This window comes from Vibrio cortegadensis, assembly GCF_024347395.1.
Classification (GTDB): Bacteria; Pseudomonadota; Gammaproteobacteria; order Enterobacterales; family Vibrionaceae; genus Vibrio; species Vibrio cortegadensis.
This window is the reverse complement of the sequence record NZ_AP025472.1, coordinates 1,779,927-1,837,597: the sequence shown is the minus strand read 5'-3', so window position 1 is coordinate 1,837,597 and position 57,671 is coordinate 1,779,927. Positions and strand designations below refer to the sequence as shown.

The window sequence follows — 57,671 nt, the reverse complement described above, 5'->3', positions numbered from 1 at the left end:
GTGGTAAAGAGGATGATAGCCTATTTACATACTGTATTTTCGACGGTTTTGATCGCTTGATTGTACTTGTTTAACGCACTATCAATGTTTTTTGGGTGGCTAAGAAGGTCAGCAAAAGCGGATCTTAACTCATAGTTTTTATCGTGCGGAGTTGATTGGCGGTCATTGAAAGTTGAAGTCGCAATCTTGCCTAGTGCATTGTCATTAGAAGCTAACTCTTTGATATCTTTCTGCTCTAATTGCAACCAAGCTTCAATTGGTTGTTCAGTCGCGACTTTACTCGAATCATTTTTAAGGTAGTAATGAACGGCTGCACGATTAAGTTCGAAGTGATGTTTACGTCCCTCTAAAAACCATTCTCCGACTTCATTTAGATCTGGATATTGAGCTGATGTTAAGTCGACAAGATCTTGATACCAAGTTAGCGAAGCATCAATATAAGCGTCATATTTTCCAGTTAAGCATTGAGTATCAGAAGCTAGACTTATGGTTGAAGAGGAGGCGAGAAGCATTCCGATAATAAAGCGTTTCATAGTGATTCCTTTTGAATTATTTTGATTATTATTTTTTGCGTATTGTAATAGATCTGAATACAAATTCATGCGATCTAGCTAGCAAGTGAAACAAAGAACAACATCATTATTGGGACTAAAATACTTAAAATAAAACCACTTACGATGGCTATCGGAACACATCTGACGCCGCCAGTTGTTTGGATCACGGGTAAGGTAAAGTCCATCGCTGTCGCCCCAGCATAGCCGATAGAGGTGCATGGTGCGCTACGAATAAATAGAGGGATAAGTACTAAAGAGACAAGTTCTCTAAGTAGTTCAATCATAAAGGAGGCCCCACCATAAACCGGGCCAAAAGCATCACCCATTAAAATACCTGCGAGTGAATACCAACCAAAACCGGATGCCATTGCTAGACCACGAGCCATTGGAATGTCCAGAATGAATGAGGCGATAATACCTCCAATCATCGAAGTTCCGACAACCACAAGAGCAATGACCATTCCGTGTTTGTTGAGCAGAATTTGTCGTAACGTTAAGCCACTGTTTCTTAATTGAATGCCAATAAAAAACAGTAAAATAAACAAGATCCACTCACTCGCGGTGTCTACCCAAGATAGGTCGATTGGAAGCAATAACCCTATGATGAGACCGCTACCGACAACAAGAATAAGTTTAAGTGATTCTAGTGCCATACTTGATAGTGGCAACTTAGTATTGGATTGGTCTGTTTGGATAGGCATTAATTTGTCGATCAGAGGAAGCCCTGCCAAGTTACATACGCTTAAGCAGATAAAGAAAGTTCCTGTGAACTGTAAAATGACTTGTAAATTTTCACTGAGATTATCAAGTGCAGCAAGGCTTAATCCCATCAAAGCTAGAATGACATATACTAAATATGAAGTAGCTTTATTGATGACATTTAACACTGACTGTTTTGATATGGAAAATAGATACCCCACCACCAGTGGGGCAAAAATGAAAATCATCCCTGTAAACATTGTTGATTAACCATCCTTGTTGTTTATTTAGAAGCCGCTTGTGTTGATTACATCCTGAATCTTAGATCTGAAAACTTCTTCGCTTAAATTGCTTAATTCATAAAGTATTTCAGCCCCAACGAGATCGAATTCAACTTCATGTTCATCAATATTTTCATCTTCACTTCTAAACATCAATAAATGATTAGATATTCGAGCGATATCGAGGTAAGAGACATTGGAGTGCTCGGCAGAAGAAGGTTCATTTGATGCGACTTCAATAAAATCAACGTCGAAGCCCCAACGTTTTAGCACCTGTTTGCTAGTAATAGCACATCGACTTTGGAAGATCTGCATCGCAAGGTCTTGATCCAAATAATTGCCATTTTCTAAATAGTGATGGTACTCATTAACCAAGCAAAATAGGCCAATATCCGCAAGAAGCCCAACCAGTAGTGCTTTCTCGTGTTCTAAATTCGAATGTTGATCAGGAGCTCGGCGTTTGAATTCGTTGGTTACTAGTACCATCGTTGCCCCGAGTTCGCGAGAAACATGAGCACTTTGAGATAGAATCGCGCTGCATTCGTTGGTGAGATTGACGCTATGCTTGAGCTGTTCAATCGCTTGGGCGGTAACGATATCTCTTACTCGTAAGATGCCTAGTCGAGATACCGCAGTCATCAAGTCATGGCAAGTGATATTACGGCGGTTAAAAACAACAGAATTAGCGATACGAATTACAACCGCAGTTAACCCTGGGTCTTCCAGCAAACACTCTGCAATTTCTGAAATACCTGTCGCTTCAAAAGTACATAATTGTTGGATTTTTAAGACCACATCTGGGATTGGAGGAAGAGATATCTTTCCTGAACTAATGGATTGCTCGACAAGCTGAGCAAATTCAGTTTCTAACCCTTTAAGAAGCTGTGATTCATTGTGCGGTAACCAGTAAAAAGAGAGGTGTTCCATAGAGAAAAGTACCGAAGGCTTTATATGAACACAGTGTACCTTTAACGCTTGGTTTAACGCAATAGAATGAGAAGCAAATTAAGTATTGTATCAATAATTAGGATGGTGTTTTTTTTGTATCGTGTTAGAGAAACACTGCATTGATTTAATATGTAATGTGCTTGTTATCACATTTATAGGCCGTTGAGATTTGTTTGATGTGAGCTGTGACCAGACTTAATTTGTTTTGTTAAGTATCATTGGTACCCATAATAGCATCTATGCTAAATAATAATTATTATACAACTAATTGATTTATAAAATTTTTCGCGAAAATTACAAGCTGCTATCTGGTGATCATAACTAATCGGGGTAATTCAGATTAAGGATCAATAGATATGACAGGGCACAATTTTTATAATTATATAGAGCAGTTTGGTACTTCCCAAAAACGTTCTATGTTTGGTGGTATCGGCCTCTTTATGGATGAGGCGATGTACGCACTCATCAGTAATGACTCTATCTTTATCCGTGGTGGCCATGAACTCGACGAAAAACTGAAAGTGCTAGGTTGCGAGAAGTATCGCCATGTTAAAAAACAGACGACCGCAACAGTAAACTATTATGACATTACTCACTTATTTACAGCGGATCATCGTGAGCTACATTCAATCGTTGAAGAGTCTATTAATTACTCCGTTAGGCAAAGAAATTACCAAAAATCATCCGCGAGCCGTCGTCTTCGAGATCTCCCTAACATGCAATTAACCCTTGAAAGAATGGTGAAAAAGGCCGGTGTCGATGATGTTTCTACATTTATGGAATTGGGTGCTTCTGACGTCTTTCGTAAAGTTAAAAAAGCGTATGGGAATGATGTTGATATCAAATTGCTATGGAAATTTGCAGGGGCCATTGACGGAATTCATTGGAAGTTGATTCAAGAGCCAAGAAAACGCCAGTTATTAGAGTTTTGCGAATAAGATCAGTAGACAAAAAATCGACGAAAAAAAACCGAGGACACTTCCTCGGTTTTTTTATAACAATTGTATATGGCAAACACGCTGTTTAAATCAATAACGATGTAAAGCTTGTCGTTATTTAAAACTTTGTCGTTATTTAAAACTTAAAGCGTGTTGTGAACATCGCTTGGTCGCCGTAGAAATCATTAATTCGAGCTTCTGCGCCAACAGAGAACAATTCTGTTGAATGGAACCTAACGTAAGCTGAAGCAATCCAATCATCGTTATCATCAATAGATACGTAACCACCACTGCCACCAACTTCAAGTTGTGGACCAAGCCATTGACGCACTCCTAGGTTTAACTCCATGCCAACATCTGCACTGCTTTTATCACTTGGCTGTGCAACGCGCATTAACATAGAGCCGGTCATATCAGCCCAATTGTTGATTGGAGCATGAAAGCCGAAACCAACAGCGGAATCAAAGTCACCGTCAAATTCAGAATCGATACGGCCAATAACGTGAGCATTTGGGTGCACAGATTTACTCATAGCGGCACCGAATGTAACAGGGCTTGCGCCAATACGAGCTTCTAAGTAATCATAGCTAAAGTTGCTCATTGATTGGTTTGGATCTTCTTGTGCAAGAGCGTGGTTTGATGCCAGCAACAATGCTGCTGCAAGTAATGTTTTGCGCATAATAACGGTAAACCTTTATCGAGTTAAATCTTTGATTTAAAGCTAATCTCTAAATCGTCAAATTATTACCTGACATTTTAATGCATAAAAAGAAAAGGTCATCATAAAAAATGTCATTGTTTTGTCGTTTACTCAAAAAACTAGCAAATAAAGTGCCACTTACCCTAATAATGTCACTATTCTCCAAAGTTAATGCGATTTTCAGCAATAGCATTAAATATCTTTTCAGTGTTTAAAGCCGATGCCCAAGACATTAGATTATCATCATGCTTGATCATGTAATCAGTTAACTGCTCGATTAATGTTTCTCGAAGTTTATCTCCGTACCATGGTTTGGCGATATAGAAGTCTAAGCATGAGTGGTTAACCGCTTCAATCGTATCTTCGAGACCAGCTTGCCCAGTGAGTAAAATTTTACGCGCATTTTTGGTCTGCTTATTTTGGTTCAGCTCGATCAAGAAGCTGATGCCTGTCTGCTCTGGCATGATGTGGTCACACAAAATAAGAGCAAGCTTAATACCTTCGTCGGACATTTCTTGGATAACATTACGAGCTTCAGAAACAGATTCAGCACCTTCCACAACAAAGCTATCTTCGAATGGAGCAAGATCTTGTAACACACTGTCTAGAACTTCTCTTTCATCATCGACACATAAAATAAGATATTTATTCATGGCTTACTCCTTACTCTGATTTCGATGGATTATTACTGGCGATGAGCCGTTGATCGACTGGTAACCAAACTTTCATATGAGTGTACTGATTAGGAACGGAATCGACTTCGATCCACCCTTTGTGTGCGGTGAGAATTTGTTGGCAAACGGATAGACCAATACCGAGCCCAAAGTTTCCTTCTTTTTTTGTCGTGTAGTTTAATTCAAAAATTTTTCTCTTCTGCTCTTCAGGGATCCCACTGCCGTTATCTTTAAAGTTGACAGTAACGTAGTGGTTCCCATTTCTGGCGCACTGCTCAGTTGATATCTCAAGTATGCCATTCTCGGGGAATGCATCGATCGCATTAGAGATTAAATTCGTCCATACCTGCTGTAAAGCGATGGGTTGGCAAAAAACCGGAGCGATATTTTGATACTCTTTTATAAGGGTATGCATTTTGAGGCGGTTTTCGAATATCACTAAAGTGTCTTCTATACCTTCATGGATATCAACGGTATGGTTGGTTTCATCATCAGGCCGTGCATAGCCCTTCAAACTCTTGACCATATCCGCAATACGTTGAGCACAGACATGAACAGAGCGTAACGTTGAACCAGTAAGGTGGTACTTTTCTAGTTGGTTGAGGGAACTAATACTCTGGGCATTTTTGTTGCTCAAAGATTGCACGAAGTCTTCGTCTTGATCTAATTTCAGCTGGACTAATTTTTTGGCAATAAGACGATCGCCCACTCGTTCCTGTATCTGCTTAGCTTGTTCTCTGACTTGGGAAGTGGACATGGGGTGTGACAGCATCGCTTGATTGAGCACTTCGGCGCCTTTGATGTGTATATCTTGGCTTGATTCTAATTTAACTAACTCATCAATATTCTTCGCTAACGTCTCCGCTCCTCGCAAAATCGCCGCGACAGGGTTATTTAATTCGTGGGCAACCCCAGCAACAAGCTGACCAAGCATGGCCATTTTTTCACGTTCGATTAATTGTTGATGAGCGGACTCCAACGATTCCAGTGTTTTTTGCAACTCTAATTTAGTGTTGATGCTGCGTTGAAGCCTACGGTTGAAATGCCTAAGTAGTAGATTAGTAAATAATGGTAACAAACTACTGTCGGAGTGCATCACTTGAGCGAATACATCACGTTCGAGTTTAATCACTTGAGTTTTTGTCAGCGTAATGGCTGTAGAAAATGAGTTTTCGCCAGTAACAAAAGACATACCACCGACAAGGTTGCCTTTTGAGTGTCGAACTACCTCGCGCTGCACGCCTAAGTCATCTTTCTTATATAGTGCCACTTCGCCTTCAGTGATAAACCACAGGAATCGGTTCTCTTCACCTTCTTTTGTCAGTAGGTGATCGGGAGAATAAGTTCGGCATGCATGGTGTTCATCTTGTTGTTCGAAAAATAGACCTAAGGCACCAATAACCTGTTCGGCTAACTCACTATCGGATAAATTATGAAAATCATGAATGAAACCCGCTCGATAAGATTGCATTTTGTTTTCAATGTGAGTCCTTAATATTTTCTGTTGGTCTAAGACTTGGCTATAGTGAAGTAAATCCTCTTTTTCGTGTGACAAAATAAACGTTGTCAGCTCTTTTTGCGCGGTTTTGTAAAGCACCTTGTCTTGCAGCGGTTTCGTTAGGCAGTGATCCAAACGTCCTTCATTGACCGCAGATAGAATTGCTTGAATGTCACTACTGCAACTGACAAGAACCTTACGAGCTTGCTGCGTATGAGTTGATTTATCCAGTTGAATGAGAAAATCAACGCCATTGAACTGAGTATGGTGGCTTGCAATGACCAGTGCGACCGATTGCTGTTGTTCTTTAAGGTAGGTGAGGGTCTGCTCTGCTTCTTCGATGGTATCTGCGGTGTGGATATCGAAGCGATGAGCAAATGAGGCCAGCTCCGAACGAATCTGTTCGATGCTGATAGGGTTATTGTCTAAACATAAAACAGCATAACGGTTCACTCTATACCCCACATAATTAACACAGCAATAATTTTACAAATATATACTGGCAATGTAGCAATAAACGAAATTATTGATTGAGAGCTAAGTATTAAAAATAGTCTCTGAAAACAGCAATAAAACAATACAGTGACGTAACTCAATGTTTTCTCATTTGAAAACATAGGATAGACTGGATTCATAAACTCAGAAGGTTAGAAGACAATCCATGAAAGAATTAAGAAAAATAGCTGCAGTTGGCGGTGCAATTTCGTTAGCGTTATGTTGGCCTTTAGCGGTTGGTCAAATTGGTAAAAATGTTATCACTGATGGGGTCGAGCACCTCAATTCAGCGTCGATTCAAGCGGAAGTGGTTGAGTATGATAGAAGTTACTTCTCTTCACGTGTTTTAACTCGTTACCAAGTAACCGACCCTGTGCTTATTGAGCAATTGGAAGCTGATGGGTTACCGTCTGAATTTTTAGTTAAGAGTGAAGTTGAGCATGGATTGGTGAGCTTAAATGCAGTATCAACAATCGATGGACTTGAAGAACTGCCTCTTACACTTTCCACCACTACACAGCTTAATGGTAATACAGAATTTTCATTGGATTTAGAATCATGGAATCACCAAACCGCTGGTGAAGGTGCCGTTTCTATCGCTGTTGCAAAGTCAGAAATTACAGGAAGTGCGAGTGTTCTGGGGCAGTTGACATATCAGTTGGATATCCCCTCTATACAGCTGAATTTTGCTAATGGCGAGCAAGTGGCACTCTCTGGCATATCAGGCGACGGAGATGGTAAGCAAGCTCAAGGATATTGGTTAGGGACTCAGCAGTATAATATTGATACTTTTGTTGTGAATGCTAACAACGCTCAGCCAATGTTCAGCATGGATGACTCGACGTATCAGTTTGAGTCATCTATTGATGATAAAACGCAACGCCTAAGCAGCAAAGTGCTTTTAGATATCTCGAAAATGATGACAGTTGATGGTGTGGTGAATGATTTAAGTGTTGATTTCGAATTGGCGAAATTGGACATTCATTCATTTGAGAAAATTTTTGAGCTAATTCAGACTAACCCCGAGTTGACTGAAGAAGACGTTCAAGCGTTGCTCCCTGCTGTTGATACGCTTTTTGCTAAAGGCTTTGATATTTCGATGAATAAAGTGTCACTGAAGCTTGGAGAAGGTGAATTTCAGTCTCAGTGGTTAATGACGGTACCTGAAGGTACTGAAAATGTATCACAAAATCCTGGCGCTTTAGTTCCTGCTTTAACTGGTAATCTAAATACGTATTTTTCGAATGAACTCGTGACTGAGTATCCATTTATACAAGAGGGTATTGATGAATTGATCGTGATGGAAATGATCACTCAAACGGATACTGGGTATGAAATTAAAGCGGAATTGAATGATGGTAATTTAGTTTTCGAAAATGGCCAGCAAGTGCCAGTTTTCGCGCTGCTAATGCCTGCATTAATGGGCCAAGCAGCGAAGTAAACTGATAAATCATGCAGTTAGTGAAGAAAAGAGGTCTGAAGACCTCTTTTCTTGCTTTTTAAGTGAAGCAAAACATGGTATTTGTTAACTAACCACTACAAAACAAGAATGAGCAGGAGCAATAAAATCATGGAGCCGATTACGGACAATATTTTTAACTTTAGTGCAGGCCCAGCGGCGTTACCTAAAGCAGTGATGCAGAAAGCACAAGCGGAGTTCATCAATTGGGGCGGCTTAGGTACGTCTGTGATGGAAATAAGCCACCGCAGCAAACCCTTTATTAAAGTTGCTGAAGAGGCAGAACAAGATCTGCGTGACTTGTTGAATGTTCCAGACAATTACAAAGTTTTGTTTTGCCAAGGTGGTGCTCGAGCACAATTTGCTGCGGTTCCAATGAATCTACTAGGGCAGTCGAAAACGGCGACTTATGTCGATGCAGGCTATTGGGCTGAAAGTGCTATAGCAGAAGCGAACAAGTATTGTGAGCCAGATGTCTTTGTTGCCAAAACAGAGAAAGAGGGCAAAGTAGCCGTTCTACCTGCAAGTGAATGGCCAGTCGCAACTGATGCGGCTTATGTGCATTTCTGCCCAAACGAAACCATCGATGGCATTGAAATTAATGATTTGCCTGTCACTGATAAACCGATCGTGGCTGATATGTCATCGACGATTTTATCGCGCGAAATCGATGTTTCAAAATATGGTGTTATTTACGCAGGCGCGCAGAAAAATATCGGCCCTGCTGGTCTGTGTATTGTGATTGTTCGTGATGATCTGTTAGATCTTGCTGCTCAAGCTCTACCAAGTATTTTGAACTACAAAGTGTTGGCTGAAAAAGATTCCATGTACAACACGCCGCCGACCTTTGCTTGGTATTTATCAGGTCTGGTTTTCAAATGGCTGAAAGAGCAGGGCGGTGTGAAAGCGATTGAACAAGTAAACCGTGAGAAAGCGGCACTTCTTTATGCTTATATTGATCAATCACCGTTCTATAAGAATGATGTTCATGCAGACAATCGTTCATTGATGAATGTGCCCTTCCAACTGCTTAAACCTGAACTTGATAGCAAGTTTCTTGAGTTAGCAGAAGCTTCAGGGCTACAAGCTCTGAAAGGTCACCGAGCGGTTGGTGGTATGCGAGCTTCGATTTATAACGCAATGCCGCTTGAAGGCGTTAAAGCCTTAGTCGATTTCATGGCATCGTTTGAAAGTGAATATGCTGATTAACTGATTAGGAAAAAGCTGCCTTCGTCAGTTGTTTTGTATGTCGCTTTCGAAATAACAGCTCTGCTTATACAAGAAACCCACTAAAAAGTTAACTTCTTAGTGGGTTTCTTTGTTTGTAACCGATTTATTTATAAATCCAAGCCTATAGCGTCTGGCAAAGTTGGTAATAACGACCTTTTTGCTCAATTAATGACTGGTGATGTCCGTGTTCCACGATCTGACCATGCTCAATTAAACATATCGAATCCATGCTATCGAGTTCGACTAGGCGGTGGGTAATAAACAGTACGGTTTTGTTGGCAAAATGCTGCTTAAACAGCTGCATAATGTTTTTCTCAGTTTGTTTATCTAGCCCTTCTGTTGGCTCATCCAAAAGAATGATCGGCGCATCATGTAACAGTGCTCGCGCAATACCAATACGGCGTTTTTCACCACCAGAAAGTTGTCTACCACCGTCACCTAACCAAGCCTCTAAACCTAGACCTTCATTAAGTGATTCTAGCCCCACGCTGTTAAGTACAGTTGCTAATTGTTCATCTGTTGCATCCGGTGATGCCATGATGAGGTTGTCTCTCAAGCTGCCGTTGAGTATGTCAACTCGCTGGCTTACAACGCTTATTGCTTCTCGCAGTTGACCTTCACTCCATTGAGTCAGCGCTTGGTCAGCAATACTGATTGCACCTTGCTGCGGGTCCCAGTAACGGGTAAGCAGTTGAAGCAGAGTCGATTTACCAGAACCTGTTTGTCCTACAATCGCGACCTTGTGACCTGCAGGTATGGAGAGCTCGACACTATTTAGGACATTTTTGTCGCTGTCTGGGTACGCAAAAGTGACATTATTGAAATGAATACCGTAGTGTCCTGAGTGCTTAATTTCTTGTTCTGAAAATTGAACATCTGGCTTTGCAAGAATAACGTCATTTAATCGACGAGCAGAAGTGAGAGTTTGACCTAAATGCTGAAATGCACCTGCGATTGGCATTAACAGCTCGAAACTTGCCATAGTCGCAAATGCCATCAGTGCGATAAGAGGATCGGGTTGATTACCACCGACACCATCCGCTGCAAGCCAAAGCATAAGAACCAGAGCCCAACCATTAACTAGCATTAATAAAGCGGTCGCAAGGCCACTTAAGTTCGCATTTACAAACTGATTTTTAATCAACTTCGTTTGAGCCAAAGTGATCGCCTGTCTGTAGCGCTCTTCTGCTCCAAATAGAGTCAACTCACTGTAGCCTTGTAACCAATCTAAGGCGGTAATACGTAGGTCAGCTTTATTTTGTGTCAGTTCCGCCCCATTCTGTTTGCCTAATTTATAGAACAATATCGGCCATAAGATAAGAGCAATAGCTAAGATTGCACCTAAAGTAAGACCAAGAGTTATATCAAACCAGCACAAAAATGCTGTCAAACAAGCAATGCCCACAACACCAATAGTAACAGGGCTGATTAAGCGCAGATAAACATGATCCATCGCATCAACATCTGCAACCAATCGGTTTAGAAGGTCAGCGTCTCGCAGGTTGGAAACTCGGCCGGGAATTAATGGTGCAAGCTTTTGAAAAAAGAAAATGCGCAGATCAGTCAGTAGTTTGAAGGTCGCGTTATGGCTGACAACACGCTCACCCCAACGTCCAGCAGTTCGACCCATGGCAAAACCACGAACGCCACCGCCGGGCAGCATATAGTTAAATGTTTCTCTGGCGATGGTTAACCCTGCAATCGCCGAGGCGGAGATAAACCAACCAGAAAGGGTTAGCAGGCCAATAGAGGCGAACAGAGTTGCAAACCCAAGCAACATACCTAGCGAGAGACCAAACCAATGCTTTTTATACAGCTTTAGATATGGGAGTAAATCACGCATCTAAATTCCCCTTATCATTATGTTGAGCGAGGTTTGCACTTAGCATCTCGGCAAACAGTCCGTCTTGTTGTTGCAGTTCTTGATAGCTGCCAGATTGAACAACTTGACCTTTTTGCATCACTAGAATCTGATTAACGCTGCGCAAAGGTTCTAACTGGTGAGTAACCATGAGAGATGTGGTCGATTCCGTGTATTTCTCTATACCCTGCATCACTAACTGCTCACTACGAGCATCTAAACTCGCAGTAGGTTCATCCAGTAACCAGAATGATCCATTTTGTAGCATTGCTCTTGCTAAGGCGATCCGCTGGGCTTGTCCTACCGATAACCCACCTGAACGATCGGATATTGGGTAATCTAAACCATGTTGATTGACAAATTCGGCAGCGAAGGCATTTTCAATCACGGCATGAACGTCTGAGTCAGAGATATTATGCTTACCTAGGGTTACGTTGTCACGAATTGTCCCGTGGAGTAACAATGGGTTCTGTCCAATCCAACTAATCTGTTTGCGCCAATGGGTTAGGTCGAGTTCTTTCATTTCAACGCCATTCACTTTCAGGCTACCTTCATAAGGCATGAAACCGAGAATCGCATTGATCAAACTCGTTTTACCCGCACCACTTGGGCCGACCAGCGCGGCGGATTGGTTAGATGCAAGAGTGAAGGATATCGGGCCGACCAGTTGAATGCCTTCCGGGCTAACCACTTTTAGATCGTGAGCAACAATCTCTATTTTCTCTGGTTGAGCGAGTAGGGTATTACCTGATTGGATCTTCGTAATATCTGTTTCTAGGAACTCAACAATACTTTCAGCCGCACCAACTGCTTGTGCTTTGGCGTGATAAAACGTGCCTAGGTCGCGTAGTGGTTGGTAAAATTCAGGCGCAAGGATCAGGATAAATAAGCCAGCGAATAGGGTAACGCCTGCACCATAATGGCCGAAATTCAATTCACCAATGTAGCTAAAGCCAAAGTAGACGGCAGTAATAGCAATCGAGATAGAAGTGAAAAACTCTAGAACGGCAGAAGATAAGAATGCAATCTTCAAAACGTCCATTGTACGAGTACGGAATACTTCAGATGCCCCTTTAAGAACTTCAGTTTCTGCATGAGTCCGGTTGAACAGACGAATCGTCGTCATCGATTGTAATCGGTCATAGAAATGACCAGACAGACGTTGCAAGGCTTTAAAATTCTTACGGTTTGCATCGGCTGCTTTCATTCCAACTAATGCCATGAAAAGAGGCACCAATGGGGCAGTAATCAGAAAAATTAATCCTGCTGCCCAGTTAACAGGGAACACGACAATTAAGATCACGAACGGGATGAGCACCGAGAGCGACATTTGCGGCAAATAGCGGGCGAAGAAATCTTGCATATCTTCAACTTGTTCCAGCAGCAGTGTTGCCCACGTTCCCGCTGGCTTTCCTTTAATATAGGCTGGTCCAAGTTCCCTGAGTTTATCGAGTATGAGCTGCCTGATATAAACGCGGATCTCTTCTCCACATTTAAACCCGGCAATTTCTCGTCCCCAAGAACAAGCAGCACGCAGCGCTATCATCAGCGCTAACCCTGCAAAGTGAGGCAGTAACTCATATTTATCTGTGTGGTCGATAATCAGTTGTTGAAGTATGGAGGCGAGTAGAGCGGCTTGAGCCAATAAAAACACGCTTGATACTACGCCAAGGCCCACGGCAATCATAAGCCAGCGTTTGGCTAACTTACTCTGTTGCTTGAGCCACTTATTCAAGTCGCGTTGCTTTTTCTTATCCATTTAGAAGGCTTAATGATAATTATTATGAAGTTATAGCGAGGTAGTATACAAAGAAAAGCCCAGTGGATATACCACTGGGCTTTAGGGTTTTACGACAAAAATGAAAAATAAGTTATTTATCATTTAATCCGTCAAGGAATCGCTCTGCATCTAGTGCCGCCATGCAACCCGTTCCGGCTGAAGTGATCGCTTGGCGGTAGTTATGATCCATAACATCACCGGCAGCAAAAACACCTTCAATACTGGTTTGGGTCGCATTTCCATTCAGACCTGAGTTCACGATGATGTAGTCATCTTTCATCTCTAATTGGCCTTTGAAAATAGCGGTGTTTGGCTGGTGGCCTATGGCAATAAACGCGCCCATTACATCAATATCTTGAGTCGCGTCAGATTGAGTATCTTTCACGCGTACGCCAGTCACACCCATATCATCACCGAGAACTTCTTCAAGCACACGGTCGGTATGAAGAATGATGTTACCGCTTTCTACTTTATCCATTAAGCGCTTAATCAGGATTTTTTCAGCGCGGAAAGTATCGCGGCGGTGAATAAGGTGAACTTCAGACGCAATATTAGAGAGGTAAAGTGCCTCTTCAACGGCCGTGTTACCACCACCGACAACCGCGACTTTTTGGTTGCGGTAGAAGAAACCATCACAAGTTGCACAAGCGGAAACGCCACGACCTTTGAATGCTTCTTCAGATTCTAAACCTAAATATTTAGCAGAAGCCCCAGTCGAAATAATTAGCGCATCACAGGTATATTCTGCTGAATCGCCTTTAAGACGGTAAGGGCGAGAACTCAGATCGACTTCGTTGATGTGATCAAACACAATTTCAGTTTCGAAGCGCTCAGCGTGCTCTTTCATGCGTTCCATTAGCGCAGGGCCGGTTAGTCCTTCAGGATCGCCAGGCCAGTTTTCAACTTCTGTTGTGGTTGTTAGTTGGCCACCTTGCTGCATGCCCGTGATCATCACTGGTTGCAGGTTTGCACGTGCCGCATAAACCGCTGCCGTATAGCCAGCAGGGCCTGAACCAAGAATTAATAAATTACAATGCTTTACGTCGCTCATTAGGACTCCGAAATCAGCAGATAGCTTGAATAAATATAGTGATAAGGATTGTATGGAAAATATGGGGGTAATAAAAGTGTAAACAAGGTGTAAAACGGAATTATTGGTTATAGGTTAGATTGTTTTTGCTTTGGTTCAGAATGGTTTATGCTTCTGTAAAGTTTGAGGAACGTTTAACAGATCAAGTAAAACCAATTAAATGAACGACTTTTGCACTGGAGCAGTGAAATGAAGCAAGTATTCGTTAACGATAAAATGCAAGCGAACTATTCCTATTTCTTGTCTGAAGGTATTGGTGAAAATTTTCAGTTTGATTTCTCTCCGGAACTCACCCCCAAAGAGATGCTCGAACTCGGAGTCTTTGGTGGCAAGTATATGACAGATTGCCAAGATGAGTTCCCCGAGGATTGGTTTACCAATGCCAAAATCAGTCCTGAATTTAAAGATATTTCATTGAACTATTTCTCTGTGGATGCCTCTCAACCTTTAGCTGAGTGGAATCGAAAGGGGTGGATCTATTCTGAAGATCCAAGAGGTTGGTTTCAATGGTATTGTCGCTACTTCATGGGACGTCGCATAGAGAGTGAAGATGAGCGCCAAATTAAAAGGTGGCGTGCATTTAGACGACATATAGGGGCGATTAAGAAAAATTGCGAACCTTTTGATCATGGTTGCCGTCGGAAGCAGAGGCAAGCTCTGCTGCACTGGGCATATGATTCAAGACGGTTTTAGTTTTAATGGTTTGTCGTAAAGTTTAAACATTGACGGATAAGAAGTGAAATGAGCGAATTAGAGAAGATGATAGCGGGTGAGATGTATGACCCAAGTGATGAAACACTGTCACAGATGCGCGCTCATGCAAGAAAAGTGATTGGCGAATATAATGCGACCAATCAAGACCAAAAAGCAGAAAGAGAGGCACTGCTTAAAACGCTATTTGGAAATACGGGTAGTGAGATTAATATTGAACCACATTTCAATTGTGACTATGGAAAAAACATCCATGTCGGCGAAAACTTTTATGTGAACTTTGGCTGCGTGATCCTTGATTGTGCGGAAGTTAACATTGGTGACAACTGCATGATTGGTCCTCAGGTTGGTATTTATACGGCTTGCCATCCAATTGATCCGCTAGAGCGAATAAGCGGTAAAGAGTTTGCAAAGCCAATCACCATTGGACATAACTGCTGGATCGGTGGCCATGCGACGATTAACCCGGGCGTCACATTAGGGGATAATGTTGTCGTTGCTTCAGGTGCTGTAGTGACAAAAAGCTTTGCAAGTAATGTCGTTATTGGTGGGAACCCTGCGCGAGTATTGAAAGATATCAAATTGAAGAAATGATCCCACGTTGTTCACTTGTCATGTATCCATAAATAGAGGTTCGCAATGATAGTCGTTGCACGTTTTTCATTTCCCCATGAGGCTCAAATCGCAAGAGCCAGCCTCGAAGCTTCAGGTATTGAGAGCTACATAGCCGATGAGCACACTGTCAATACGCAGTGGTTGTATTCAAATGCTATTGGTGGTGTTCGATTGTTGGTGGATGAAAAGAGTGTTGATGAAGCGAGGAGCATTTTAAATACCGATTTCTCTGACGCCGTCGATAACTCATCTGAAGTCGAAAGAAGTGCGGACGCTTGTACACAGTGTGGCAGCCATGACTTAGTTCCATATACCAAAGGCAAAAGACCCGCTTTTTTGGTCTTTATTTTGTTAGGTTTCCCACTGTTCTTCTATAAGCATGGCTATCGATGCCAAAACTGTGGTGAGTTCATAGAAAAGTTATAACTAAAGGTTAAAATATGTGTTTGAGCCGTCTCAATAAAAAGGAATAGATATGACTCCAGCACCAATCAAAGAACTGATTACATTTGATGATTTCGCGAAATTGGATATTAGAGTAGGAACCATTACTCAAGTATCTGAGGTGGAAAAATCAGACAAACTAATGAAGCTTACCGTTGATTTCGGTGATCATACACGTTCTATACTTTCTGGTATTAAACAGGAAAGAGAAAATCCTCAAGAGATTGAAGGTAAACAGGCTCTGTTCGTTGTTAACCTTCCTGAACGGAAAATGGCGGGAGAGCTATCACAGGGCATGCTATTTGATATCGGTTATGAAGATAAAATTAACCCTTGTTTGGCCATGCCTGAGCGTGAAGTGCCCAATGGTAGCCGTGCTGGTTAGGCATCGTTCGTTTAACGCTATAATTTAAAGCTTCTCAGTGTTAATTATTCACGTATCCAAACCGTGATTGACACTTATCTTAGCTCAAAAAGACATGACAGTTAATTACGTAAAATCAAGGATAAACTTATGAAACAAGCCATTGTACATATTGCTCTGGTGGTTAACGATTACGATGAAGCGATCGACTTTTACGTGAACAAACTCAAGTTCGAGCTGATTGAAGATACCTATCAACCTGAACAAGATAAGCGTTGGGTTGTCGTTTCTCCTCCTGGTTCAAATGGCGTTACACTATTGTTAGCAAAAGCGTCAAAGCCTGAACAGCACGATTTTATTGGTAATCAATCTGGCGGGCGAGTTTTCCTCTTTCTAAGCACAGATGATTTTTGGCGTGATTATAAAAGAATGGTGGAAGATGGCATTGAATTTGTTCGTCCGCCAGTTGAGCAAGATTACGGCACCGTTGCCGTTTTTAAAGATCTCTATGGAAACCAATGGGATCTACTGCAACTCAGCGATTCTCATCCAATGGCAAAAAGAATGGGTTAACGAATTCAATTGAAGTAACCATTTTTCCTGTATTTGTCCCTATCCAGTTTAGCTAACGTTGGATAGGGATCTTATCTCCGTTTTAAAGCACGTTTATAGATATTTAGATTGCCACAAAACGACTTTCCCGCTGCTTAATTTTGCTCTAATTGAGAACGGTCGGACTCGCGTATCCTTATCTCCAAAAATTTCGCTTGAGAAGTTAGCGATTATTGTACTTCCATCATCGAACGTGGTTTGTTGGACTGTACCGCTCTTATTAAGCCAAGTGAAACCGATGAGTTTGTTATCCCAAAGGTGTTCATGAATCGGTTTAAACCCATCTTGATAATGCTTTAGCGCGACGATTCTAGGGCTTAAGCTTGAAACTGCTTCATCTCTAGTAAGATGCACCATAGCTGGCGTGTTATAAAGCATTGCAGTTAAGTCCCGGTACGCTTTTACATCCGTAAATTTTAAGCTACCTGAGTGCCAATGGTGGCTATTCACAACTTCATCATGAAAAACTGTTTGATACAGAGGAATCCTGAATTGAGGTGCAAACAGAAGCGACTTGTATGGCTCTTTCACCTTGGCTGGTTTAAAGAAAAATTCGGGTTTATGGTCGGGATACCAGCGCCCTAAAAAATAGGGGGATTGACGGTTTTTCTTCATATCATTATCCATCCACCCAAAACCGACAGATTCAAGTCCATGCGCAAAGGCGATGCCACTGGTTGTTAGGCTGTTGCCATCTTCGGATCCTAAAACGATTTGATCTTGGTTTGATATCCAATCCATTCTTTTGTTGAACGCAGTAAGCATGTCCGATTCACTGCTATTATTACTGTAATCTTCCCTTGCCATTGCGGTGGCATCTACATCAATAAATAGACTGTTAAAATGTCCGTATTTTACGATATCGAGCACACGCTGCTTTACGTAGTTCAAGTGACAGTTTGGATTCAGGTAATAGCCATTGCCTCTAAACCCTTTTTTCTTTTTGCCGTCTGCTAATTCAATCGCGCATGCTTTTCTCATCGGCTCTGGCAATCTGGCCGTTAACCAACCGTCATTAAGGCCGCTTGGTATTGCTGTATTGTATGAATCGTAAGTCGCGACCAAATAGCCGAAGCGTTTTGCAGCATCAATAACATTAGGTTGGTAAAAAGCGGGCATCCAATTATCAAACCCTAACCAAAGCTTTTCTAAACCAGCTTTCCTTAAGTTATTGAGCATAGTAGTCGAGAGTGCTTGTCCCCAAGTATCTGGAGGCGTTAGAAATTCAGAGGCGTTGTTCTTAAGCCAATCCACTCTTTGCTGCGCAGCCTTGTACTGAGCGGCAATGGTGTTATCTGCAAGAGTTGGATTCGGCACATTAAATTTATTGCGTAACGATGTGCTAATTGAATCAATCAGTAACTGTTTGTGATATTGACTAAACCAGTCTTTATTTTTGGATAGTGTGCTGAGTTCTACTTGAGCTTCATTGGTGACGTTGAGATTAGAACGCTGAAAATACCAATCTTTTAATCCCCACCAGTCTGTGACATCCAAAGTGCTCAGCGGATGTACTCCAAACAGGTAAACCTGACTTGCTCCAATGAGTTTTTCGACATTAGCATTACGCTGGATTTTTTGAACCAGAGGATCCGCAAGATCATGACCAATTCGCCACTGACGATAACTTTTCGCACCATCAAGCCAGTTATCTCCAAGGGTAATACGCAAAGTAAAAGAACGCGATTGATTCAACGCAGTGAAACTGTGGGTCGCAGTCATATCAATGCGGTTTTTTGTACTTGAGAAATCGAGTTGATTATTGGTGGCTTCAACCAGTTGATAGCTTATGTAAGTATCTTTTTGCTGAACTGTCCAAAATGGCATTTTAAGTTCTTGGGTCGTATTGGAACCGGAGTAATTATTCTGTAAATAGGTCGCCCAGACTTTGTTGTTAATAGGAATTCGCATGCCTTCACTGAATGGTAGGAATAAAGTGTCGCTTTGTGATTCGGCAAGATCAAACCACTTAAGTATCAGAGGTGAATTCCGTTCAATTGTTGGATGAGAAGGGGCGATGAAATTAACGATGAGTGCATCATTCTTGAGTTGAGTTTTTACTTGAATACGGCTTGGTTGCAGTGTCCAACTCGCGCTATTGGCGGACTTAGACTGGATTTCGGTCATTTTTTGAGGCAGATCGTTAACTTTCAGTGCCGATGTATTAACGATGGAATCATTCCATTTAATCGAAAAATTTTGTGGGTCAATACTGATTTGATTGCTTTGAGACTGCAGTGTCACACCCGCTGCATTTGCCCCTACGGAAAATAAGAGCAAGGCTAAAGTGAGGATATGGTTTCTATTTTTGAATAACATATTTAGGCTCTGTTAAAAAAGGTAGAGCCTATTACAGCGAACTTCGATCAATGCTTTGTCACCTATTTGTCTCTATCAAGCAGTTGAATCTAGTTTGATGTCGGTTTCGCCAGATTACTCTTAAACGGAAGTGCAACTCTCTGGATATATGAGATTTGTAATCGACCTTGATATTCGATGAGCTCCACTGCGGCACTTAAATGATGAGCTTGAGATGGAAAGGGGCTTATTGTTGGTAGTTCTGCATTATTACTGCTGATCGGGATTTTGTTTCCAAGCATGTTGTACTGCCTGTCAAACCATTGCCAATTTGCGTTTGTTCTCGGGCAGCCCGCTATATTCTCAGGAGAGGATAAAGAGAGTGTCTGTTTTCCGAGTGCATTTTCGACTTTAAGCCAACGAGTATTGCGACCAAGGGAAGCGACGATAGGATAAGTGTCTTGGTCTACCTTTAGGATATAGACACCAGATGATGGTGTTACCAGTATCTCCTTTGTTTCGAACTCTTGATACTCTGTTAGATCTGAAAAATGCCCGCTAATTAAGGTTTGTCCAGTAGGAGATAGTAGGGAAACGTTTTGTTCTCCGTGACTTTTTTCTGTCGATATATTGATCTGATAGCCTTGTGAAGCCAAACCAAAGCGGCGGATGAAACTGATTTTAAGGTTTGAAATTAGTAAGCGAGTATCATCCAAACCTTTACCGCACTCAGTTTGAGCGATAATCTCATTTTTTACTGGTAACCAATATTGGCTGCTGAGTGAATGTTGGCTAACGGCTATTTTTAACTCTTCCCATGCCAGTTTAGGCTGTCCATCAATCATCGCTTGGTAAGTATGCTGTAATGGGGTATCACTGAACCACGCCGCTTGAGACGAGAAGGGAAGTGTTAACCCGAAAATAAAACAGCCTAGTGGTTTGATTCTCATTTTTCTACCTCAAGTAAGCGGTAACCCACACCACGATGAGTCTCAATGTTTAATGTTGGTAGTTTTTGGCGCAGTCGAAGAATATGGTTATCAACCGTTCGAGTACTTGGGAACGCTTGGTAGCCCCAAATTTTATTTAACAGTTCATCGCGGTGAAAAACACGTCCTTGATTTTGAATGAAGAGAACAAGTAATTGAAACTCTTTCGGTTTCAGTGTCACTGGTGTTTCATTATAGAGCGCAATACGCTCAGCGAGTTGCAGTTCGATATTCGAGTAATAAAGCTGACAAGTGCCAAGTGGGCGGAGTTGAGAAATGACTCTTGCCATTAACTCTTCGTTTGAGAAAGGTTTCGTCATGTAATCTTTCGCGCCTGCCATTAGCCCTTCTACTCGTTGTTCGACATCCACTTTTGCGGTCAAAATAATCACCGGTAACGCTTTAAGTAATAGCCAATTTGAGAGATGTTGCAGGCTATCACCATCACTTAATTGTCGATCAAGAATGATGAGATCGGCGCGAAACCATAAAGCCTCTACGCCACTCGATTGTTTAGCCCAGAGACAACCATACCCATTGGATTTGAATAAGTTGACCAGACCTTGCCCTAGGAGTTCATCATCTTCAATCAGTAGAATGGTATTCATACGGTATCTCCAATATACAGCGGGTAGGGTGACGTAGAATCGTGAGCTTACCGTCTACTTTTTTGATCAAGTGCTCCACAATATTGAGCCCAATTTTCATGTTTTTGTCATTGTGTTTTGGCTTCAAGCGAGACAAAAATAAGTGAATAGGTGAGGGGAACTCACCTTGGTCTTGTACTTCGATGATTAACGTATCGGCTATCTCTACTGTGACCAAAACTTCTCCTTTGCCGTGTTGTTTGGCATTTTTAATCAAGTTTTCTATACAGATGGATAGCCAATAGTAGGGAAGAACTAATTCAATATCTTGGTTAAGCTCAAATGAAATATCATGTTTGTCGCATACATGGTGAAGCCATTCTTCAACGGATGCATTTTGCTTTAATAGCTGTTGTGACTTATCTCCACCTAAATAAACATTACTGTTCTCGGTGAGTTGAGATAGCCTCTGGTAGTCGGACATTAGCCGCCATACCGCACCTTGGCTCGATTCAGTAAGGTTATCGAAATCGTTACGAAACATCTCAACGGTTAACCCCAAGCTAGTAATGGGAGTTCGTAATTCATGAGTCAGCAGTTGTAAAATGAAACGTTTTTCTTTGCGCTGCCTGTGCTTTAAATAGCTGCTGCGGATAACGATGAGCACGATGAATATGATCAGTACTGATGATAAAATAACTAGCGATGATTGAGAGTACGAGCGTTCATTTATACATAAATTGCTATAGCGGATCGTACAGCTATCGCCTTTTAGGGTGATCTTCATTTTATCAGCGATAGACTGCCAATGATGGTATGTCACTTGCTTCCATCCTTGCTCCCCATTTAGCCATAAAGTGTCGCCTTCAAGCCATGCTCGATAACCGTTGAGTAGAGCTTCTCGTCCTTGTGACGATAGCGCTTGTAAGGTTTCATGGAGAGGGTGTTGCGGATTGACAATACTGAGGTAATTTCTGATCGTTTTGTCTACGATCGGTTTGTGTTGATTCGTCGCTTTATTATTGCCGATATGCTGAAGATAACGATCGGCAAAGCTTTGTCCCGCAGGGTGTAAAACAGTGTGGGTGGAGAACCAATCAGAGTGTAGTGTTCGCCCTTCACACAGTGCTAATTCAAATTCAACCGCATCCGCTAAGCGTTTATTGGCATATTCCTTGGTTGAACAATCGGTTTTGATAGATGCCAGTAGCTCGATATCTTGCCAGCTGAAGGATTCAAAGTTGGGATAGCGTGATTGATCAACCAGCAGATCGGGAGAGTATTGGCTTAACTGCTGTTGAGATATGGCCAAAGGAGAAGATTGCCAGTTCTGCTGATAAAATTTTTGCCACTTTTCCTGCACAGTTTGAGCGTAAACCGTCATAGGGAATAAAAGTGTAAAACCAAGGGCGAAAATGCTCCAGCGCATGAGTCTCTCTTATTGACGGTTATCTAAAGGATAGATTACTTACTAAAAGCCATCACAGGCTTAAGGCAATTAGGGATTCAAGAATTACGAATTTTAAACGCTTTTTGACTAGGTTTGTAACCTCTTTGTCAACAAATCATAGATTCACGACTTGTGATGATCTACTGACTAGTCGATGAATTGAATTCGAAGATAACGTGTTACTTAAATGATTTATTCCAACCATACTTATTTGCTAGTCGGTTAAGTCTGTTTAGCTCTTCTTCAGTTTCCGCTTTAATCCATTCCACCAGATCATCAACAATCGAAGACTGAGATCGGGAATAACAAAAGTATTGCCAAGCACTGTGTTGTACTTGAACGTGCTCAGGGCAAATCAAATATTCGCGCTCTAATTCAGGCAGGACGAGTAGCAAATCTGTAACGGTAACACCTTGCCCTGATAAACATGCACTCAACGCAAGATCAAGCGTAAAGAAAGTGGTATTTCGAACTTTACGAGTATCGTTATGCCCAGACTTTTTTAGCCATGATTTCCAATCTTGATGGTCCAGAGTCGGGTGCAGTCTAGGCATTGTTGTGATGGCATTAATGTCATTTTGCGTTGTGGTGAGGTTTTGAGCGCAAACGGGAGCCATATACTCTTCTCGCAGATACTGAATATCGACACGGTTCTTATATCGATTTCCTACGCGAGTATTGAATATGAGGAGATCATAGTCGGTGGACTCAAGGCTCTCATCTTCTTCCATTGAAGGAATAATGACGATTTCATGGTCTGGGTACTTTTCATTGAGTCGCTGAATTTTAGGGATCAGTGAACGAGTGGCATAACTTAAAGCCGCTTTAATGACGATTTTCTTCTGCTTGTTATGTTGCCATGAAGCAATCAAGGACTCTAAAGATTGGTAGTGCTTTTCAAGTAAAACCTGTAACTCACGCCCTTGTAGCGTCAACTCAATCGATCGATGACGACGAACAATCAGAGAGACTTTTGCTTCATCTTCTAACAATTTTATCTGCCGACTCACAGCACTTTGCGTGACATGAAGCTCTTTTGCCGCCAACGTGAAACTGGTCAGTCTTGCAACCGCTTCAAAGACTTTGAGGCTTTTATGTGAATAGGGCAGGTTGGGATATGGCGTCATAATTTCTCGCATGAGTTTAATGAATACCAGAATCGCATAAATGTAAATTGAACACCAGACGCTAACTCGATATTTTGGCAACAATTATCAGAGGCATTTATGAAAAAAATCTTATCTTTAGCTCTTCCTTTAATTTTCTCTCAGCTCATCGGTATGGCGTTAGTGTTAACCGACGTATGGATGATGTCTAGATTGAGCGTCGCTGATCTTGCTGCTGGTGGGTTAGGTGCATCGGTGTACTCGTTTGTGTTTATTATTGCTGGGTGTATTGTTGGTTGTGTCGCAAATCTAATTGCTATCGCTTACGGTCAAAGTGTCGCTCGACCTGAATTTGGATTTCAGCAGATACGCTACGCAATCAAAGGTGCGGTGATGTTATCGGTGCTGCTGACATTAGTTCTCAATGCCAGTTTCGTATTTGTACCAGATTTACTACGCCAAGCAAGTCAAACTCAAGATGTGATTAGTATTGCTATGGTCTATTTAGGAACGCTGAAGTGGGCAATGCTACCAACCTTATTACTTCTTGTATTAAGGGGGTTAACCAGTACGTTTGGTGATGCTCGCTCAGTATTAGTGATGTCCATTGTCACCGTATTGTTGAATGTGCCATTGAGCTATTTATTGGCTTTCAAATTGGATTGGGGGATTTCAGGGCTTGGTGCAGGCACTTCGTTATCGGCTCTGTTTGTGTTAATCGGTTACTCTTTCTGGGTATTTAGACGCTCAACTTACTATCGTTTTGCGCCTTGGCTCAATTTAGATGAGTACTCGCTTAAGCTGATGAATCCACTTTTGGTGATGGGGATGCCTATCGCTATTGCGGGCTTGCTAGAACACGGATTAATTTATGGTGGCACCTTAATGGCGGGCGTCATTAGTGTTGCATCGTTAGCATTACATCAAATCCTTTTACAATGCTTAAGCTTTACATGGAGTATTAACTTTGGTTTCTCGCAAGCGGCCTCCATTCTTGTTGGAAAGGACTTTGGTGCGGGGAATCATCAAGGTATAAAAGAAACGGTTAAAAAAAGTTTCGTGATTGTGTCGGTACTGAGCGCAATTATAGCGGCAGTGTTTATGGCATGGCCTGGCGTGATTGCTGGGTTCTTCCAATTGAATGATCCAACTGCTAGTGGCGACTCTGATTTAACCTTGATGTTGTCGTCGCTTCTCTGGGTTGTCGCGTTATGTTTTGTTGCGGATGCATGGCAGTTATTAGCGATTAATTTATTACGTGGGATGAAGATCGTATTGATGCCGACGGCGTTAACCGCTGTGGGCTATTGGGTGTTTGGTCTTCCTGCTGCATGGTTACTCATGCGCGATTATGGCTTGGCAGGTATTTGGGGTGGCATTGGAATTGGTCTTGCGGCAACAGGCGTGCTTTTATTGTTTCAGCTAATGATGATCTTAAAATCAAAAGGGGATGAGTCTGATCTAGGTATGGCCACAAGTTAAATGCACTTATTCATATGAATGTATATCTGAGGCGATTGATCGGAGGTTGAGAACTAGTTCTAAAGGATGAATTTGATCATTCAAATCTCTTGATGAAATAAATCTCCTATCAGCTTGTCATTTCTTTGCCATACTAAAGAAATGGCGAGCAAGGTAGGGGCAAACATGAAATTCAAAATAGTACTGCTGATGTTTTGCGCCTTATTTTCAAATGTTAGTTCTGGTGTAAGTGTGACGCTTGAACGATTTGAAAATATGAGATGGATAGAGCCGAGTTCGAATATCTCTTCAGTATTGGAGTTTCCTGAACTCGTAGATGATATCTACCGACAAAATAATGATATGTTGGTTTGGTATAATGAAGAGACAGTCAGCCAATTTGAATTTCAATTGGACTTGATTGATCGCGCCAAAATCAGTTCTCTTTTTTCTCATCAATTGCGTTATTTACGATATTACAAAAGCCAAGGCCGTTGGTTTGAATATGATTTATTAGCCACAGATACCTTGATTCTCTATCTTAGCTATAGTCAAAATGCGCGAGAAAACGGAAAGCTATGGTTTTTTGATTCGAAAGTCTCCTCTTCTTTACTACCGCCCTCCACAGGTAGTATGTCTTCGCTGATTCATGCAGTAAAGTCGGCACAATTGCCTGAATTTATAGCGAATTTAGCGCCACCTATTGAAGAATATTCGCTTTTTTTATCCTCTTATCAGCATTTAGAAAGCCAATTGGGCAATGATGTGCCGAGTTATTACCAAATAGGCTTGAAGCGAGAAGGTGATATTCTGGTTGATCGCAGCATTTTACTCGACCGCTTAGCCATTGTTGGACTCGACTTGACGATGGTGGATGAATCGACAAATCAATTTGATCGGTCCTTAGTTAAGGTGGTTAAGCTTTTCCAACACATGCATGGTTTAAAGGCGGATGGGATTATTGGCTCTAAAACTTTGAAATGGCTGAATTTAAGCCCCAAAGAGCGAATTCAGTTATTGGCCATTAATGCTGAGAGATCTCGGATGTGGCCTAAAAACCGAGAGTCGATCATTATGGTGAATGTCCCAGATTTTAATATGAGCTACTGGTATCAAGGGCAAGAAGTTTTTGAATCCAAAGTTGTGGTTGGAAGAAAGTCGCGTAAAACACCATTAATGGAAGCAAAGCTTGATTCCGTCATAATGAACCCCACTTGGAATGTGCCATGGAAAATCATGGTGAAAGACATTATTCCTAAAGTGAAAAGAGATCCAGAATATTTAGTGCGAAACAATTTTCAGATCATCGAAGGCTGGAATTCACACGTCGAGATTGACCCTGCGGAGATAGATTGGGCGACGGTTAACCCAAATGCATTTCCATACAGAATGAGGCAGCTATCGGGTGATCGTAATGCCTTAGGCTTATACAAGTTTAATACGCCAAATAAGCGAGCGATTTATCTTCACGATACTCCCAGTAAAAATCTGTTTAACAGTGAAGTAAGAGCATTCAGTTCAGGTTGTATCAGGGTGGAGCATGCCGATAAGTTTGCCTCCCTCTTATTAGAAACCCAAGGTGTGCCGAGTCAAGAATTATTGGTGAGCACTGAAGAACCTGCCAATACCTCCATTCGGTTAAAACGTCGCATTCCAGTGCATATCATCTATCAAACGGTGTGGTTCGAGGGCGGCCAGACTCATTACCGTGATGACATCTATCACTATGATGAGGTTGCAGCGACAAAAGGGTGATGATTGACTAAAAAATGACAATTGCAGTAAGCAATGAATTTTTCCATTCTGTTCAATAATTAAGCGTTAAAAACCGTTGAAACTTGGCTGAATCGGTCATTTTTTACGTTTGACGCTAAAAATTCCTTTCTGTAATGTCCGTGTTTCCATTAATACGCGGTACAAATTTCAGTATGTCTCAATCTTTATTTTCTCGTCGAGAGTTTATTCGCTTAGCGGGTAGCGGGCTCGTTGTTGCCTCTTTAGCACCACGATTAGCTCAGGCTTCTTATCCTGATAAACCACGAACTATAGCTATGAATAACCTACATACTGGTGAGTCATTAGAATCATGTTACTTCAATGGTCAAGATTATGTGGCGTCGGAGCTCGGTCGTTTGAATCATATTTGTCGTGATTTCCGTAGGAATGAAGTTTTTGCGATGGATAAGAATCTTTTCGAACAGATCAATCAAATTCAAACGTTACTGGGTACACAAGCTGAGGTGCAGATCATCTCTGGCTACCGTTCGCCAGCCACAAATGAAGCATTGCGTTCAAAATCAAGCGGAGTGGCTAAGAAAAGTTTCCATATGTTAGGTCAGGCGTTAGATTTCCGTTTGGATGGTGTGAAACTGAGCCACGTTAGAGAAGCGGCAATGACACTGAAAGCGGGTGGCGTTGGCTATTACCCAAAGAGTAATTTTGTTCATATTGATACAGGGCCTTCACGGGCGTGGTAACCCTTGTCAAAGTAAAATTCTAATGTCATAGTTCCCGCAGTATCGTGTATTGGAAAGGTTTTATATGTCGTTAAAGTACCAAGTTGTTCCTGTAACTTCGTTTTCTCAAAATTGTTCTATTGTTTGGTGTGATGAAACAATGGAAGGTATTGTTGTCGATCCCGGTGGTGATGTTAAGCAGCTCGCAGTTTTGATTGAAGAGTTAGGCGTTAAAGTCGTCAATATTGTACTTACGCACGGTCATCTAGATCATGTCGGCGGAACTGAGCCACTTGCGGATATTTTAAAAGTGGAGATCATCGGCCCACATAAAGCGGATAATTTCTGGCTGCAAGGCTTAGAAAATCAGAGTCAAATGTTTGGTTTCCCGTTAACAGAAGCGTTTGAACCACATCACTGGCTAAATGATGGTGATGTAGTGAAGTTTGGTAATGAAAGCATTGATATTTTGCACACACCGGGTCATACCCCAGGTCATGTCGTGCTATTCAGTGATTCTGCAAAAACGGCTTTTGTTGGAGACGTTCTATTTAATGGCAGTATTGGTCGTACCGATTTCCCACAAGGCGATCACGCAACCTTGATTAATTCGATCAAGACAAAATTGTGGCCGCTAGGTAATGAGGTGAAATTTGTTCCGGGACATGGACCGGAATCCACATTTGGTCGTGAACGAGTGTCAAATCCATATGTGGCAGATGAGATGCCTATTTATTAATCAGGGTAAATATTTAGAAAGGAGGCCATTGAGTCTCCTTTTTTATTCGGTTTCTAAATGGCTATTAAAAACGGTGGGATCTTCTTCAGCGCTTGCTGCAGCCAAATATCGACGAGCCAAGCCTACAAACTCATCTGCATCTCTATCTAAATCCGCAACCGCAATGAAAACATCGTAATCATAGTAGTTACGTTGGTATTTCATCCTGTTCGCCAACATTCCGAGTAACCCCGAATAAACCTCACCGTGGCTATTTTTGTAGGGGCTGGAATCTAACACGATATCTTCAAATTCAATGAACTTACGTTTCGCCTCCTTTCTAGAGTTTGACTTTAATTGACTATTTTGACGTGCCATGCGGTTTTGTTGATCCCTTAGGTTTTGGCGAGCGCCCAAGTAGAGAAGCGCACGTTGAGTGAGCAGAATGTCACTTGCCACTCGAGGGCAGATACTATTGAGGTAGGGGGAGTAGTGTTTCAGTTTTATCCCAACCCATGGAAGAGGTTGGTGCCAGCCATCAACGTGATGAGAACATACACCGATTTTTTCGATATTAGTCCATTTTACCACCCAGCCCCCTTTGTAAAGGTGTTGCTGGAAGTGAGTGGAGGTAAGGGTATAGGCGACTCTGCTTTTCGCGATAACTAGGTAACTGAAGCCTAAAATACCCAACATAACGGCGAGAGTTAACAGTGTTTGTTGCCAGCCGGTCGATAAGCCGATTAAAAAGAAAACGATGACAAAGATAATCCCTCCAATAAGTTTAGCCATGGAAGATTCAAGATTCAAGATTAAAATTATGATTACTTAATTGTAGAGTTTGCATCATTCACCCTATGTCATATTTATACGGCTTACAAATAAGGCATGTTTTTACATCCAGTATGCATTGCTGATAACGGTGGCCTTGTAGTATAAATAATAGACGCTTCTGCGCAAAGTACGCATTTTTCGTCGTCTTTCGTTGCTTGACCCTACAAATCGTTTCCAAATTTTGGTATAAATCGCGCTTCAAATTTTCACCACTGCGTTATGGCAGTGAACTGGAGAAACATTCAATGAGACTTGCTCATAAGCGTAAAGTGCAGGCTAAACTGCAAAAACGCATTAAAGCGACAGTGGCAAACTTAGCAACTGCGCCTAAAACAGCAAAGCCTGTAGCGGTAAAGCCAGCAGTAGAGAAAAAAGTAGCAGCAGTAGTAACTAAAAAAGTTGACGTTGCACTAACTCCTAAGCAGCAACAAGTTCTAGATATTGTTGTAAGCAATGCTGATGGTATCAACCCTAAAAGTATCGGTCTAGCGGCTGGCCAAGAAGAAGCAAAAGCGGGTTCTTGGGCAACAGGTGCATTGAAAAAACTTCTAGAAGAAAACTTAGTCGCTAAAGAGCAACTTGCAGGTAACAAAGTTATCTACAAAGCAGTTTAATTTTACTCTCTGCTCTGCATAAGTTTTAAACCCCGTCTATCGGGGTTTTTTTATGCAACATATTTACTTCCCTTCCAAATTACGGCTATAAAATTACCTCTGTCACAACTTAGTAAAATAACCTCAACAATTGAATGCAAGTAAATACTTAAGTGCTATTCACATCGAGCTGTATATTTGGCTTTTCTAACTCAATGATATTTTAGACTTATATCTCATACCTTGATTATGTCCTACGTATTTATACTTAATACTATTGTCTAATACCTAGATGTAAGCTGGTTTTACTGAGTGGTCTCGCTGATTTTTTATTTTGATTTTCTATTCCATTGTAAAGGTGCACGAAGACACTCTGAGGTATGAGTGTAAGAAACCTAACCAAGGACGTAAGAATGAGTTTGATAAAGAAATCTATTAAGCGAGCCATTACCAGTGGTGTTGTTATTGCTGCTACATGTGCTGCGTTAGTCTCAACGACAGCCTCTGCTGCTGATAAAGTTTATCGTTTGAAACTTGCAGAAACATGGGGACCGAACTTTCCAATTTTTGGCGATGCCACAAAAAACATGGCTAAAATGGCTGAAGAGATGTCGAATGGTCGTTTACAGATCCGCATCGATTCATCAAACAAACATAAAGCACCTCTTGGTGTGTTCGATATGGTGAAATCTGGTCAATACGACATGGGGCATTCCGCGTCTTACTATTGGAAAGGGAAGGTGCCTAATACGCTGTACTTTACTTCGATGCCTTTTGGTATGTTACCGACAGAGCAGTACGCATGGTTCTACTACGGTGGTGGCATGGAGTTGATGGAGAAAGTGTATTCAAAACATAAACTGCTTTCATTCCCAGGTGGTAATACAGATACCCAAATGGGCGGCTGGTTTCAAAAAGAGATCAACAGTGTTGATGATTTGAAAGGTCTTAAAATGCGCATCCCTGGGTTTGCTGGTGAAATCCTTGCCGAGTTAGGGGCTAAGCCTACGAATATTGCCCCTGGAGAGTTATATACCTCTCTAGAGCGTCGTACGATTGATGCATTAGAGTGGGTGGGGCCATCTCTGGATTTACGAATGGGCTTTCACAAAATTGCTCCTTACTACTACACAGGTTGGCATGAGCCGGGAACTGAGTTGCAGTTCTTAGTAAATGAGCGCACATGGAAAAAGCTTCCGGATGATTTGAAAGCTATATTGAAAATAGCAATGAAGACCGCCGCTTACGATATGTACACTCAGTCTAAACACGAAAGTGGTAAAAACTGGGCGTCGATTCAATCTGAATATCCAAACGTTCAGGTTAAAAACTTCCCAGATGAGGTAATGGCAGCTCTACGTGAGGCTAATGGACGCTTATTGGCAGAGCACGCAGCAAAAGATGCTTTAGCGAAAGAGATTCAAGCGTCTCAGGCTGATTACATCAACCAAGTTCGACCATGGTCAAACATATCTCATCGCGCATATTTAAACAGCCAAGCTCAACAATAAGAGCCCGCTGAATCATTTCTAAATCGTCGGTGTAGGGGTTTCCTACACCGCAAAAGCCCAAGAACCCTTTTACATTGGCGAATGCCGCTTGAACCGTGATCGCTTTTATATTGGTTTATATAGTCTCACTGGCGCGATGAATTTTGGCCAGTTTGCTCTGAGTATCAGTACTTGAATATAAGCACGTAAATATAAGTTAGAGCCTAGTCATGCAGTTCCATGGAGTCGGATATGAGAAACCTGATTTATATTGAGAGATTGTTTAACCGGATCGGAGATTTCCTCGGATGGTTATCCAGCATTCTATTCATTTTACTACTTGCGAATGTCGTGTACGACGTCGTAATGCGCTACGTATTCAATGACGTGTCGATTGGATTTCAAGAGATGGAGTGGCATCTGTTTTCGGCTGTCTTCTTACTTGGGGTGCCATACGCGATTAAATCTGGCGGCCATGTTCGCGTAGATGTTTTTTATGAGCGTTTGTCATTTAAAGCACAAGCGATCATCGATGTTTTAGGTACCATCATCTTCCTATTTCCGTTTTGCCTGCTGGTGGCTTGGTACGGTGTTGATTTTGCCAAAGAGAGCTACTCACTAGGAGAGACTTCAGGTGATCCTGGTGGGCTGCCATACCGCTGGATAATAAAAGCCATGATCCCATTGTCATTCTTCTTGATGGCGCTAAGTGGCATTGGACTGCTTCTGCATTCAATTAACAAGATCGTGAATCCGCACCTCATTCATGCTCAATCTGTTGACTCAAAGTAAAGGAATTACAAGATGATCGGTATCGTGATGTTTTTTGTAGCACTGTTCGCCTTGTTGTTGGGTTTTCCAGTAGCATTTACGTTTGGCGGCATTGCGCTTATTTTCGGTGTGTGGGCAGAAGGCATAGAAATGTTCGCTTTCATGCCATATCGAATTCAATCCATTATGGAAAACACCGTTCTAATGGCGGTTCCTCTGTTTGTTTTTATGGGCTTAGTCCTGCAAAAAACACGTTTAGCAGAGCAGTTGCTTGAATCAATGGGACGTTTATTTGGTGGCGTTCGCGGTGGTATTGCGATCTCCACAGTATTGGTTGGCGCGTTACTTGCCGCGTCTACAGGTGTCGTTGGGGCATCAGTGGTTGCGATGGGCTTGATATCATTACCTGTGATGCTTAAATATAATTACGACAAAGGGCTCGCTTGTGGCACCATCTGCGCGTCGGGAACGTTAGGGCAAATCATTCCACCGTCGATTGTATTGATTCTGCTCGGTGATGTATTGGGTGTACCTGTTGGGGATCTTTTCCAAGCGGCAATTTGGCCGGGTGTGATGCTGGTTGGTGCGTACATTGTTTATATTCTTATCTACGCAAAGATGAACCCAGAAGCAGCACAGTGCATTGAGCGTGATGAATCAATTAGTCGTAAAGAAGAGGTGTTCAAAGCGTTAAAAGCGGTGATTCCACCACTCGCGTTGATTATTGTCGTGTTGGGTTCGATCTTCGCTGGTGTGGCGACGCCAACAGAATCTGCGGCTCTAGGTGGCGCCGGGGCAATCGTACTTTCGTTACTGTATCGACAGTTCAGCCTTCAAATGGTGTATGACGCGGCAAAAGAGACCGTAAAAGTGACGGCAATGGTATTTGCTATTTTGCTCGGAGCAACAGCATTTTCCATGGCGTTTACATACACAGGAGGGGATTACCTTGTAGAAGAGTGGATGCTTGCCATCCCTGGTGACAAATGGGGCTTCCTGATAATCACCATGATCGTTATTTTGATTCTGGGATTCTTTATCGATTTCGTTGAAATTTGTTTCATTATTGTTCCAATCTTAGCTCCGGTGGCAGAATTGATGGGCATTAACATGGTGTGGTTTGCGATTTTGGTGGCGATGAATTTACAGACCTCATTCTTAACCCCTCCATTTGGTTTCAGTCTGTTCTACCTTAAAGGTGTTGCTCCAAAAGGGATCACAACGCGAGATATCTACCGTGGCGTAATGCCCTTCATTGGTATTCAAATACTCGTATTAGCTTCATTACTTATTTTTCCTGGTTTCTATGGAATGTGATCGCAATAGAGGTTACATGAGTTTATTTTTATAGATTGAAAATAAATTGTTACATTAGAACTGCTTACTACTATCAAGGTAGTAAGCAGTTTTCTTTTATCTGACAAAGAAAATCACCAGTGAGGAAAGGAATGCCTCTAAAAGCTAAATTGATTTTATTAACATTACTTCCGTTGATATTGGTCACCGCCAGTATTAGTTGGATCACCCTGCATCAAGCAAAAACACTCGGTGAGAATGAGATCAAAATCTTCCGCGAGAGTTTGATCCAATCGCGAGAAACCGCACTGAAAGATAGTGTCGATATTGCCTCTGACGCCATTTCACACATCTACAATAATTCAGCTCCTGATGATGTCGAAGCTAAGCAACGGGTTCGGGATATATTATCGCGCTTGCGTTATGGTTCGGATGGCTACTTTTTTGCCTACGATGAGTTTGGTACTAATTTAGTGCACCCAATTCAGCCAGAATTGGTGGGGCAAAACTTACTGCATATTCAAGATCTCAATGGTGACTACCTGATTGCAGAATTGTTACATCAAGCTAAGAGTGGCGGCGGGTTTCATCAATATTTATGGCAGAAACCGTCAACGGGTGAAACCGTCCCCAAACTCAGTTATGCCGCATGGTTAAGTAAGTGGGATTGGATGATTGGTACGGGGCTCTATATTGAAGATATCAGCCTCGAAGTTGCGAATATGCAGGCTGCGATCAATAAAAATATCGAAACGACCTTCTTCTCTATTGTGTCGATTCTTGGGGTGACCGTCGCGGTGATCATTGTTTTAACCTTAGCGATCAATTTACATGAACATCGCTTAGCGGATAAGAATTTAAAAGAGTTGGCACATAAAACGGTCATGTTCCAAGAGGATGAAAAGAAGCACTTAGCCAGAGAGTTGCATGACGGCATAAACCAACTGCTTGTCTCCAGTAAATGTCATTTAGAGCTGTTAGCGCATAAATTGAATGATAAAAAGCTGGCACTGCATATTGAGAAGTCACAACACTCATTGATGACGGCAATTTCCGAAGTTCGACGTATTTCGCATAACTTAAGGCCAAGTGCACTAGACGATATTGGCTTAGAAGCGGCGTTGAATACTCTATTACAAGACTACAAAGCTCACTCAAATATTGAAACGGAAATTCACTTTGAAACTCAGACAGGAAAGCTCAAATCAGAAGTCGCGACTACACTTTATCGAGTGGTTCAGGAATCACTGAATAATATCGAGAAGCATGCTCATGCAAAGAAGGTGACGGTAATACTGCAGCAATTTGGAAACCAGTTGCAGTTGATTGTTAGAGATGATGGGCAAGGGTTTAACCTAAATGTGGCCACTCACCGAAAAGGAATCGGCCTTAGAAATATGCGTGAGCGGGTAGAGTTCATGGGCGGTGAATTTGAGCTTATGAGCGAACAAGGGTTTGGAACAGAAATAACGGTGCTATTTAACTTAGATGGATTGGTGTAATCAATGGATGATAAAGAAATATCAGTAGTGATCGTTGATGATCATCAGGTTGTACTTGATGGTTTTATGGCTCGGCTAGAGTTAGAAACGGGTATTGAAGTGATTGGAACGGCAAGTAATGGCTTAGAGGCCGTTGATGTTGTCCGACAGTGCAAGCCTGATGTGGTATTGATGGATATCAGCATGCCAATTATGAATGGAATTGACGCCACGAGATTAATTCACGAAGAATCGCCAGACGCAAAAATATTGATGCTAACGATGCATGATAATCGGGAATACATCATGAAAGTGATGCAGACTGGAGCGGTTGGCTACATGCTCAAAGAGATTTCAGCCGAAAAAATGGTTCAGGCGATCAAAACTGTGAATCAAGGTTCTACCTATTTTTGCGAGTCGGTCACTCAAACACTGTTTACTCAACAGATCGAAACCAGTGCTCAGAAACCCAACCCTTTGAGTCGGCGTGAAGAGGCCGTGCTGAAATTGGTCGCTCAAGGTGCGAGTAGTAAGAAAATTGCAACGCTCTTAGGTATCAGTTATCGAACCGTTGAGACTCACAGGCAAAACATCAAACACAAACTTGATATTCACTCCACAGCGGAACTAGCTAAGTATGCTTTGGAAAAAGGGTTATCCAATTAAATAAAAAGGTCAGTGTATAAACTGACCTTGAAGATGTTTTTTTGAAATGGTTTATTCTGGCTTAGTAATGCTGCCAATTTCAAGAATAGGGGCGACGTTATAGCCTTCGGCATTCATCATTGATGAGATACGCTGAACAGAAGAAAGTAGCAAACTCTGTTCCCACTCTTCAAGCTGTTGAAAACGATTAATGAAATGTTCCTGTAATGGAAGAGGCGCACTTTGTAGTAAAGATGTACCTGATTCAGTTAATTTGGCATGAACTTTACGTTTATCTTCGAGGCTACGTACACGCTCGATATAACCATTTCTCTCTAGGCGATCTAAAATAGTAGTAGCTGTCGCTTGACTCATATTGGTGTGATTAGATAACTGCTTAATTGTCACATTACCTAGCTCTTTGATAGCTCGAAGTAAAACTAACTGCGGCCCTGTTAAACCTGATTCTTTGCTTAGTTTTTTGGAGTGGAGATCAATTGCTCGAATGATTTGGCGGATTGATACCAAGACTTCTTCATGCTTATCCAATGTCTGAATTCCAATGTATGAGTGAGTGACATCAGGGAAATTACATCAATTCGATTTACATGAAAAGAGGTGAAATGATCAGTTTTCATTAATGAGGTGTACGACATAAGTGTATTGAGTGAATAAAGTTTAGAGTTCGAATAATTAAAGTAACGAAATATCGATCAATACCGTAATTAAATTTCCGATTATTGGTCGATAATTGAGCGGAAAATGGCGATATCTGACTGTTTTGTGTTGTTTATTAGGTTTTTAATGGCAGTAATGGTAACCTAATGGACGTTTTTGAAATGTAAATATATTAGTGATCTAAGTAAATTTCAGTGTGTGCGAGTTATTTTATTAAATGCCTCGTTGTACTAAAAATTATTTGATTGCTGAAGTGAGGAAGAATGCAAAAAGGGATAGATAAGTACAGTATTGACAGTACTGACTATACAGTAGGTCAAGATAATGTGCAGAAATGGGGTTTTGATGTTCATAACCCTGTATTCGGTGTGAGTGCGGGTTTCATTGCGCTATTTTTGATTGCTGCACTAGTTTTAGATGCAGAAACAGCAAAAGCGGCACTTGATGGAATTAAGTGGCAAATCATTGGTTCTTTCGACTGGCTATTCATCTGGTCAGGTAATATCTTTGTTATTTTCTGCTTGGCTCTCATTGTTTCACCATTTGGTAAAATTCGTTTAGGTGGTACGGACGCGGTCGCTGATTATTCATGGCTTTCATGGCTAGCGATGTTATTCGCAGCAGGTATGGGTATCGGCCTGATGTTCTGGAGTGTTGCAGAGCCTGCAGCGTACTATACCGGTTGGTATGAAACGCCACTCGGGGTAGAAGCAAATACTCCGGAAGCCGCTAAACTGGCACTAGGTGCGACTATGTACCACTGGGGTCTTCACCCTTGGGCTATTTACGGTGTCGTTGCGCTTTCACTTGCTTTCTTTACTTATAATAAAGGCTTACCGCTCTCAATTCGCTCAATCTTCTATCCTATTTTAGGTGACCGAGCTTGGGGTTGGGCTGGACATATTGTTGATATTCTTGCGGTGCTAGCAACTCTATTTGGTTTAGCGACTTCGCTTGGCCTTGGTGCACAGCAAGCGGCAAGTGGTATTCACCATGTTTTCGGTATTGAAGCCGGCATGGGATTACAAATTGCAGTCATTACCGTTGTGACGCTTCTTGCGGTTGTCTCTGTTATCCGTGGTATTGATGGTGGTGTAAAAGTTATCAGTAATATCAACATGATTATCGCATTTGTATTACTGGCTCTTGTTGCTCTCATTGGCTACGCAGTGACACTCGGTTCAATCCCAACAACAGTGATGGCTTACGTGGAAAATATCATTCCATTAAGTAACCCACATGGTCGTAGTGATGAAGCTTGGTTCCAAGGTTGGACTGTATTCTACTGGGCTTGGTGGATTTCATGGTCCCCATTCGTAGGTATGTTCATTGCTCGTGTCTCTAAAGGTCGTACGGTTCGTGAATTCATCACGGCAGTGCTGATTGTTCCAACAACTGTAACCATTCTTTGGATGTCAGTGTTCGGTGGCATGGCGATTGATCAAATACAAAATGGTGTTGGTGATCTAGGTACGAAAGGTCTTACAGATGTTCCACTAGCTATGTTCCAAATGTTTGATGTTCTACCGTACGGTACTTTGTTATCTGTGGTTGCTGTTGTACTGGTATTGGTGTTCTTCATTACATCATCAGATTCTGGTTCATTAGTTATCGATAGTATTACTGCTGGTGGTAAAGTTGATGCACCAGTTCTTCAACGTGTGTTCTGGGCATTCATGGAAGGTGCAATTGCGGTTGCTCTACTGTGGGTTGGCGGAACAAAAGCAATTGAAGCTCTTCAAGCGGGTGCAATTTCAACAGCCTTGCCATTCACATTTATATTGTTATTAATGTGCGTGAGCTTGTTGATGGGTATGCGTACCGAAAAGCGATAAAAAGCACATAATTGTGTAATAAATAGATGAAGGGATGAACGATATGTTCATCCCTTTTTTTATTTTGATGGCTTTTTTGTAACGCTTTTTTTTGACAGTCGACGCAGAATTGACGTTATTTGATGGTTTTATCAAAGGATAAATAAAAGCTTAAAATTAAATGAGAATTCACTCGCAGAGCGTGAAAAAAATAGCTACTATCGCCAACTATTTTTGGCTACATGAGCTGATCTCGAATTATGAAAATTACTCTTAAACAGAAGTTGATAGGCGCAAGCTTATCGGCAGTTGTGTTGATGGCAACTGCATTGACTTGGATGTCCGCTGATAAATTATTTGAACAAACTCGAACTGGCATCTATTCAAGAGCACAAAGCCTTTCGTTTGCAGCTTCTGAAGGTATAGAAAGCTGGATTACTATTCGTAAAGATATCGCTTCAGCATTTAACGACTTTAGTGAAGAATCTGACGTTGTCCCATTTCTTCAACAAGCCCGTAAAGCGGGTAACTTTGACGATATTTTTCTAGGTACTCCAGAAGGTGGCATGTTCCGTTCACACCCTGAACGTAACCGTGCTGGTTATGATCCTCGTCAACGTCCGTGGTACAAAGATGCAAACTCTGCAGGTCAACAAATCATAACGACGGCTTACCAAGATGCGATCACCAATGCGTTACTTGTGACCATTGCTGAACCGGTAAATCAAAATGGCAAATTTGTTGGTGTTGTTGGGGCAGATGTACTGATTGACCAATTGATTAATGACGTCATCAGTTTAGAAGTTGGTGAAAATGCTTACGCAATGCTGATCGATACAAACGACGGCACCTTCCTAGCACACCCAGATAAAAGCTTACTGCTTAAACCGGTAAGCCAGCTTTCGAATGAGCTTAGCATGAACAGCATTGAGCAAGCAGTTCAAAGTAAGAGCATCGAAATCATCGAGAACAAGGGTAAGCAGAAGCTTCTATATTTTGTGAACGTTCCTAATACTAAGTGGATTTTTGGTATTGAGATGGACCGTGCAACAGAAGAAGCTGGGCACTCATCTCTACTGATGCAGCTGATTACAACGGCTGTAGTGATCACCATACTCGTTATTCTGTTAGTTTCTTGGTTAGTGAGCTTCTTATTCCGAGATCTTGGCCGTGTGTCTAAAGCACTTGAAGAAATCGCATCAGGCGAAGGTGATTTAACTCAGCGTTTAACACCACGTAGTGATGATGAAGTAGGCCAGCTTGCTACGAACTTCAATAAGTTTGTGGGTAACATGCACTTAATGGTTACCAAGTTAAGTGAAGTATCAGCATCTCTTTCAGAGCAAGCGAAGTTAACCGCTTCTCAAGCTGAAGAACGTAGTGCTCGTATTCAACTACAACAAGACGAGATCAATATGGTCGCGACTGCTGTAAATGAAATGGCTGCGGCGACTCAAGAAATTGCAGGAAATGCTGATAATACGGCTCAAAACTCTTCTGAAGCGGTAGGTGCGTGTGAACATGGTTCTAACCAAGTGACACAAACACAAAGCTCAATCCAAAACTTAGCTCAAGAAGTGCAAGTGGCGACGAATGTTATTCAAGAGCTTGAAGCGCACGGAAACAGCATCAATACGATTCTGTCTACCATTCAAGGTATTGCGGAGCAAACGAACTTGCTAGCACTGAATGCTGCGATTGAAGCGGCTCGTGCAGGCGAACAAGGTCGTGGTTTTGCTGTTGTTGCGGATGAGGTTCGTGTTTTAAGCCAGCGTACTCATGCGTCAACGCAAGAGATTCAGCAGACGATTGAGATGCTTCAAAGCACTACAACGAAAGCGGTTTCAATTATGGATGACAGCCGTATGCTTGCTGATACAAGTGTTGATGATGCAAACTCTGCCGCAGTCAGTTTGACTCAAATTCACACAGCAGTTGAGCGTATTAGTGATATGGCTACGCAGATCGCTTCTGCCGCTGAAGAGCAAGCCTCAGTGACATCTGAGATCACTCGTAATACTCAAGGTATTCGTGATGTATCAAATGAGCTAGCGACTGAAGCACAAGATGCAGCAACGCAAGCTGCTAAACTCTCTGATTTGTCATTTGAACTAGAGACAGAGATCAGCCAGTTTAAGCTATAAAGCTATAAAGCTATAAAGCTATAAAGCTATAAAGCTATAAAGTGAAAGTAAGAGTAAAAAGGAGCTTAAAATTAAGCTCCTTTTTTTGATCTTGATGTTAGCGAAAGAGTTGTCTCAACTATTGGCAATCAAGCTAAACCGCAGCTGACCATTAAATTAAGGAAAGGGAGTTAAAGCCAAAAGTCTCGTATTGGTTGGTTAGGATCAAAATGATGGGCAATTTGAGCCTGTAGCAGCTCAGCGGTAGCGATAGCATCCGTCAGAGCATGGTGCGGCGTATAAACAGGTAGCCCATAGCGAGTTCGGCTTTTCCCCAGACGCACAGAGCCAGGTTTCTTACCTTTTAACTTATTCCATAAGCCGCCAGAAATTTTATTCTGTAGATCGGATTCTATTTGCAGAGTATCGAGCACAGGGAAAATGATACCTTCATTGATACGAGCCTTTAAAGCCTGATCTAAAAACTCACGCTCAATGCGTCGATAATGCACGACCATTATTTTTCCTGAAAGTGCATCAAGCACTTCGTCAATCACTTCAGAAAAATCAGGTGCACCCAAAATATCATTATGCGTGATGCCATGGATCACAACTGACTCTTCTTCTAGCTTCTGCTTAGGTCGAACCGTCCAATGCTTCGCTCGGCTTAAACAGATACGATTGAGAGTAAATGGCACGACTCCAATCGTTATAATGCCATCTTTTTTAGGATCTAATCCGGTTGTTTCAAAATCCACAGCCAAGAATTCAATTTCAGAGATTGGCGTATCCGGGCTTGGTAGTATCTTGCTATAAAAAGATTGAAGTCGGTGATCTCTGGCTTGTATCAGTTTCTTTGAAAACTTCATTTGCCAGTCGATGCTTGGTTGTTGTAGTGCTTTAATAATCATAACGACCTACTTGAAACTGTTGCTTGCTTGGTAGCGGAATTTCAAGAAATTCTGTGCATTACTCAAAATTTGGAAAGCATCCTTTAGATTACGGCGCTCAAAGTCAGATAGGTTTTCAGGTTCGATATTGTTATCGGGCTCAATTTTGTTCTCAACGTCCAACGCTTGATGTCGAATCCTTACCATGTAGATGAACTCCATTGCATCTTTCAAATCTTGAGCGCGTCCTTTCGGAAGGATGCCAGCATCAATAATGTCATCCAATCGCTCGAATGAGTTTTGGGAACGGGAGCCAACCGCAAGAGCATGAACACGAACAAGATCGGCAAGTGGTGCAGTACCACGGCGTTTTAAGTTGATCGAGTTATTATGTCTGCCATCTTTTTCCATTACGAAGTCTTTGAAAAAGCCCAAAGGAGGCGTGCGGTTGAGAGCATTACGCGCAAGACATGCTAAGAAACGGTTGTTTTTTCTTGCTCTACGAACAATAAAACTATTGAGTTGTTCCGCCCACTTTAAGCGCCCATAGATACCATCTAGATCGAAAAAGATAGAGGCATTGAGCAGAGCTTTAGGGTTTGGATCATCAATCCAATCGGCAAAACATGCTTCCCACTCAGAACGAGTCATGCGCCACATTTTGTTGGTCGCCATGATATCGCCCGTGCAATAGCTATACCCACATTTATCTAGACCATCACAGATGAATTTAGAGAACGCCTCAAAGTAGGCATTATGTTTTTCATCGTCATAGCTTTCATCAAGGATAATCGCGTTATCTTGGTCGGTAACGATAAGCTGTTCATCTCGTCCCATAGAGCCAAGAGCAAGAAAGCAATAGGGGATTGGGGCGCTGCCAAGTGTTTCTTCTGCCAGTTCGATAATGCGCTGTTTGAAGCTGCGGCCAATGACTGACATCGCAGTCCCAACCATGTGAGAGTTTGCATCCTCATTTACTAAACGGACAAAGCTGTCTTTCACTTGCTCAGAGAGTGATACTAGCTCCTCAACGCTTTGTTGCTGGAAAATACTGCTTACGAGTAACAGAGAGTTTTGGGATTCATAACGGACAATATCAGTCGCTTCAATGATACCAATCGGTTTCTTGTCTTTTAAAACCGGTAAATGGTGCACGTTATAACGAAGCATGGTGAGCATTGCCTCGTATACATAGGCATTATGATCCAGAGATATAACTTCGGTGGTCATCACTGTGGACACATCATCACTTGGATCTAAGCCTTCAGCAAGCACTCGAGTGCAGAGATCCCGGTCGGTGATAATACCAATAACCGGTGAGTTATCATCTTCGTCATCTTGAATGATTTCGGGGTCGATAATCAGTAGCGATGATATGTTCTCTTCTGCCATCATTATTGCGGCTTGCTGTATGGTTTGATGCTTTTGAATTGTTGGGGCTTCACGGCTCAACAAGGTTCGCACTTTGGATGTTGTCAGATCATTGGCATCATTACTTTCTGAGTTAGCCTGTCTCAAACGCGCGTTATCTTCCACTTCGACAAAGTCTGCAAAGGAATCGTGGTTGTCATACAGTTCTTGGAATATCTCTTCAGAGAGGCAGTATACTAGGGTGTCTTCAATCGCTTTTACTGGGAAACGGACTTTATTGTTGGTAAGTAGGCCCATTTGCCCAAACAAGTCGCCTTGATCTAAGCGGTTATAAAGCTCTCCTTTACGTCGATATACTTCCACGACCCCGCTGCGAACGATATAGAGGTCATTAATATGATCGCCTAAATGTATGATAGGCGTATCTTGGCGATAATAGGATATTTCAACGTTTTGGGTAACTTTAGTGAGGACGTCTTCTGGGAGTTCGTTGAATGGGGGATATTGTGCCAGAAAATTTTGTATTTCGAGTAATTCAGCTTCCATATTTAAACACGTCCAAATAGATATACATAAGAAGAATAGACCATGTTACAGCATTTAAACTATTTGTCAGACAGTTTTCCAAATCGTGATTTCCTTCTTCTCATAATTTGATTTAATGGACTAGTATTCAATGAGATATCGAGTCAAACAATGTCAATTGGTGTTTAAAAGAGGGGTTTTATATGTTTAGAAGAGTGCTATTAATCGGCTTTGTCGTTTCCTCATTCTTTAGCCATGCACAAGAGCGTGATTCAATTTATGATACGCCGACAAGATACGATTACCTCTACGCAACAGTGAGTTCAGGTAGCTTTGATAGCGACATTGGGGGGAACTCTAATGTAACAACATGGAACTTAGGTGGGAACGGACTTGTGACAGAGCATTGGCTTGTCGCGGTCGATTATTCGGCTCGATTTGTTAATCTTAAAAGTACGGATTTAAGAATTGATACTTTGCTTGCGGGCGGTGGTTATCGATTCAAATTGAGAGAAGATTTAGACCTTGTCACCGTGGCTCAGGTTGGGGCAATAAAAGCAAAAGAGACCTTGGAATCGATAGATAAGACGCTCTATTCTGAATCTGAATTTGTGTATGCCGGCTCACTCTATTTGAACTATGCGTTTACTGAAAAAACAGAAGGTAGACTGGCGGCCGAATTCAACCGTAGCGATTGGATTGACGAAAATATCACTCGGTTAGAAGTGAATCACTATATAACATCAGCCATTGCGCTTGGGGGATTTTATACATACCGCAAAGCGAATAGTCACTACAGCAATGAAGCGGGAGTTTCATTTAGAGTGCTATATTAAACGCCACAAATTAAACGTCCAATTTTTATCTTAATCGCAATAAAAAAGACCAGATCGAGATCTGGTCTTTTAAGTTGTTAATCAAAACAATTAAAGTACAGCAGCAATACCTTTACATAGTGGACCCATGTTTGATTTTGTCATGCCTGCAACACTGATACGGCCAGAGCCAACAATGTAAATAGCGAACTCATCTTTTAAACGCGTTACTTGTGCTTTTGTCAGCCCTGAGAAAGAGAACATACCGTTTTGACGTTCAATAAAGCTGAAATCGGCATCGACACCTTCTGCTTTAAGTGTCGAAACAAAGAGCTCTCGCATCTCTTGAATACGATCTCGCATCTCTGTTACTTCCGATTCCCACTCTGCGCGAAGATCTTGGTCACCAAGAATATGAGTCACGACTGCGCTACCGTGAGCGGGTGGATTTGAGTAAATCGAGCGGATGATGCTTTTTACTTGAGAGAATGCAGTCGTAGCAACATCCGATGATTTTGCGACTAAAGTGAATGCACCAACGCGTTCATTGTATAAACCGAAGTTCTTTGAAAATGAGCTTGCTACAAGGATTTCGTCATTGTATTTTGCGAATGTACGTAAACCTGCAGCATCCTCTTCAACGCCTTTTGAAAAGCCTTGGTATGCGAAATCAAACAGTGGAAGTAGCTCTTTTTCAGCAACCAGTTTTGCAAGGACTTCCCACTCATCAGCGGTAGGGTCAATGCCTGTAGGGTTATGACAGCAGCCGTGAAGCAATACAATGTCACCTTTTGATGCTTGCTCAAGGTCAGCAACCATCGCAGAAAAATCTTTGTTTTTGGATTCAGCATCATAGTACGAGTATTGCGCAGTTTGGATGCCTGCAGCGTTAAATACACCATTGTGGTTCGCCCATGTTGGGTTACTGATCCAGATCTTAACGTCGCTACCCAATTGGCGCTTAATGAACTCACCAGCAACGCGTAGAGCACCAGTACCACCAGGGGCTTGCGCTGTTTTTGCGCGTTTCTCGCTCACAATAGATGCATCATCGCCAAAAAGAAGTTTTTGTACAGCAAGTCCGTATTCTGCTGTCCCTTCAATGGTGAGGTATGACTTAGTCTTCTCTTTTTCTAGCAGTGCTGCTTCTGCTTTTTTTACCGTTTTTAAAACAGGCGTCTCACCACTTTCATTTTTGTAAATCCCAACGCCTAGGTTAATTTTTTCAGGGCGAGTATCCTTTTTAAACTCTTCAGTAAGTCCAAGAATAGGGTCTGCGGGAGCTGCTGCAACTTTTTCAAACATAATCGTCATCCATGTAATTGAAGGGAGAATATTAATCACTCCAGTATTTATACCTGTAAGGATTTTACCTGACAATAACAATAGAAAAGAAAAAGTAAAAAAAATCAGTTTTGACGTGAAAAATGGCAGGAGAGGGTGTTTTCATAAAAAAACACTCTAGTTTTTGTTCACTAGAGTGCTGATTAATTGTTGTTGTGTGTAACATTTAACCCGTGATGGTTAGCGAAGCTGCTAAGTTGTTATCAGGCTTGGCTTCTCTAGTTTAGTATCCGTCATTGGTTGTTCGTCGGTTGGGGTATCCGCTGAATCTGTGTACTGAGCAGCAATGCTGATAAACCGAGCCTCAATCGCTAGAAATGCTTCAACAACATCAGGATCAAAATGGGTATTAGAGCCCTCTAGAATAATGGCTTTGGCTTTATCGTGGCTGAATGCGGGCTTGTAGACTCGTTTTGAGATTAAAGCGTCATAAACATCAGCAAGCGCCATTAGACGGCCTGAAAGTGGGATATCTTCGCCACCTAACTGGTTTGGATAACCACTTCCGTCCCATTTTTCGTGGTGAGTGAGCGAAATCTCTTTTGCCACTCGTAAAAATGAGCTGGTGCCAAGTTGCTTCTCTGCAATAGAAAGCGCATCCGCTCCGATCTGTGGGTGTCCTTTCATTATCTCGAACTCATCAAATGTTAATTTACCCGGTTTGAGTAGAACATTATCAGGGATCCCCACTTTACCCACGTCATGCAGTGGCGCTGACTTGTACAGTAGCTCGATATAATTCGGCGTAAGTAGTGTCGCGTGCTGAGGAGAAAGACTCAGTTGTTCAGCCAGAGCTTTAACATACTCTTGTGTGCGGAGTATGTGCGCCCCTGTTTCATTATCTCGTGACTCTGCAAGTGCGGAAAGGCTGACGATTGCGACGTCTCTGGTTGTTTTTACTTCATTTTGGCTAAGTTGAAGTGTGTCTAACATGGTATTAGTTAGTGACGCCATTGAGCCTAGTTCATCATGAGCAAATACGGGTAAGCGCGTGTTTATTTTACCTTGGGTGACTTGCAGTAAAGAGCACTCTTGGCTTAAAAGTACTTTTTTCATCAACTTGGTCCACAGCATCATGATGGCAACGGCGTAACCACCAAGTATTGCCGAAATATAGATAAACTCTTTGATCACGCTGATCTGACCTGAACCATCCAAAACCCGTGCAGGGTTGTGTTCAAGCCAGAAAATATCCTTAACCGCAACCATAGTGAGCATAGCCGTTAGGGTGACTAACAGTAATACGATTAAAGTAATCATTTGGCGAATGATGGACTGACGCTCTCCCTGTAATTGGAACTGGTTCGGTTGGTGTTCATCAGTTTTATCTAGCTGATCTATTTTTGCGACCAGTTGCAGTATTGTTCCGGTGAAGAATCCAAACAGTGTCATGCCAAATAGCACTTTTAAATTGCTGTCTAATGGGAAGTCATTATTGAGATTATAAAACGCAGCAAAGGGTAGGCTTGCGAAGAAAAATAGTGTGGTATCCAGTTGGCCAAACTTCATCTCTTTTACTAATGAATGATTGTTCAGTAGAAAGTGACGAATTAAAAAAGTAATCGTGAAAACGGTGCTTGTATGAATCATTACTTCTGTGGCGCTTAATGTTTCCAGCATAGGACAAACGCGTCCGCCATAGATCCCAAACAAAAAAGCGGCAACAACATATAGTTTTAATGTTAAAGACGCATTGTAGACAGATTGTTTCATGATAAGCCCTTTGAACATAACTGCTAAAATTTATTGTTCATTGCGTAATGTAATCAATGAGAAAAAAGTGATTACTATTGCGAAATGTCAACCGACAAATAATAAAGACCATCTATTTTATCTATAGATTTCAATTAATGATACAAATTATAAATACACAATTTTAACATGTGTACTCGGGACATTATTTTTTAATGGTGTCTGATGGTGTTATGGACGACGTAATCAGTGTGTCGCTTGTTGGGGGAGTGTTCTCTGAGGAAATGCACATAAAATTAACCCCAACATCTGTGCTGTTGGGGCTTTATGGCTATTTTTTAAGGTTTAGCTGAGATTCAATCGCTTGAGCCTCTACATCAGGGTTCTTAGACAGTTTGTCTGCCGCCCATGTATTCATATGTTTTAGAATCGCTGAAATAGCGTGCTTCTTAGTTGGTGTCTCTTCTTTATCGCATTCAAGTGGCTGTTTAGGGTGAGAACCTGTTGCATCTTCAGCAATGTTTAACCAATCTGGGTGCCAGTAATATGGTTGACCTGTCGATGATAACCAGCTATGAACACCGTTTGTCTCACCTTTATATTCCAAATTTTCTGTGTCTAATTTTTTCATGTTCTTCTCGAATTATTGTTATGGATAGATCGGTATTCCCGATGATCAAAGATTTACATTAGTAATGTAGCAAAGAGTTGAAGAATAAAAGTGAGGTCGATCTCAGTATCTGCCTATTTCGTGCAAACGTCACTGATGATTTTAAAATAAATGTGAAGTCTAACGTTTCAGGAATGAAAGTGACTTTGGCTAACTTTATGCAAAGATAGATTTTAAATTAAATTAGTTGAATAAAGGTGAAGCTAAATTCAGGACAAAAATGGAAGGGGAGATATTATTTATGATCGTTAAATATATTAAAAAAAGGTAATAAAAAGCCCACTCCCTAAGTGAGAGTGGGCTTAAATTTTTATGCACCGAAGTGTTGGTTACATAGTTATACTTTGCTAAAAGCTAAAAGCTAAAAGCTAAAAGCTAAAAGCTAAAAGCTAAAAGCTTAGAAGTTCGCAGAGCGTGGAGTACGTGGGAACGGAATAACGTCACGTACGTTACCCATACCTGTTACGTAAGACACTAGACGCTCAAAGCCAAGACCGAAGCCAGCATGAGGAACTGTGCCGTAACGACGTAAATCGCGGTACCAGCTCATGTGTTCAGGGTCGATACCCATTTCAATCATACGTGCATCAAGAATGTCTAGACGCTCTTCACGTTGAGAACCACCGATGATCTCACCAATACCTGGTGCAAGAACATCCATCGCAGCAACTGTTTTGCCATCGTCATTTTGACGCATGTAGAATGCTTTAATGTCTTTCGGGTAGTTCTTAACGATAACTGGTGCTTTGAAGTGCTCTTCAGCTAGGTAACGTTCATGTTCAGAAGACATATCAATGCCCCACTCAACATCAAACTCAAACTTACGACCAGAATCTTTTAGGATTTGGATTGCGTCAGTGTAGTCTACTTGTGCGAAATCAGAGCTTACAAACTGCTCTAGACGAGTGATCGCTTGCTTGTCGATGCGAGAAGCAAAGAACTCAAGATCATCACGACGCTCAGCAAGAACCGCTTCAAATACATACTTAAGCATGTCTTCTGCAAGTTTTGCTACATCATCAAGATCAGCAAAAGCAACTTCAGGTTCAACCATCCAGAATTCAGCTAGGTGGCGGCTTGTGTGAGAATTTTCAGCACGGAAAGTAGGACCGAATGTGTAAACTTTGCTTAGTGCACAAGCGTAAGTTTCAGCATTTAGTTGGCCAGATACTGTCAGGAATGTCTCTTTACCAAAGAAATCTTTGTCGTAATCAACATTGCCTTTGTCATCAAGTGGCAGGTTCGCGTGGTCTAGAGTAGAAACGCGGAACATCTCACCAGCACCTTCTGCGTCAGAAGATGTAATTAGTGGAGCAGACATCCAGAAGTAGCCTTGCTCGTGGTAAAAGCGGTGAATTGCTTGAGATAGACAGTTACGAACACGTGCAACAGCACCGATCACGTTAGTACGTGGACGAAGGTGTGCAACTTCACGTAGGTACTCAATAGAATGGCGAGTTTTAGCCATTGGGTAAGTGTCAGCATCTTCAACCCAGCCTACAACTTTTACTTCAGTTGCTGCGAGTTCAAAATCTTGACCTTTTGCCGGAGACTCAACAATCTTACCTGTTACTTCAACAGAGCAGCCAGTAGTTAGCTTTAATACTTCGTCTTCGTAATTATTAAGATTATTTGGGACCACGGCCTGAATCGGGTCGAAACAAGAGCCGTCATAAATGGCGAGGAAAGAGATTCCAGCTTTGGAATCACGACGTGAGCGGATCCAGCCCTGAACAGTTACTTCACTGTCTACTGCTAGTTTTCCACCAAGTACGTCTGCTACAGGCGCGTTAGTCATGTTAGTTACATTCTCCATTGAGGTAAAAACTCAACCTAATGTTAAACTTATCTGTTTAAATACATTGATTTGTATAAAAAACAGACGAAACATTAGGTTGTAGATTACTTTTTTAATTCAATGGAACATATTACCTGTCAAATCTGTCTCTTCAACCTTTATTGTTATTTGAGCGACGAATTATTTGAAGAAAGCGTGAATTGGTTGAGCAATAGCTCAAGTCTATCCGATAGTTGCTCCAAACTAACGCTAATATCCCGAGTCTGAGTTGCTGATTGAGACGTTTCATCAGCGTGTCTGGTAATTATTTCTACTTTCGACTGAACATCATGATTCAGTTGAGTCGTTGTTTGAGTTTGTTGCTGAATATTTGTCGCATGCTGGAGAACTTGTTGCATTTCACCGACCACGTTAGTCATCGCAAGTGATAGTTCTTCAATATCAGAAGAGCGTTTATGTGCATGATTACACACATCATCAACCGATCGTAGAGACTCTTCGCTCCCTTTTTTGAACTCAGCAATAATCGTTTTAATATTCCCCGTCGCTTCAGAGGTTCTTGAGGCAAGTTGTCTTACTTCATCGGCCACTACCGCAAACCCGCGTCCTTGCTCTCCTGCTCGGGCGGCTTCAATGGCAGCATTTAAAGCCAATAGGTTGGTCTGCTCGGCAATGCCATTAATCACTTCGAGAATGGATGATACTTGAGTCGTCCGCTGGTTTAATTCCGAAATCTTGTTCTTCACATTTTCAATATCACCGACTAGGTGTTTAATCTCTTCGCTGGCCGAGTGAGCTTGATCTGCACTCGCTTGAGCGACAGATGTGGTATGAGTAATAAGAGTGGATGCATCAATCGTCGCTTGCTCAACATTGACCTGTTGATCTTGCATTGTGTGGATATTACTTTGAACTTCTGCGGTTTCATCTTGCTGATTATTTGCCGCCCTATCTGTAACTTGAGCCACTCCAGTCAGTTTGGTCGCAGAGTCGGAAAGGGTATGAGAAGTATCTTGGACCTTCATTAAACTTTCAGAAACCGTATCCATGAATGAATTGATAGACTGAGCCAGAGAACCAACCTCATCAGTTTGTTTGCTAGGAATACGTTGAGATAGATCTTTATTCTGACTCACGATTGTCATGAAACGGGATGTTTTCTGGATAGGACTCACGACTATTTTTCGGATTAATCCCATAGTGATTATGAATCCGATAAAAGCGATACCTGCCATAATAGCGATAGCGATCATGGTTCGTTTGCTTATTAACGTATTGACGCTGCTGAGATTGTACTCAAGTCTAATCGCCCCTAACACTTCACCTTCTGGGGCCATATGACAGGCGACACAATTGGTGCCTCTGTAGTTTTCACTTGATTTCATTGGTAAGGCAACGACTAAACCTTTTCCCCAGCTGGCGTTAAAAGGTTCAATAACCATTTCACCTTCGAGCGCTCTACGGTCAATATCATCGATAGGTTGCTGATTACTTTGCCCCGGCCCATAAAGCTTGCTGACATGCTCGGCTCTCAGTACTCGAACTACTTCAATACCATCTTGAGCGAGTGCCTTTTGGCGTAATGTCTCTTTTTGAGCCATTGTTCCTGTCAGCATCATCATATTAAGGCTATCGAAATAGTTACTCGCCTTATCGTGTAGCTGCTGACTTAATACCGAATTGATCAATTCTCTTTGTTGGAAATACTGATAAGAGGTTGAAACCGCAAGGACACAAGTGAAGACGGTCACTAAAGTAACCAGTATTTTAGAGGTTATGGTCGAGAATATTGGATTAGAGAGCATTAGGTTCTTTAATTATTAGTATGAATAGACGATGTGAATATAAGGTTAAACATAAGTAACACCAAAGAGGTATCGCTAGTAATGTGACCACACACAAATTACGGTTAATGTAAATGTGATGTAGCTAACTTGTGATGTTAATTTGACGTGCAGATGTCATTTGTCTGGCGCATTATTGTGTAAAGAATCGCATTTAGAGCCCCTTAAGATCTGCGTTCATAGCGATATGGAGAGCTTCGCAACATTCGATGGAAATTCAAAAGCTTGTCTATAGGCGTTGTTTTAAGTAGCATTGCGCGTCTTTTAAAATCCTGAGAATCGAAATGAAAACTGAACTGTACAAAGACTTTATGTTTGAAGCTGCACATCACTTACCACATGTTCCAGAAGGTCATAAATGTGGACGCTTACATGGACACTCTTTCATGGTTCGCTTATATGTTGAAGGTGAAGTCGATCCTCATACTGGCTGGATCATCGACTTCTCAGAAATTAAAGCTGCATTCAAACCGATTTATGATCGCTTAGACCATTACTACTTAAATGATATCGAAGGATTAGAGAATCCAACGAGCGAAGTTTTGTCTAAGTGGATTTGGCAGCAATTAAAACCATCTCTTCCATTATTAAGCAAGGTTGAGATAAAAGAGACTTGCACGGCGGGTTGCACTTATATCGGTTAACCTGCGCTAATTAGAATAAGCTGTAATTTTAAGTTACAGCTTCCTTTATTGTTATTAACATCGTTTAAATCTATTTTTAACCTCTTATATTCCCCCGTATTATATCCATTCTCAGTTTTATTTATTTACTAATGTTCTTGTTGAGCATTGTTCATTTTTTCATATTTAATATTATTTATTTTCATGATGTGGGGTAAAATTGTGCTTGAGAAATCGTGTGCTATGCTGCTTGACGATATATACTAATATTATTATCAGTATGAACTTTATGGAATGTTACAGATATGTTTAATAAAAATAAGAAAAAAGTTTTAGAGTTAACTGAGCAATTAAAAGCGATGCAAAGCCAACTGGATGCTATTCACCATTCCGTACCGACCATTGAATTTACGCCGAGTGGAGACATATTGGCGGCTAATGAACTGTTTTTAGATATTGTTGGATATTCAATGGAAGAGGTTAGAGGTAAGAATCACTCTAGTGTCTGTTTTCCGGAATATACCCGTACTCCAGAATATGCTCAGTTTTGGAGAGATCTTGCGAATGGTGTTATGCAAACAGGGCGTTTCCAACGAGTTCATAAATCTGGTCATGAAATTTGGCTTGAAGCGACATATTTTCCAATTATGCAGGATAATAAAGTTGTTAAAGTGATGAAAATTGCCAGTGATGTGACTGAGAAGCATCAAGAAAGTATTGCTCGTTCAAGTGTTTTACAGGCACTGAATCGCTCTTTGGCGACAATTGAGTTTACTCCTAGTGGGGAGATTATTACTGCAAATGAGAACTTCTTAAATGCTGTAGGCTATCGACTTAATGACGTTGTTGGTAAACACCACCGTATATTTTGCAGCGATAAATTTTACCTTGAAAATCCGAGCTTTTGGGATGAATTAGCAAAAGGGCAAATTAAAGCAGGTCAATTCCAACGTAGAGGCTATTCTGGTCAAAATATATGGTTAGAAGCAACCTACAACCCAATTTTCGACTCCAACGGCGTTGTGACGAAAGTTATTAAGTTTGCAACAGATATTACAGCACAGATTGAACGTAACGAAGCGGTGGCTCATGCCTCTGATGTGGCGCATAGTACGTCAGTAGAAACCGCTCAAATTGCCAAGCAGGGTTCTGAACTATTGGCTGATTGTGTGAACGTGTCACTTTCAATTGATTCTAAAGTTGAGGAAGCAGTAGAACAAACGAGAGAGTTAAATTCTCGCTCTCGCGATATTGGTGAAATTGTAAGTACCATTAAAGGGATTGCCGAGCAGACGAATCTTTTAGCATTGAACGCAGCTATTGAAGCCGCTCGTGCTGGTGAAACTGGTCGAGGTTTTGCTGTTGTGGCTGATGAAGTGAGGCAACTTGCGGCGAGAACCGCACAGTCAACCAACGAAATTGAAGCGGTGGTGTCAAACAACCAGACGCTTACTGCGGGAGTGATGCAATCTATGTCTGAAGTTTCTGAAATATCCAATGAAGGAACACAGAAGATTACCGAAGTTTCATCGGTGATGGATGAAATATACAACGGCGCAGAAAATGTGACACAAACAGTAGGGCAGTTGAATAACGATTTGTAGCCTAGCTCGCTGTTGTTCATAAATTTAAGATAATAAAAAAGGCGACATAGTCGCCTTTTTTGTTTTTAAATACTTTAGTTCTTAAATAATTTAGTTTTTAAACACTTTTACTTTTAAAAACTAATGAATATTAGCTATTAGTATTTGAGTATTAGCAGATAACTTTGATTGCCAAGCCACCTTGAGAAGTCTCACGGTATTTAGCATTCATGTCTTTACCTGTTTCCAGCATTGTTTCGATAACTTTATCAAGAGAAACACGTGGTGCAGAAGCACGACGTAGAGCCATACGAGAAGAGTTAATCGCTTTTACTGCTGCAATACCGTTACGTTCGATACAAGGAACTTGTACTTGGCCTGCTACTGGGTCACAGGTTAAACCAAGGTTATGTTCCATACCGATTTCTGCTGCCATACAAACTTGTTCAGCACTGCCACCCATTAGCTCAGCAAGACCTGCCGCAGCCATTGAACATGCAACGCCAACTTCACCCTGACAACCCACTTCAGCGCCAGAGATAGAAGCATTTTGCTTGTAAAGACCGCCGATAGCGCCAGAAGCCGCGAAGTAACGAATGTAATCTTTTTCAGTTACGGTTTGGATAAATTTATCGTAGTAAGCAAGAACTGCAGGAATAATGCCACAAGCACCATTTGTAGGAGCCGTAACAACACGACCACCTGCTGCATTTTCTTCATTTACCGCAAACGCATACATGTTTACCCAATCGATAACTGTCATCGGATCGGTATTGGTTTTTTCTGAAGTTAATAGCTGTTGGCGTAATGCCGCTGCACGACGAGGTACACGTAGAGGCCCTGGAAGTAGACCTTCAGTATTCATACCACGCTCCATACATTCACGCATGGTTTTCCAGATGTTAGCGAAGTAGGTACGTACTTCTTCATCTGCGTAAAGGGCATGTTCGTTAGCCATTACCAACGTACTAATAGATAAACTGTGCTCTTGGCATAGGTTTACCAACTCTTCAGCTGTGTTGTATGCGTAAGGTACTTTAATAGCAGACTTTTGATCTTTACCAAAGTTCTCTTCGTCAACGATGAAACCGCCGCCAATAGAGTAATAAGTTTTAGAGTATGCTTTTTCGTCGTCGATCCATGCGTGAATCTGCATGCCGTTCTCATGTAAATCGAGATTGGTAGTGTGGAAGTTCATCCCACTATCTTTAGGGAACGAAACCGTATGGCAGTGCATGCCTACAGGTAAACGTTCAGTTTCTTCAACGCGAGCAATAAATCCTGGAATGGAGTCGATATCTACTTTTTCTGGGCTATTACCAGCAAGACCCATGATGATAGCGACATCTGTGTGGTGACCTTTCCCTGTCAGTGATAATGATCCATAAACGTCCACGGTAATTTTAGTGATGTCGCGCAATTTTCCCATTGAGCGTAGGTCATCAATAAATTCTTTACCCGCTTTCATTGGTCCAACAGTATGTGAGCTCGAAGGACCAACACCAATTTTATAGATATCAAAAACACTAATCATAGTGATTACCTCTAAAGAAGCCTCCGGGGAGGGAGGCTTTTTATTATCATTATTATTTAATTCACCTGAAACGACTTATGGTAATAAGTGGTTGCAGATTATAGAGCGCCGTAGATTACAGAAGTAATAGCTGCGATACCACAAACTGCTGTAAATAGTTGTACAGGAGCTGAAGTTTTAAGCTTAGCCATTGCTGGCACTTTGCGCATTGCATATACAGGCATTAGGAACAGGATTGCAGCGATCATCGGTGCACCCATTGTTTCAATCATACCTAGAATGCTTGGGTTGATGATAGCAACAGCCCAAGTAGTAACAACGATAAAGATTAGAGATACTTTCTCGATTGATTTAACTGGAGCTTTAGAGCGAGACTTACCAAGACCTACTAGACCTTCGTGAGCACCAAGGAAGTGACCGAAGTAGCTAGAAGTAATAGCAGCGAAAGCAACGAATGGACCAAGAACCGAGATTAGTGGAGATTCGTGAACGTTAGCTAGGTAAGAAAGAACACTGATGTTTTGCTCTTTTGCTGTTGCTAGTTGCTCTGGAGATAGAGAAAGCACTACAGAGAAAACGAAGAACATAACGAAGCCCATAAGCATCATTGCTGCACCGCCAGTGATCATGTCTGTTTTCTTAGACGCGTCTTCACCGTAAGTTTGGCGTTGTTCTTTAGCGAACTGGCTGATAATTGGGCTGTGGTTGAAAGAGAAAACAATGATTGGAATTGCAAGCCATACAACAGAAGGCATAGTTGACCATTCTGGAGTAACAGACAGCATTGAAGTGTTCCAATCAGGGATTAGGTAGAAAGATAGTGCTAATAGAACCGCTACTAATGGGTAAACCATAACAGAAGTCGCTTTAAGCATTAATTCTTTACCAAATACTACACCAGCAGTCATTGCAGCGATAAGGCAACCAGAAAGTAACCAGCGAGGAATAGATTCCATGCCAACTTGGTTAACTAGGAAAGAATCTACAGTGTTAGTGATACCAACGCCGTAAATTAGAACGATAGGGTAAATCGCGAAAAAGTAGGCAAAAGTAATAAGGTTCGCGCCAGTTTTACCAAAATGTTCTTCAACAGTATCTGTGATATCAGCGTTAGGATTTTTAGCTGATAAAACAAAACGTGCCAAACCTTTGTGTGCAAACCAAGTCATTGGTGCTGCGATTAGAGCTAGGATAACTAATGGCCAAAAACCACCAGCGCCCGCTTTAATTGGAAGGAAAAGAACACCAGCACCAACAGCAGTACCGAATAATGATAGAGCCCAAGTGAAATCTTTGTAAGTCCACTTAGTACTTGTTTTAGCGGCCGTAGCCGAAGAAGTTGTTGTATTCATGTTAAATTTGCTCATTTTTTGGGAACAGGAAATAAGTCGAGGCGTATTTTGCAGAATTTTCGTCTGCAAAAAATAGATCTAAATCATGTATTGAATGAGCTTATTGAATGTTTTATCAAAAATGCATTTTGGATCACGAAAATGCCGTGCTACAGGTGAGGTTTAGTAATGCTTGGTATTAGTTTTTATAATGCTTGAGTGCTAATTGCTCGTCCGTATTTGTCGCAACCGTTTGCTATATTTAAAGGCAAATCAGACATGGCTTTTGAACAACACGTTAAATTAACAATTAATAAACTAGTGTGTAATTTGTTGCTGTAAAGATTGGATGATTTGAGCCGTCATTCCCCATATAAAATGCTGCTCATATGGAATGGCGAAAACTCGGTGAGGCTCATTTCGAATTGTAAATAAATGGCTAAATAGTTTAGACGTATCGAGTAAATGAGATGCCGGAACCTCAAATAGTGACTCGACTTCGTTAGGATCAATGTTAGCGGTATAACCTGAGTGAATGAAAGCGAGTACTGGAGTCACAGAAAATTGGCTTACGGTCGTAATTTCGGGCAATTGACCTAAAATCTCAATATGCTCTGCTGGAATACCAATCTCTTCACTGGTTTCTCTAACGGCAGTATCGAGGAGGGAGTTGTCATATTGTTCGTGTTTTCCGCCTGGAAAGCTGATTTGTCCGGGGTGATGTTTTAAATGCTGAGCGCGCTTCGTTAACACTATATTCAGTTGATTCTCTCGTTCAACAAAGCCTATTAGTACAGCGGCTTTTCTCAGTGTACGGGTATTAAGGTGTTCGACACGCTTGGTTGAGTCAGCATCATAGTCGACCAGTTGATGAAACTGAAAGTACTGAATCAAGGTCTTTTTATTCATTGGTTCACCACTTGAAGATTTGTTTTTGAATTGGATTGAAAAAAATGGTTCTATGAATCATGCTTTTAATTGATATTAACAAGAGTAGTTCAAATTATGAAAGGAATCATATTTACCGAATTTCTTGAATTAGTAGAGGATAAGTTCGGTCTTGATACATTGGATCAAGTACTGCAACTCTCTGCCGATGAAGGCGTGTATACCTCTGTTGGGAGCTATAACCACAAAGATTTAGTGACGCTTATTATCAACCTAAGTAAAATTACAGGCGTATCGGCTGAGGAGTTACAACGCGTTTTTGGCCAATCGGTATTCACAGATCTGTTGAACACACTCCCGCCAGAGGCTAGTTTGCTTCAATGCAATACCACATTTCAGTTCATCCATCATGTTGAAGACTATATACACGTTGAAGTAAAAAAACTGTATCCGGATGCTCAACCCCCTCAATTCAATTTTATCAGTGAGACAAGTTCTGAGATGGTCATGGATTACCGCAGCGCTCGTTGTATGTCCCATGTCTGCCTCGGTTTAATCGAAGGTTGTGCTGCTCATTTTTCTGAGACGATTATCAGCCAAATGGAACCGTTAGACCCGTCGCAAAGCGTTGTTCGGTTTCACTTACGTATTGATGAGTAGAGAACATGCCAGAAAATTCTCCAATAGAGCGTAAGCTTAAGCGTGAAATAGCATCACGAAAAGAGGCGGAAAAGCTTTTAGAAAATAAAAGCTTAGAACTTTATGAGTTGAATGAAAAATTAGAGATAGCATTAAAAAGATTAGAAGCCACATCTGAATCTAATATCAAAAAGTTAGAGTTTGAAGAGCAGATAGATGCCTTGTTGATCAGTTTTAGTCGGGTTTTTATCTCTAGTGATTTGGATGCCGTAGTTTTAGCTAACTTTTTACAGCGATTAACTAACAACGCGGTAATTGAATCAAGCTACCTGTCTTTGACCAATAACGCTATGAGCGGCTTAAGCGCTTTGGAGTACGGCG

At 41.6% G+C, this 57,671-nt stretch carries 51 protein-coding genes (1 of these 51 only partly in view); 25 read left to right on the top strand and 26 right to left on the bottom strand.

All coding sequences use genetic code 11. The features are described from left to right. Nucleotides 1-20 precede the first annotated feature (20 nt). The 3 genes from OCV39_RS08690 to OCV39_RS08680 all read right to left on the bottom strand — a co-directional run bounded on the left by OCV39_RS08690 (nucleotide 21) and on the right by OCV39_RS08680 (nucleotide 2,461). Nucleotides 21-533 carry a hypothetical protein gene (locus OCV39_RS08690; protein ID WP_261888305.1) on the bottom strand — a complete coding sequence of 171 codons (513 nt, stop codon included), beginning with the start codon at nucleotides 531-533 and terminating at the stop codon, nucleotides 21-23. A gap of 74 nt (nucleotides 534-607) precedes the next feature. Next, entirely contained in the window at nucleotides 608-1,513 is a 906-nt protein-coding gene (locus OCV39_RS08685; RefSeq protein ID WP_261888304.1) for a lysine exporter LysO family protein, read from the bottom strand. A gap of 27 nt (nucleotides 1,514-1,540) precedes the next feature. Continuing rightward, complete coding sequence (locus OCV39_RS08680) at nucleotides 1,541-2,461, bottom strand: HDOD domain-containing protein (RefSeq protein ID WP_136993804.1); 921 nt, start codon at nucleotides 2,459-2,461, stop codon at nucleotides 1,541-1,543. A gap of 377 nt (nucleotides 2,462-2,838) precedes the next feature. On the opposite strand from OCV39_RS08680, the gene OCV39_RS08675 reads away from it, so the two are divergent. Next, complete coding sequence (locus tag OCV39_RS08675) at nucleotides 2,839-3,420, top strand: TfoX/Sxy family DNA transformation protein (RefSeq protein WP_261888303.1); 582 nt, start codon at nucleotides 2,839-2,841, stop codon at nucleotides 3,418-3,420. Between the two features lie 136 nt (nucleotides 3,421-3,556). Here OCV39_RS08675 and OCV39_RS08670 read toward each other — a convergent pair whose 3' ends face one another. The 3 genes from OCV39_RS08670 to OCV39_RS08660 all read right to left on the bottom strand — a co-directional run bounded on the left by OCV39_RS08670 (nucleotide 3,557) and on the right by OCV39_RS08660 (nucleotide 6,745). Continuing rightward, nucleotides 3,557-4,099, bottom strand: a complete 543-nt coding sequence (locus OCV39_RS08670; protein WP_261888302.1) for a hypothetical protein — start codon at nucleotides 4,097-4,099, stop codon at nucleotides 3,557-3,559. 176 nt (nucleotides 4,100-4,275) lie between these two features. Beyond that, nucleotides 4,276-4,773: a response regulator gene (locus OCV39_RS08665; RefSeq protein WP_136993805.1), complete on the bottom strand. Its 498-nt coding sequence runs from the start codon at nucleotides 4,771-4,773 to the stop codon at nucleotides 4,276-4,278. A 10-nt stretch (nucleotides 4,774-4,783) separates the two neighbouring features. After that, the gene (locus tag OCV39_RS08660; RefSeq protein ID WP_261888301.1) at nucleotides 4,784-6,745 is read right to left on the bottom strand and encodes an ATP-binding protein; all 1,962 of its coding nucleotides are present in this window, start codon (nucleotides 6,743-6,745) and stop codon (nucleotides 4,784-4,786) included. Between the two features lie 208 nt (nucleotides 6,746-6,953). Between OCV39_RS08660 and OCV39_RS08655 the strand changes: the two genes are divergently transcribed. Then, nucleotides 6,954-8,228: a DUF945 family protein gene (locus OCV39_RS08655; protein WP_261888300.1), complete on the top strand. Its 1,275-nt coding sequence runs from the start codon at nucleotides 6,954-6,956 to the stop codon at nucleotides 8,226-8,228. A 129-nt stretch (nucleotides 8,229-8,357) separates the two neighbouring features. Continuing rightward, nucleotides 8,358-9,455, top strand: a complete 1,098-nt coding sequence (serC, locus tag OCV39_RS08650; RefSeq protein WP_017054526.1) for a 3-phosphoserine/phosphohydroxythreonine transaminase — start codon at nucleotides 8,358-8,360, stop codon at nucleotides 9,453-9,455. 142 nt (nucleotides 9,456-9,597) lie between these two features. Here the strand turns inward: serC and cydC are convergent, their stop codons facing one another. The 3 genes from cydC to trxB form a co-directional block, all read right to left on the bottom strand. Further along, a complete protein-coding gene (cydC, locus tag OCV39_RS08645; RefSeq protein WP_261888299.1) occupies nucleotides 9,598-11,319 on the bottom strand; it encodes a heme ABC transporter ATP-binding protein/permease CydC in 1,722 nt (573 codons plus the stop codon). After that, nucleotides 11,312-13,096, bottom strand: a complete 1,785-nt coding sequence (gene cydD / locus OCV39_RS08640) for a heme ABC transporter permease/ATP-binding protein CydD (protein ID WP_261888298.1) — start codon at nucleotides 13,094-13,096, stop codon at nucleotides 11,312-11,314. The genes cydC and cydD overlap by 8 nt, the downstream gene beginning before the upstream one ends. A 112-nt stretch (nucleotides 13,097-13,208) precedes the next feature. Next, nucleotides 13,209-14,168, bottom strand: coding sequence for a thioredoxin-disulfide reductase (gene trxB / locus OCV39_RS08635; protein ID WP_171756454.1), 960 nt, complete (start codon nucleotides 14,166-14,168; stop codon nucleotides 13,209-13,211). Between the two features lie 228 nt (nucleotides 14,169-14,396). Between trxB and OCV39_RS08630 the strand changes: the two genes are divergently transcribed. The 5 genes from OCV39_RS08630 to OCV39_RS08610 all read left to right on the top strand — a co-directional run bounded on the left by OCV39_RS08630 (nucleotide 14,397) and on the right by OCV39_RS08610 (nucleotide 16,914). Then, a complete protein-coding gene (locus tag OCV39_RS08630; protein ID WP_261888297.1) occupies nucleotides 14,397-14,900 on the top strand; it encodes a hypothetical protein in 504 nt (167 codons plus the stop codon). Between the two features lie 48 nt (nucleotides 14,901-14,948). After that, complete coding sequence (locus tag OCV39_RS08625; protein WP_261888296.1) at nucleotides 14,949-15,512, top strand: sugar O-acetyltransferase; 564 nt, start codon at nucleotides 14,949-14,951, stop codon at nucleotides 15,510-15,512. Nucleotides 15,513-15,557: 45 nt separating this feature from the next. Beyond that, nucleotides 15,558-15,959 carry a putative signal transducing protein gene (locus OCV39_RS08620; RefSeq protein ID WP_113797294.1) on the top strand — a complete coding sequence of 134 codons (402 nt, stop codon included), beginning with the start codon at nucleotides 15,558-15,560 and terminating at the stop codon, nucleotides 15,957-15,959. Between the two features lie 49 nt (nucleotides 15,960-16,008). Beyond that, nucleotides 16,009-16,362 (top strand): tRNA-binding protein, encoded by a 354-nt coding sequence (locus OCV39_RS08615; protein WP_017051413.1) that lies wholly within the window; start codon nucleotides 16,009-16,011, stop codon nucleotides 16,360-16,362. A 129-nt stretch (nucleotides 16,363-16,491) separates the two neighbouring features. After that, nucleotides 16,492-16,914 carry a VOC family protein gene (locus OCV39_RS08610; protein ID WP_261888295.1) on the top strand — a complete coding sequence of 141 codons (423 nt, stop codon included), beginning with the start codon at nucleotides 16,492-16,494 and terminating at the stop codon, nucleotides 16,912-16,914. Between the two features lie 93 nt (nucleotides 16,915-17,007). Here the strand turns inward: OCV39_RS08610 and OCV39_RS08605 are convergent, their stop codons facing one another. The 5 genes from OCV39_RS08605 to OCV39_RS08585 form a co-directional block, all read right to left on the bottom strand. After that, on the bottom strand, nucleotides 17,008-19,272 hold the full coding sequence (locus tag OCV39_RS08605; RefSeq protein WP_261888294.1) for a glycoside hydrolase: 2,265 nt from the start codon (nucleotides 19,270-19,272) through the stop codon (nucleotides 17,008-17,010). 89 nt (nucleotides 19,273-19,361) lie between these two features. Beyond that, nucleotides 19,362-20,201 carry a DUF2861 family protein gene (locus OCV39_RS08600; RefSeq protein WP_261888293.1) on the bottom strand — a complete coding sequence of 280 codons (840 nt, stop codon included), beginning with the start codon at nucleotides 20,199-20,201 and terminating at the stop codon, nucleotides 19,362-19,364. After that, complete coding sequence (locus tag OCV39_RS08595; RefSeq protein WP_171756460.1) at nucleotides 20,198-20,848, bottom strand: response regulator transcription factor; 651 nt, start codon at nucleotides 20,846-20,848, stop codon at nucleotides 20,198-20,200. Before OCV39_RS08595 ends, OCV39_RS08600 begins: the two co-directional genes overlap by 4 nt. Then, nucleotides 20,826-22,256, bottom strand: a complete 1,431-nt coding sequence (locus OCV39_RS08590) for an ATP-binding protein (RefSeq protein WP_261888292.1) — start codon at nucleotides 22,254-22,256, stop codon at nucleotides 20,826-20,828. Before OCV39_RS08590 ends, OCV39_RS08595 begins: the two co-directional genes overlap by 23 nt. Nucleotides 22,257-22,456: 200 nt before the next feature. Continuing rightward, the gene (locus tag OCV39_RS08585; RefSeq protein WP_113797283.1) at nucleotides 22,457-23,404 is read right to left on the bottom strand and encodes a LysR family transcriptional regulator; all 948 of its coding nucleotides are present in this window, start codon (nucleotides 23,402-23,404) and stop codon (nucleotides 22,457-22,459) included. Nucleotides 23,405-23,503: 99 nt separating this feature from the next. Here OCV39_RS08585 and OCV39_RS08580 point away from each other — a divergent pair, with 99 nt between their 5' ends. From OCV39_RS08580 to OCV39_RS08565, 4 genes are all read left to right on the top strand, one after another. Next, nucleotides 23,504-24,865 carry an MATE family efflux transporter gene (locus OCV39_RS08580; RefSeq protein ID WP_113797281.1) on the top strand — a complete coding sequence of 454 codons (1,362 nt, stop codon included), beginning with the start codon at nucleotides 23,504-23,506 and terminating at the stop codon, nucleotides 24,863-24,865. Between the two features lie 165 nt (nucleotides 24,866-25,030). After that, nucleotides 25,031-26,599 carry a L,D-transpeptidase family protein gene (locus OCV39_RS08575; RefSeq protein ID WP_261888291.1) on the top strand — a complete coding sequence of 523 codons (1,569 nt, stop codon included), beginning with the start codon at nucleotides 25,031-25,033 and terminating at the stop codon, nucleotides 26,597-26,599. Between the two features lie 173 nt (nucleotides 26,600-26,772). Next, nucleotides 26,773-27,321 carry a DUF882 domain-containing protein gene (locus tag OCV39_RS08570; RefSeq protein WP_017053957.1) on the top strand — a complete coding sequence of 183 codons (549 nt, stop codon included), beginning with the start codon at nucleotides 26,773-26,775 and terminating at the stop codon, nucleotides 27,319-27,321. 64 nt (nucleotides 27,322-27,385) lie between these two features. After that, complete coding sequence (locus tag OCV39_RS08565) at nucleotides 27,386-28,039, top strand: MBL fold metallo-hydrolase (protein ID WP_017053956.1); 654 nt, start codon at nucleotides 27,386-27,388, stop codon at nucleotides 28,037-28,039. Nucleotides 28,040-28,081: 42 nt separating this feature from the next. Here the strand turns inward: OCV39_RS08565 and OCV39_RS08560 are convergent, their stop codons facing one another. Beyond that, nucleotides 28,082-28,810, bottom strand: coding sequence for a DUF2982 domain-containing protein (locus OCV39_RS08560; RefSeq protein WP_390903215.1), 729 nt, complete (start codon nucleotides 28,808-28,810; stop codon nucleotides 28,082-28,084). Between the two features lie 287 nt (nucleotides 28,811-29,097). On the opposite strand from OCV39_RS08560, the gene OCV39_RS08555 reads away from it, so the two are divergent. From OCV39_RS08555 to OCV39_RS08530, 6 genes are all read left to right on the top strand, one after another. Further along, on the top strand, nucleotides 29,098-29,466 hold the full coding sequence (locus OCV39_RS08555; RefSeq protein ID WP_017053954.1) for a hypothetical protein: 369 nt from the start codon (nucleotides 29,098-29,100) through the stop codon (nucleotides 29,464-29,466). A 392-nt stretch (nucleotides 29,467-29,858) separates the two neighbouring features. Beyond that, nucleotides 29,859-30,956 (top strand): TRAP transporter substrate-binding protein, encoded by a 1,098-nt coding sequence (locus tag OCV39_RS08550; protein ID WP_017053953.1) that lies wholly within the window; start codon nucleotides 29,859-29,861, stop codon nucleotides 30,954-30,956. 219 nt (nucleotides 30,957-31,175) lie between these two features. Next, complete coding sequence (locus OCV39_RS08545) at nucleotides 31,176-31,727, top strand: TRAP transporter small permease subunit (protein ID WP_261888290.1); 552 nt, start codon at nucleotides 31,176-31,178, stop codon at nucleotides 31,725-31,727. Between the two features lie 12 nt (nucleotides 31,728-31,739). Further along, nucleotides 31,740-33,023, top strand: coding sequence for a TRAP transporter large permease (locus OCV39_RS08540; RefSeq protein ID WP_113797275.1), 1,284 nt, complete (start codon nucleotides 31,740-31,742; stop codon nucleotides 33,021-33,023). A gap of 131 nt (nucleotides 33,024-33,154) precedes the next feature. Next, a complete protein-coding gene (locus OCV39_RS08535; protein ID WP_017053950.1) occupies nucleotides 33,155-34,504 on the top strand; it encodes a cache domain-containing protein in 1,350 nt (449 codons plus the stop codon). A 3-nt stretch (nucleotides 34,505-34,507) separates the two neighbouring features. Next, nucleotides 34,508-35,149, top strand: a complete 642-nt coding sequence (locus OCV39_RS08530) for a response regulator (RefSeq protein WP_017053949.1) — start codon at nucleotides 34,508-34,510, stop codon at nucleotides 35,147-35,149. Between the two features lie 51 nt (nucleotides 35,150-35,200). Here OCV39_RS08530 and OCV39_RS08525 read toward each other — a convergent pair whose 3' ends face one another. Then, nucleotides 35,201-35,677 (bottom strand): MarR family winged helix-turn-helix transcriptional regulator, encoded by a 477-nt coding sequence (locus tag OCV39_RS08525; RefSeq protein WP_017053948.1) that lies wholly within the window; start codon nucleotides 35,675-35,677, stop codon nucleotides 35,201-35,203. A 392-nt stretch (nucleotides 35,678-36,069) separates the two neighbouring features. On the opposite strand from OCV39_RS08525, the gene OCV39_RS08520 reads away from it, so the two are divergent. Both OCV39_RS08520 and OCV39_RS08515 read left to right on the top strand, forming a co-directional pair. After that, nucleotides 36,070-37,641, top strand: a complete 1,572-nt coding sequence (locus OCV39_RS08520) for a BCCT family transporter (protein ID WP_017053947.1) — start codon at nucleotides 36,070-36,072, stop codon at nucleotides 37,639-37,641. Between the two features lie 239 nt (nucleotides 37,642-37,880). Then, nucleotides 37,881-39,764: a methyl-accepting chemotaxis protein gene (locus OCV39_RS08515; RefSeq protein ID WP_261888289.1), complete on the top strand. Its 1,884-nt coding sequence runs from the start codon at nucleotides 37,881-37,883 to the stop codon at nucleotides 39,762-39,764. 170 nt (nucleotides 39,765-39,934) lie between these two features. On the opposite strand, the gene OCV39_RS08510 is transcribed toward OCV39_RS08515, so the two are convergent. Together OCV39_RS08510 and OCV39_RS08505 are read right to left on the bottom strand one after the other, a co-directional pair. Next, nucleotides 39,935-40,654: a 3'-5' exonuclease gene (locus OCV39_RS08510; RefSeq protein WP_017053945.1), complete on the bottom strand. Its 720-nt coding sequence runs from the start codon at nucleotides 40,652-40,654 to the stop codon at nucleotides 39,935-39,937. A gap of 6 nt (nucleotides 40,655-40,660) precedes the next feature. After that, complete coding sequence (locus OCV39_RS08505) at nucleotides 40,661-42,550, bottom strand: putative nucleotidyltransferase substrate binding domain-containing protein (RefSeq protein WP_113797270.1); 1,890 nt, start codon at nucleotides 42,548-42,550, stop codon at nucleotides 40,661-40,663. A gap of 182 nt (nucleotides 42,551-42,732) precedes the next feature. Between OCV39_RS08505 and OCV39_RS08500 the strand changes: the two genes are divergently transcribed. Next, complete coding sequence (locus tag OCV39_RS08500; RefSeq protein WP_113797268.1) at nucleotides 42,733-43,365, top strand: porin family protein; 633 nt, start codon at nucleotides 42,733-42,735, stop codon at nucleotides 43,363-43,365. A 90-nt stretch (nucleotides 43,366-43,455) separates the two neighbouring features. On the opposite strand, the gene OCV39_RS08495 is transcribed toward OCV39_RS08500, so the two are convergent. From OCV39_RS08495 to OCV39_RS08475, 5 genes are all read right to left on the bottom strand, one after another. Further along, nucleotides 43,456-44,649, bottom strand: coding sequence for an amino acid aminotransferase (locus tag OCV39_RS08495; RefSeq protein WP_261888288.1), 1,194 nt, complete (start codon nucleotides 44,647-44,649; stop codon nucleotides 43,456-43,458). A gap of 231 nt (nucleotides 44,650-44,880) precedes the next feature. After that, entirely contained in the window at nucleotides 44,881-46,401 is a 1,521-nt protein-coding gene (locus OCV39_RS08490) for an HD domain-containing phosphohydrolase (protein WP_261888287.1), read from the bottom strand. Nucleotides 46,402-46,711: 310 nt separating this feature from the next. Then, nucleotides 46,712-47,011: a hypothetical protein gene (locus tag OCV39_RS08485; RefSeq protein ID WP_261888286.1), complete on the bottom strand. Its 300-nt coding sequence runs from the start codon at nucleotides 47,009-47,011 to the stop codon at nucleotides 46,712-46,714. 436 nt (nucleotides 47,012-47,447) lie between these two features. Continuing rightward, nucleotides 47,448-48,848, bottom strand: coding sequence for an asparagine--tRNA ligase (asnS, locus tag OCV39_RS08480; RefSeq protein ID WP_261888285.1), 1,401 nt, complete (start codon nucleotides 48,846-48,848; stop codon nucleotides 47,448-47,450). Between the two features lie 164 nt (nucleotides 48,849-49,012). Next, complete coding sequence (locus OCV39_RS08475) at nucleotides 49,013-50,638, bottom strand: methyl-accepting chemotaxis protein (protein ID WP_261889499.1); 1,626 nt, start codon at nucleotides 50,636-50,638, stop codon at nucleotides 49,013-49,015. A 338-nt stretch (nucleotides 50,639-50,976) separates the two neighbouring features. Here OCV39_RS08475 and queD point away from each other — a divergent pair, with 338 nt between their 5' ends. Further along, on the top strand, nucleotides 50,977-51,336 hold the full coding sequence (gene queD / locus OCV39_RS08470) for a 6-carboxytetrahydropterin synthase QueD (RefSeq protein WP_017053937.1): 360 nt from the start codon (nucleotides 50,977-50,979) through the stop codon (nucleotides 51,334-51,336). A 284-nt stretch (nucleotides 51,337-51,620) separates the two neighbouring features. Continuing rightward, on the top strand, nucleotides 51,621-52,919 hold the full coding sequence (locus OCV39_RS21115; RefSeq protein WP_113797258.1) for a methyl-accepting chemotaxis protein: 1,299 nt from the start codon (nucleotides 51,621-51,623) through the stop codon (nucleotides 52,917-52,919). Nucleotides 52,920-53,070: 151 nt separating this feature from the next. Here the strand turns inward: OCV39_RS21115 and OCV39_RS08455 are convergent, their stop codons facing one another. The 3 genes from OCV39_RS08455 to OCV39_RS08445 form a co-directional block, all read right to left on the bottom strand. After that, nucleotides 53,071-54,432, bottom strand: coding sequence for an L-serine ammonia-lyase (locus tag OCV39_RS08455; protein WP_017053936.1), 1,362 nt, complete (start codon nucleotides 54,430-54,432; stop codon nucleotides 53,071-53,073). Nucleotides 54,433-54,530: 98 nt separating this feature from the next. Next, nucleotides 54,531-55,784: an aromatic amino acid transport family protein gene (locus OCV39_RS08450; RefSeq protein WP_113797257.1), complete on the bottom strand. Its 1,254-nt coding sequence runs from the start codon at nucleotides 55,782-55,784 to the stop codon at nucleotides 54,531-54,533. A gap of 297 nt (nucleotides 55,785-56,081) precedes the next feature. After that, nucleotides 56,082-56,672: a CoA pyrophosphatase gene (locus tag OCV39_RS08445; protein WP_171756474.1), complete on the bottom strand. Its 591-nt coding sequence runs from the start codon at nucleotides 56,670-56,672 to the stop codon at nucleotides 56,082-56,084. Between the two features lie 96 nt (nucleotides 56,673-56,768). On the opposite strand from OCV39_RS08445, the gene OCV39_RS08440 reads away from it, so the two are divergent. Both OCV39_RS08440 and OCV39_RS08435 read left to right on the top strand, forming a co-directional pair. Further along, nucleotides 56,769-57,311, top strand: a complete 543-nt coding sequence (locus OCV39_RS08440; protein WP_113797253.1) for a heme NO-binding domain-containing protein — start codon at nucleotides 56,769-56,771, stop codon at nucleotides 57,309-57,311. A gap of 5 nt (nucleotides 57,312-57,316) precedes the next feature. Beyond that, on the top strand, nucleotides 57,317-57,671 hold the beginning of the coding sequence (locus OCV39_RS08435) for an ATP-binding protein (RefSeq protein WP_261888284.1). Its footprint extends 1,358 nt past the window's final position; 355 of the gene's 1,713 nt are visible here — the first part of the coding sequence; the start codon lies at nucleotides 57,317-57,319; its stop codon lies off the right edge, out of view.

Bases quoted from the DNA above. Each gene is read 5' to 3' on its own strand.
- OCV39_RS08690 (WP_261888305.1), bottom strand. From the start codon at position 533: ATGAAACGCTTTATTATCGGAATGCTTCTCGCCTCCTCTTCAACCATA.
- OCV39_RS08685 (WP_261888304.1), bottom strand. From the start codon at position 1,513: ATGTTTACAGGGATGATTTTCATTTTTGCCCCACTGGTGGTGGGGTAT.
- OCV39_RS08680 (WP_136993804.1), bottom strand. From the start codon at position 2,461: ATGGAACACCTCTCTTTTTACTGGTTACCGCACAATGAATCACAGCTT.
- OCV39_RS08675 (WP_261888303.1), top strand. From the start codon at position 2,839: ATGACAGGGCACAATTTTTATAATTATATAGAGCAGTTTGGTACTTCC.
- OCV39_RS08670 (WP_261888302.1), bottom strand. From the start codon at position 4,099: ATGCGCAAAACATTACTTGCAGCAGCATTGTTGCTGGCATCAAACCAC.
- OCV39_RS08665 (WP_136993805.1), bottom strand. From the start codon at position 4,773: ATGAATAAATATCTTATTTTATGTGTCGATGATGAAAGAGAAGTTCTA.
- OCV39_RS08655 (WP_261888300.1), top strand. From the start codon at position 6,954: ATGAAAGAATTAAGAAAAATAGCTGCAGTTGGCGGTGCAATTTCGTTA.
- serC (WP_017054526.1), top strand. From the start codon at position 8,358: ATGGAGCCGATTACGGACAATATTTTTAACTTTAGTGCAGGCCCAGCG.
- cydC (WP_261888299.1), bottom strand. From the start codon at position 11,319: ATGCGTGATTTACTCCCATATCTAAAGCTGTATAAAAAGCATTGGTTT.
- cydD (WP_261888298.1), bottom strand. From the start codon at position 13,096: ATGGATAAGAAAAAGCAACGCGACTTGAATAAGTGGCTCAAGCAACAG.
- trxB (WP_171756454.1), bottom strand. From the start codon at position 14,168: ATGAGCGACGTAAAGCATTGTAATTTATTAATTCTTGGTTCAGGCCCT.
- OCV39_RS08630 (WP_261888297.1), top strand. From the start codon at position 14,397: ATGAAGCAAGTATTCGTTAACGATAAAATGCAAGCGAACTATTCCTAT.
- OCV39_RS08625 (WP_261888296.1), top strand. From the start codon at position 14,949: ATGAGCGAATTAGAGAAGATGATAGCGGGTGAGATGTATGACCCAAGT.
- OCV39_RS08620 (WP_113797294.1), top strand. From the start codon at position 15,558: ATGATAGTCGTTGCACGTTTTTCATTTCCCCATGAGGCTCAAATCGCA.
- OCV39_RS08615 (WP_017051413.1), top strand. From the start codon at position 16,009: ATGACTCCAGCACCAATCAAAGAACTGATTACATTTGATGATTTCGCG.
- OCV39_RS08610 (WP_261888295.1), top strand. From the start codon at position 16,492: ATGAAACAAGCCATTGTACATATTGCTCTGGTGGTTAACGATTACGAT.
- OCV39_RS08605 (WP_261888294.1), bottom strand. From the start codon at position 19,272: ATGTTATTCAAAAATAGAAACCATATCCTCACTTTAGCCTTGCTCTTA.
- OCV39_RS08600 (WP_261888293.1), bottom strand. From the start codon at position 20,201: ATGAGAATCAAACCACTAGGCTGTTTTATTTTCGGGTTAACACTTCCC.
- OCV39_RS08595 (WP_171756460.1), bottom strand. From the start codon at position 20,848: ATGAATACCATTCTACTGATTGAAGATGATGAACTCCTAGGGCAAGGT.
- OCV39_RS08590 (WP_261888292.1), bottom strand. From the start codon at position 22,256: ATGCGCTGGAGCATTTTCGCCCTTGGTTTTACACTTTTATTCCCTATG.
- OCV39_RS08585 (WP_113797283.1), bottom strand. From the start codon at position 23,404: ATGACGCCATATCCCAACCTGCCCTATTCACATAAAAGCCTCAAAGTC.
- OCV39_RS08580 (WP_113797281.1), top strand. From the start codon at position 23,504: ATGAAAAAAATCTTATCTTTAGCTCTTCCTTTAATTTTCTCTCAGCTC.
- OCV39_RS08575 (WP_261888291.1), top strand. From the start codon at position 25,031: ATGAAATTCAAAATAGTACTGCTGATGTTTTGCGCCTTATTTTCAAAT.
- OCV39_RS08570 (WP_017053957.1), top strand. From the start codon at position 26,773: ATGTCTCAATCTTTATTTTCTCGTCGAGAGTTTATTCGCTTAGCGGGT.
- OCV39_RS08565 (WP_017053956.1), top strand. From the start codon at position 27,386: ATGTCGTTAAAGTACCAAGTTGTTCCTGTAACTTCGTTTTCTCAAAAT.
- OCV39_RS08560 (WP_390903215.1), bottom strand. From the start codon at position 28,810: ATGGCTAAACTTATTGGAGGGATTATCTTTGTCATCGTTTTCTTTTTA.
- OCV39_RS08555 (WP_017053954.1), top strand. From the start codon at position 29,098: ATGAGACTTGCTCATAAGCGTAAAGTGCAGGCTAAACTGCAAAAACGC.
- OCV39_RS08550 (WP_017053953.1), top strand. From the start codon at position 29,859: ATGAGTTTGATAAAGAAATCTATTAAGCGAGCCATTACCAGTGGTGTT.
- OCV39_RS08545 (WP_261888290.1), top strand. From the start codon at position 31,176: ATGGAGTCGGATATGAGAAACCTGATTTATATTGAGAGATTGTTTAAC.
- OCV39_RS08540 (WP_113797275.1), top strand. From the start codon at position 31,740: ATGATCGGTATCGTGATGTTTTTTGTAGCACTGTTCGCCTTGTTGTTG.
- OCV39_RS08535 (WP_017053950.1), top strand. From the start codon at position 33,155: ATGCCTCTAAAAGCTAAATTGATTTTATTAACATTACTTCCGTTGATA.
- OCV39_RS08530 (WP_017053949.1), top strand. From the start codon at position 34,508: ATGGATGATAAAGAAATATCAGTAGTGATCGTTGATGATCATCAGGTT.
- OCV39_RS08520 (WP_017053947.1), top strand. From the start codon at position 36,070: ATGCAAAAAGGGATAGATAAGTACAGTATTGACAGTACTGACTATACA.
- OCV39_RS08515 (WP_261888289.1), top strand. From the start codon at position 37,881: ATGAAAATTACTCTTAAACAGAAGTTGATAGGCGCAAGCTTATCGGCA.
- OCV39_RS08510 (WP_017053945.1), bottom strand. From the start codon at position 40,654: ATGATTATTAAAGCACTACAACAACCAAGCATCGACTGGCAAATGAAG.
- OCV39_RS08505 (WP_113797270.1), bottom strand. From the start codon at position 42,550: ATGGAAGCTGAATTACTCGAAATACAAAATTTTCTGGCACAATATCCC.
- OCV39_RS08500 (WP_113797268.1), top strand. From the start codon at position 42,733: ATGTTTAGAAGAGTGCTATTAATCGGCTTTGTCGTTTCCTCATTCTTT.
- OCV39_RS08495 (WP_261888288.1), bottom strand. From the start codon at position 44,649: ATGTTTGAAAAAGTTGCAGCAGCTCCCGCAGACCCTATTCTTGGACTT.
- OCV39_RS08490 (WP_261888287.1), bottom strand. From the start codon at position 46,401: ATGAAACAATCTGTCTACAATGCGTCTTTAACATTAAAACTATATGTT.
- OCV39_RS08485 (WP_261888286.1), bottom strand. From the start codon at position 47,011: ATGAAAAAATTAGACACAGAAAATTTGGAATATAAAGGTGAGACAAAC.
- asnS (WP_261888285.1), bottom strand. From the start codon at position 48,848: ATGACTAACGCGCCTGTAGCAGACGTACTTGGTGGAAAACTAGCAGTA.
- queD (WP_017053937.1), top strand. From the start codon at position 50,977: ATGAAAACTGAACTGTACAAAGACTTTATGTTTGAAGCTGCACATCAC.
- OCV39_RS21115 (WP_113797258.1), top strand. From the start codon at position 51,621: ATGTTTAATAAAAATAAGAAAAAAGTTTTAGAGTTAACTGAGCAATTA.
- OCV39_RS08455 (WP_017053936.1), bottom strand. From the start codon at position 54,432: ATGATTAGTGTTTTTGATATCTATAAAATTGGTGTTGGTCCTTCGAGC.
- OCV39_RS08450 (WP_113797257.1), bottom strand. From the start codon at position 55,784: ATGAATACAACAACTTCTTCGGCTACGGCCGCTAAAACAAGTACTAAG.
- OCV39_RS08445 (WP_171756474.1), bottom strand. From the start codon at position 56,672: ATGAATAAAAAGACCTTGATTCAGTACTTTCAGTTTCATCAACTGGTC.
- OCV39_RS08440 (WP_113797253.1), top strand. From the start codon at position 56,769: ATGAAAGGAATCATATTTACCGAATTTCTTGAATTAGTAGAGGATAAG.